Origin of the sequence: Synechococcus sp. H55.8 (genome assembly GCF_047462375.1) — a bacterium.
Taxonomy (GTDB): domain Bacteria; phylum Cyanobacteriota; class Cyanobacteriia; order Thermostichales; family Thermostichaceae; genus Thermostichus.
Genome location: NZ_JANSJC010000015.1, coordinates 1 through 56,048, shown reverse-complemented (window position 1 = coordinate 56,048; position 56,048 = coordinate 1). Strand labels below are relative to the sequence as shown.

56 protein-coding genes and 1 pseudogene (1 of these 57 running past the window's edge) are annotated in these 56,048 nt (G+C 60.3%); 19 read left to right on the top strand and 38 right to left on the bottom strand.

Features of this window, described 5'->3' with window-relative positions; genetic code table 11:
• Positions 1–89 carry the beginning of a Tic20 family protein gene (locus NW862_RS08030; RefSeq protein ID WP_414335419.1) on the bottom strand. 403 nt of this gene lie to the left of the window's left edge, so only the first 89 of its 492 coding nucleotides appear in the window; the start codon lies at positions 87–89; its stop codon lies off the left edge, out of view.
• Positions 90–398: 309 nt separating this feature from the next.
• Between NW862_RS08030 and NW862_RS08025 the strand changes: the two genes are divergently transcribed.
• Both NW862_RS08025 and NW862_RS08020 read left to right on the top strand, forming a co-directional pair.
• On the top strand, positions 399–866 hold the full coding sequence (locus NW862_RS08025; protein WP_414347067.1) for a hypothetical protein: 468 nt from the start codon (positions 399–401) through the stop codon (positions 864–866).
• A gap of 234 nt (positions 867–1,100) precedes the next feature.
• On the top strand, positions 1,101–1,535 hold the full coding sequence (locus tag NW862_RS08020) for a hypothetical protein (RefSeq protein ID WP_414335422.1): 435 nt from the start codon (positions 1,101–1,103) through the stop codon (positions 1,533–1,535).
• A 15-nt stretch (positions 1,536–1,550) separates the two neighbouring features.
• Here NW862_RS08020 and NW862_RS08015 read toward each other — a convergent pair whose 3' ends face one another.
• Positions 1,551–1,673 carry a hypothetical protein gene (locus NW862_RS08015; RefSeq protein ID WP_414427084.1) on the bottom strand — a complete coding sequence of 41 codons (123 nt, stop codon included), beginning with the start codon at positions 1,671–1,673 and terminating at the stop codon, positions 1,551–1,553.
• Positions 1,674–1,846: 173 nt separating this feature from the next.
• Between NW862_RS08015 and NW862_RS08010 the strand changes: the two genes are divergently transcribed.
• Positions 1,847–2,323, top strand: coding sequence for an ABC transporter permease subunit (locus tag NW862_RS08010; RefSeq protein WP_414335424.1), 477 nt, complete (start codon positions 1,847–1,849; stop codon positions 2,321–2,323).
• Between the two features lie 62 nt (positions 2,324–2,385).
• Here NW862_RS08010 and NW862_RS08005 read toward each other — a convergent pair whose 3' ends face one another.
• Complete coding sequence (locus NW862_RS08005; protein WP_414335425.1) at positions 2,386–2,904, bottom strand: MarR family winged helix-turn-helix transcriptional regulator; 519 nt, start codon at positions 2,902–2,904, stop codon at positions 2,386–2,388.
• A 556-nt stretch (positions 2,905–3,460) separates the two neighbouring features.
• On the opposite strand from NW862_RS08005, the gene NW862_RS08000 reads away from it, so the two are divergent.
• From NW862_RS08000 to NW862_RS07970, 7 genes are read left to right on the top strand one after another with little or no spacing between them, the layout of a single operon-like run.
• Positions 3,461–3,823 carry a cation:proton antiporter subunit C gene (locus tag NW862_RS08000; RefSeq protein ID WP_414335437.1) on the top strand — a complete coding sequence of 121 codons (363 nt, stop codon included), beginning with the start codon at positions 3,461–3,463 and terminating at the stop codon, positions 3,821–3,823.
• A complete protein-coding gene (locus NW862_RS07995) occupies positions 3,816–5,273 on the top strand; it encodes a cation:proton antiporter (RefSeq protein WP_414347063.1) in 1,458 nt (485 codons plus the stop codon). The genes NW862_RS08000 and NW862_RS07995 overlap by 8 nt, the downstream gene beginning before the upstream one ends.
• The gene (locus tag NW862_RS07990; RefSeq protein ID WP_414335429.1) at positions 5,257–5,661 is read left to right on the top strand and encodes a Na+/H+ antiporter subunit E; all 405 of its coding nucleotides are present in this window, start codon (positions 5,257–5,259) and stop codon (positions 5,659–5,661) included. Before NW862_RS07995 ends, NW862_RS07990 begins: the two co-directional genes overlap by 17 nt.
• Positions 5,658–5,909 carry a hypothetical protein gene (locus NW862_RS07985; RefSeq protein ID WP_011430584.1) on the top strand — a complete coding sequence of 84 codons (252 nt, stop codon included), beginning with the start codon at positions 5,658–5,660 and terminating at the stop codon, positions 5,907–5,909. The genes NW862_RS07990 and NW862_RS07985 overlap by 4 nt, the downstream gene beginning before the upstream one ends.
• A 22-nt stretch (positions 5,910–5,931) precedes the next feature.
• Positions 5,932–6,213, top strand: coding sequence for a monovalent cation/H(+) antiporter subunit G (locus NW862_RS07980; RefSeq protein ID WP_414335431.1), 282 nt, complete (start codon positions 5,932–5,934; stop codon positions 6,211–6,213).
• Between the two features lie 9 nt (positions 6,214–6,222).
• Positions 6,223–6,744: a DUF4040 domain-containing protein gene (locus NW862_RS07975; RefSeq protein ID WP_414335433.1), complete on the top strand. Its 522-nt coding sequence runs from the start codon at positions 6,223–6,225 to the stop codon at positions 6,742–6,744.
• Entirely contained in the window at positions 6,741–7,400 is a 660-nt protein-coding gene (locus NW862_RS07970; RefSeq protein WP_414336986.1) for a Na(+)/H(+) antiporter subunit B, read from the top strand. Before NW862_RS07975 ends, NW862_RS07970 begins: the two co-directional genes overlap by 4 nt.
• 946 nt (positions 7,401–8,346) lie before the next feature.
• Here the strand turns inward: NW862_RS07970 and psaB are convergent.
• The gene (gene psaB, locus NW862_RS07965; protein WP_414336984.1) at positions 8,347–10,581 is read right to left on the bottom strand and encodes a photosystem I core protein PsaB; all 2,235 of its coding nucleotides are present in this window, start codon (positions 10,579–10,581) and stop codon (positions 8,347–8,349) included.
• A gap of 21 nt (positions 10,582–10,602) precedes the next feature.
• Entirely contained in the window at positions 10,603–12,870 is a 2,268-nt protein-coding gene (psaA, locus tag NW862_RS07960; protein WP_414336982.1) for a photosystem I core protein PsaA, read from the bottom strand.
• Positions 12,871–13,201: 331 nt separating this feature from the next.
• Between psaA and ureC the strand changes: the two genes are divergently transcribed.
• From ureC to NW862_RS07945, 3 genes are all read left to right on the top strand, one after another.
• A complete protein-coding gene (gene ureC, locus NW862_RS07955) occupies positions 13,202–14,920 on the top strand; it encodes an urease subunit alpha (protein WP_414427083.1) in 1,719 nt (572 codons plus the stop codon).
• Between the two features lie 83 nt (positions 14,921–15,003).
• On the top strand, positions 15,004–16,203 hold the full coding sequence (locus tag NW862_RS07950; protein WP_414427082.1) for an ABC transporter ATP-binding protein: 1,200 nt from the start codon (positions 15,004–15,006) through the stop codon (positions 16,201–16,203).
• 4 nt (positions 16,204–16,207) lie between these two features.
• Positions 16,208–17,467 carry an ABC transporter substrate-binding protein gene (locus NW862_RS07945; protein ID WP_414335982.1) on the top strand — a complete coding sequence of 420 codons (1,260 nt, stop codon included), beginning with the start codon at positions 16,208–16,210 and terminating at the stop codon, positions 17,465–17,467.
• Positions 17,468–17,475: 8 nt separating this feature from the next.
• On the opposite strand, the gene NW862_RS07940 is transcribed toward NW862_RS07945, so the two are convergent.
• The 5 genes from NW862_RS07940 to rimP form a co-directional block, all read right to left on the bottom strand.
• The gene (locus NW862_RS07940) at positions 17,476–20,460 is read right to left on the bottom strand and encodes an ATP-binding protein (RefSeq protein ID WP_414427081.1); all 2,985 of its coding nucleotides are present in this window, start codon (positions 20,458–20,460) and stop codon (positions 17,476–17,478) included.
• 7 nt (positions 20,461–20,467) lie between these two features.
• The gene (locus tag NW862_RS07935; RefSeq protein ID WP_414367895.1) at positions 20,468–21,139 is read right to left on the bottom strand and encodes an ABC transporter permease; all 672 of its coding nucleotides are present in this window, start codon (positions 21,137–21,139) and stop codon (positions 20,468–20,470) included.
• A 50-nt stretch (positions 21,140–21,189) separates the two neighbouring features.
• Positions 21,190–21,837, bottom strand: a complete 648-nt coding sequence (locus NW862_RS07930) for a flavin prenyltransferase UbiX (protein ID WP_414335627.1) — start codon at positions 21,835–21,837, stop codon at positions 21,190–21,192.
• 55 nt (positions 21,838–21,892) lie between these two features.
• On the bottom strand, positions 21,893–23,266 hold the full coding sequence (gene nusA, locus NW862_RS07925; RefSeq protein ID WP_414335625.1) for a transcription termination factor NusA: 1,374 nt from the start codon (positions 23,264–23,266) through the stop codon (positions 21,893–21,895).
• A 159-nt stretch (positions 23,267–23,425) separates the two neighbouring features.
• Positions 23,426–23,899, bottom strand: coding sequence for a ribosome maturation factor RimP (gene rimP / locus NW862_RS07920; protein WP_414335623.1), 474 nt, complete (start codon positions 23,897–23,899; stop codon positions 23,426–23,428).
• Positions 23,900–24,235: 336 nt separating this feature from the next.
• On the opposite strand from rimP, the gene NW862_RS07915 reads away from it, so the two are divergent.
• On the top strand, positions 24,236–24,751 hold the full coding sequence (locus tag NW862_RS07915; protein ID WP_414335622.1) for a TIGR02652 family protein: 516 nt from the start codon (positions 24,236–24,238) through the stop codon (positions 24,749–24,751).
• Positions 24,752–24,859: 108 nt separating this feature from the next.
• Here the strand turns inward: NW862_RS07915 and NW862_RS07910 are convergent.
• From NW862_RS07910 to NW862_RS07875, 8 genes and pseudogenes are all read right to left on the bottom strand, one after another.
• Positions 24,860–24,988 (bottom strand): annotated as a pseudogene (locus NW862_RS07910) (RNA-guided endonuclease TnpB family protein); the annotation flags it as partial.
• Between the two features lie 505 nt (positions 24,989–25,493).
• Positions 25,494–26,435 (bottom strand): hypothetical protein, encoded by a 942-nt coding sequence (locus tag NW862_RS07905; protein WP_414335620.1) that lies wholly within the window; start codon positions 26,433–26,435, stop codon positions 25,494–25,496.
• A gap of 262 nt (positions 26,436–26,697) precedes the next feature.
• Positions 26,698–27,222: a hypothetical protein gene (locus NW862_RS07900; protein WP_414335619.1), complete on the bottom strand. Its 525-nt coding sequence runs from the start codon at positions 27,220–27,222 to the stop codon at positions 26,698–26,700.
• Between the two features lie 121 nt (positions 27,223–27,343).
• The gene (gene pyrF / locus NW862_RS07895; protein WP_414335617.1) at positions 27,344–28,051 is read right to left on the bottom strand and encodes an orotidine-5'-phosphate decarboxylase; all 708 of its coding nucleotides are present in this window, start codon (positions 28,049–28,051) and stop codon (positions 27,344–27,346) included.
• Entirely contained in the window at positions 28,041–28,481 is a 441-nt protein-coding gene (locus NW862_RS07890; RefSeq protein ID WP_414335615.1) for a DUF6464 family protein, read from the bottom strand. The genes pyrF and NW862_RS07890 overlap by 11 nt, the downstream gene beginning before the upstream one ends.
• Positions 28,482–28,545: 64 nt before the next feature.
• The gene (locus tag NW862_RS07885) at positions 28,546–28,845 is read right to left on the bottom strand and encodes a hypothetical protein (protein WP_414335614.1); all 300 of its coding nucleotides are present in this window, start codon (positions 28,843–28,845) and stop codon (positions 28,546–28,548) included.
• A 93-nt stretch (positions 28,846–28,938) separates the two neighbouring features.
• Positions 28,939–29,775 carry a peptidoglycan editing factor PgeF gene (pgeF, locus tag NW862_RS07880; RefSeq protein WP_414335612.1) on the bottom strand — a complete coding sequence of 279 codons (837 nt, stop codon included), beginning with the start codon at positions 29,773–29,775 and terminating at the stop codon, positions 28,939–28,941.
• A complete protein-coding gene (locus NW862_RS07875) occupies positions 29,772–30,176 on the bottom strand; it encodes a DUF3119 family protein (RefSeq protein ID WP_414335610.1) in 405 nt (134 codons plus the stop codon). The genes pgeF and NW862_RS07875 overlap by 4 nt, the downstream gene beginning before the upstream one ends.
• Before the next feature lie 222 nt (positions 30,177–30,398).
• Here NW862_RS07875 and NW862_RS07870 point away from each other — a divergent pair, with 222 nt between their 5' ends.
• Entirely contained in the window at positions 30,399–31,280 is an 882-nt protein-coding gene (locus NW862_RS07870) for a diguanylate cyclase domain-containing protein (protein WP_414367891.1), read from the top strand.
• A gap of 26 nt (positions 31,281–31,306) precedes the next feature.
• On the opposite strand, the gene gcvH is transcribed toward NW862_RS07870, so the two are convergent.
• Together gcvH and NW862_RS07860 are read right to left on the bottom strand one after the other, a co-directional pair.
• Positions 31,307–31,696, bottom strand: a complete 390-nt coding sequence (gcvH, locus tag NW862_RS07865) for a glycine cleavage system protein GcvH (protein ID WP_414336960.1) — start codon at positions 31,694–31,696, stop codon at positions 31,307–31,309.
• A gap of 93 nt (positions 31,697–31,789) precedes the next feature.
• Complete coding sequence (locus NW862_RS07860) at positions 31,790–32,722, bottom strand: alpha/beta fold hydrolase (RefSeq protein WP_414341544.1); 933 nt, start codon at positions 32,720–32,722, stop codon at positions 31,790–31,792.
• A 117-nt stretch (positions 32,723–32,839) separates the two neighbouring features.
• Here NW862_RS07860 and NW862_RS07855 point away from each other — a divergent pair, with 117 nt between their 5' ends.
• Positions 32,840–33,781, top strand: coding sequence for an NAD(P)H-dependent glycerol-3-phosphate dehydrogenase (locus NW862_RS07855; protein ID WP_414334160.1), 942 nt, complete (start codon positions 32,840–32,842; stop codon positions 33,779–33,781).
• 395 nt (positions 33,782–34,176) lie between these two features.
• Positions 34,177–34,542, top strand: coding sequence for a response regulator (locus NW862_RS07850; RefSeq protein WP_414334158.1), 366 nt, complete (start codon positions 34,177–34,179; stop codon positions 34,540–34,542).
• On the opposite strand, the gene NW862_RS07845 is transcribed toward NW862_RS07850, so the two are convergent.
• From NW862_RS07845 to NW862_RS07835, 3 genes are all read right to left on the bottom strand, one after another.
• Positions 34,539–35,387 (bottom strand): hypothetical protein, encoded by an 849-nt coding sequence (locus NW862_RS07845; protein ID WP_414334157.1) that lies wholly within the window; start codon positions 35,385–35,387, stop codon positions 34,539–34,541. The two genes, NW862_RS07850 and NW862_RS07845, sit on opposite strands and share 4 nt — an antisense overlap.
• A gap of 49 nt (positions 35,388–35,436) precedes the next feature.
• On the bottom strand, positions 35,437–36,411 hold the full coding sequence (locus NW862_RS07840) for a CobW family GTP-binding protein (protein WP_414334155.1): 975 nt from the start codon (positions 36,409–36,411) through the stop codon (positions 35,437–35,439).
• 84 nt (positions 36,412–36,495) lie between these two features.
• Positions 36,496–36,936 (bottom strand): VOC family protein, encoded by a 441-nt coding sequence (locus tag NW862_RS07835; RefSeq protein WP_414334153.1) that lies wholly within the window; start codon positions 36,934–36,936, stop codon positions 36,496–36,498.
• 176 nt (positions 36,937–37,112) lie between these two features.
• Here NW862_RS07835 and topA point away from each other — a divergent pair, with 176 nt between their 5' ends.
• Positions 37,113–39,905 carry a type I DNA topoisomerase gene (gene topA / locus NW862_RS07830; RefSeq protein ID WP_414334151.1) on the top strand — a complete coding sequence of 931 codons (2,793 nt, stop codon included), beginning with the start codon at positions 37,113–37,115 and terminating at the stop codon, positions 39,903–39,905.
• Positions 39,906–40,095: 190 nt separating this feature from the next.
• On the opposite strand, the gene NW862_RS07825 is transcribed toward topA, so the two are convergent.
• The 15 genes from NW862_RS07825 to cas10 form a co-directional block, all read right to left on the bottom strand.
• On the bottom strand, positions 40,096–41,250 hold the full coding sequence (locus NW862_RS07825; RefSeq protein WP_414348909.1) for a SpoIID/LytB domain-containing protein: 1,155 nt from the start codon (positions 41,248–41,250) through the stop codon (positions 40,096–40,098).
• Between the two features lie 16 nt (positions 41,251–41,266).
• Positions 41,267–42,823: a B12-binding domain-containing radical SAM protein gene (locus tag NW862_RS07820; protein WP_414334149.1), complete on the bottom strand. Its 1,557-nt coding sequence runs from the start codon at positions 42,821–42,823 to the stop codon at positions 41,267–41,269.
• A gap of 295 nt (positions 42,824–43,118) precedes the next feature.
• Positions 43,119–43,475, bottom strand: a complete 357-nt coding sequence (locus NW862_RS07815) for a phage holin family protein (RefSeq protein WP_414334147.1) — start codon at positions 43,473–43,475, stop codon at positions 43,119–43,121.
• A gap of 44 nt (positions 43,476–43,519) precedes the next feature.
• Positions 43,520–43,819: a BolA family protein gene (locus NW862_RS07810; protein WP_414334146.1), complete on the bottom strand. Its 300-nt coding sequence runs from the start codon at positions 43,817–43,819 to the stop codon at positions 43,520–43,522.
• A gap of 17 nt (positions 43,820–43,836) precedes the next feature.
• On the bottom strand, positions 43,837–44,175 hold the full coding sequence (gene grxD, locus NW862_RS07805) for a Grx4 family monothiol glutaredoxin (protein WP_414334165.1): 339 nt from the start codon (positions 44,173–44,175) through the stop codon (positions 43,837–43,839).
• 316 nt (positions 44,176–44,491) lie between these two features.
• Positions 44,492–45,388 (bottom strand): putative CRISPR-associated protein, encoded by an 897-nt coding sequence (locus NW862_RS07800; protein WP_414334144.1) that lies wholly within the window; start codon positions 45,386–45,388, stop codon positions 44,492–44,494.
• A gap of 41 nt (positions 45,389–45,429) precedes the next feature.
• Positions 45,430–46,146: a hypothetical protein gene (locus NW862_RS07795; RefSeq protein ID WP_414334143.1), complete on the bottom strand. Its 717-nt coding sequence runs from the start codon at positions 46,144–46,146 to the stop codon at positions 45,430–45,432.
• 10 nt (positions 46,147–46,156) lie between these two features.
• Positions 46,157–47,137: an RAMP superfamily CRISPR-associated protein gene (locus NW862_RS07790; RefSeq protein ID WP_414427080.1), complete on the bottom strand. Its 981-nt coding sequence runs from the start codon at positions 47,135–47,137 to the stop codon at positions 46,157–46,159.
• Positions 47,138–47,226: 89 nt separating this feature from the next.
• A complete protein-coding gene (locus NW862_RS07785; RefSeq protein ID WP_414334141.1) occupies positions 47,227–47,703 on the bottom strand; it encodes a hypothetical protein in 477 nt (158 codons plus the stop codon).
• A complete protein-coding gene (locus tag NW862_RS07780; RefSeq protein ID WP_414334140.1) occupies positions 47,700–48,674 on the bottom strand; it encodes an RAMP superfamily CRISPR-associated protein in 975 nt (324 codons plus the stop codon). The genes NW862_RS07785 and NW862_RS07780 overlap by 4 nt, the downstream gene beginning before the upstream one ends.
• A gap of 54 nt (positions 48,675–48,728) precedes the next feature.
• Positions 48,729–49,571 (bottom strand): CRISPR-associated RAMP protein Csx7, encoded by an 843-nt coding sequence (gene csx7 / locus NW862_RS07775; RefSeq protein ID WP_414427079.1) that lies wholly within the window; start codon positions 49,569–49,571, stop codon positions 48,729–48,731.
• A gap of 131 nt (positions 49,572–49,702) precedes the next feature.
• On the bottom strand, positions 49,703–50,149 hold the full coding sequence (locus NW862_RS07770) for a hypothetical protein (protein ID WP_414347158.1): 447 nt from the start codon (positions 50,147–50,149) through the stop codon (positions 49,703–49,705).
• Positions 50,146–51,369 (bottom strand): CRISPR-associated RAMP protein Csx10, encoded by a 1,224-nt coding sequence (csx10, locus tag NW862_RS07765; RefSeq protein ID WP_414347156.1) that lies wholly within the window; start codon positions 51,367–51,369, stop codon positions 50,146–50,148. The genes NW862_RS07770 and csx10 overlap by 4 nt, the downstream gene beginning before the upstream one ends.
• Entirely contained in the window at positions 51,369–52,082 is a 714-nt protein-coding gene (locus NW862_RS07760) for an RAMP superfamily CRISPR-associated protein (RefSeq protein ID WP_414334135.1), read from the bottom strand. The genes csx10 and NW862_RS07760 overlap by 1 nt, the downstream gene beginning before the upstream one ends.
• Positions 52,082–54,376 (bottom strand): type III-B CRISPR-associated protein Cas10/Cmr2, encoded by a 2,295-nt coding sequence (gene cas10 / locus NW862_RS07755; RefSeq protein ID WP_414334134.1) that lies wholly within the window; start codon positions 54,374–54,376, stop codon positions 52,082–52,084. The genes NW862_RS07760 and cas10 overlap by 1 nt, the downstream gene beginning before the upstream one ends.
• Positions 54,377–54,796: 420 nt before the next feature.
• Between cas10 and cas6 the strand changes: the two genes are divergently transcribed.
• Complete coding sequence (gene cas6, locus NW862_RS07750; protein ID WP_414334133.1) at positions 54,797–55,948, top strand: CRISPR-associated endoribonuclease Cas6; 1,152 nt, start codon at positions 54,797–54,799, stop codon at positions 55,946–55,948.
• Positions 55,949–56,048 lie beyond the last annotated feature (100 nt).

Sequence of the window (56,048 nt, the reverse complement as noted above, 5' to 3'; positions counted from 1 at the left end):
CCGAAGGGCAGAGCCGATACCAACGGCAAAAGGTAGGGAAGGGATCCCCAGAGCCGATCGATGGGAGTGATGTTGCCGCGCCAGGTCATAATCCGTCGATCCCCTTAGTGCAGTGGCCATTGAAGCAAGTTTGCCGGTCGGTGCGCTCTCGGAATCCCTAGATGGGAAGAAGAAAGCGACACCCGAGCTTTGGGCCTATTGTAGTCGATGGATTTTGGCGACTCAACACGCTCGACCGCAAGCCGGCCTCAGCTTTCGAGTGAGCAGAACAAATAATTATTGAGTGGGCAAGTGTTCACGGTGAGCATCCTCCTTCATCCGGGCTGGTATAATCGCTGGCAATTCCTTTCTCCATCACCGGTCTTTTGGGTTCTTTAAGTCTTTTTTCGGCTTCGACCATGAAGATTTCCTCCTTTCCTGTTGCCCGCCTTGTGGGAGCTTTCCTCTGGCAAGCTTGGTCTGGTCTCATCGGCTTTTTCAACGACCGCCTGTTGCCGGAGCGCTACCATGTTCGGCCCGAAGCTTTGCCGGAGGGGCTGGCCCAGCTTTGGGCCCGTTACCTGTGCTACCGGCAAGCTTCTCGTCCAGGGGCAATCCAGTTTCGCGGCTTGACGGTGGAGCCTGGACGGGATCTGCGCTCGGCTCGTCTTGAAGCTCGTCCGGTCCGCTACCGCGGCTGCCCTGTGGAGACGGTTGCCCGCTGCGGGGATCCCTCTCCTGCCGGCCAACTTCTCACTGAAAAAGCTTTTGTGCCTCCCTACTGGAGACTGCTCAATACATTGCGCTTGAAGTTGAGCCTGGCCGATATCGATCGCTATTCGGTCACCCCGGCTCTGCAGCGGGTTTACCGTGGCCAAGTGTTCTAGCGGTTTATCTCCCTACGGGTGGCTGACCCCACGGTTGAGGCGCTGCCGCTGGTAGATGTTGGGTTGACCAGCTTGTTTCTCCTGAGCAGCGGGGGGAGGAGCTCCAGATACCCGCCACCTTTAGCTAAAAGCCGCAGGAGCCCCGCTCCCTACCGCCTAGCGGTCGGAGTTGGGTAGTTTACAAGTCCTTGAGCTGCAAACAAAAAGGCTCTGAAAGACCAAGAAAAAGCTAAGGTGGTGCGGCAACGCGCCCGCATCGCGAACAGCCGGGGAGATTTTCTGCACCACCTTAGGACTCGATGGGTGCGTGAAAGCCGAGCCATCGAGGTGGAAGAGCAGGCGGTCGGCAATGGGCAGGCATCCCAAGCGGGCTCAATCCATGTTTTTCGGTCGATGCTCGAGCCAATTTTAATCGGGTTGAGCGCTGTGCTCTGGGGCGGTCTCTGGGGCTACGCCACGCTGCTGATCGTGTTGGTGAACTTCAAGGAGCAGGGATCGGTTTACGCCTACCCCATGCAAGTGGTGTTGGATCGCTTTGTGGAATCTTTGGGGCTGGACTGGCTCAAAGCTTTGCATGCCATGCAACTGAAGCCGCTGCGCCAGATCAGCTATGCCCTGTTTGGCGCTGTCACCTTAGGGGTGGTCTGGATGCTTTGGGTGTTGGGGTGAGGCAATGAACGCTGCTCAACTGGTCGCCATTCTCTCTACTGCCATTGCCACCGCCACACCGTTGGTCTTCGCCAGTGTAGGAGAAACCATCACCGAGCGAGCAGGGGTGATCAATCTCTCCGCAGAGGGGACGATCATGCTGGCTGCCATGGTTGGGTTCGCCGTGGCCAAGCTGACGGGAAGCCTGGTGTTGGGCTTTTGGGCTGCCGCTGCTGGGGCCACTTCTGTTCCGAAGGGATCTGCTGCTGTATGCCAGCTATGCGCTGATTGGGGGAACTTGGTTCTTTTTTTATCGCACCCGGCCTGGCCTGATGCTGCGGGCCATGGGAGAACAGCCGGCAGCAGCCTTTGCCCGTGGCACCGATGTCATTTTCTGGCGCTATGTCTACACCCTCGTGGGAGGATCCCTGCTGGGCTTGGCAGGAGCCGCTTTTTCGCTGGATTTCAAGGCCGGCTGGAGCCACCGACACACAGCAGGTTACGGCTGGATTGCTTTGGCCATCGTCATCTTCGGCGGCTGGAACCCCTTACGGGTGGCCTTGGGGGCCTACCTGTTCGGCATTTTGCAGTCCTTTGCCGGGGTTGCCCAGACCACCATCCGCGCCGTGCCCGCCCAAGTTTTTACGGTGGCTCCCTTTGTGTTGATGATTTTGGTGTTGGTGTTCACCTCCGGGGAATGGTGGGAGTACGGTCTGCGCGGGATCCCACCTCGGCTGCGGCGCTGGATTCAGCAGGCGGCGCGAGCCACTCCGCCGGCAGCCCTGGGACAGCCATTTGAACAAGGCTAGAGACCCGGCTCGGGGAGTCTCTGGTCAACCGGCTCAATTAAGAGAAAATCTAAGGGTGCATCCTAGAAAATAGCGTGCAGCTTTTTGAGACAGGCCTGGATCTCCGCCAGCTCGGAGGGATCCAACTTTTGGAAGCGCTCTTTCAAGTAGGCGATGTGGGCCGGAAAAATTTCCTCAAACAGTTTCTCCCCCGCCTCTGTCAGCACGACCCTGAAGCAGCGGCGGTTCTCTGGCGGCACTTGCCGGCGCACCAGCCCCTTCTGTTCCAGACGATCCACAATGCCGGTCAGTGTCCCTTTGGTAACCAGGGTTTTTTGGGCCAAGACATTCATGGTCATGCCGGGAGTGTTGCCGAGGGTCACCAACACATCAAATTGGGGGGCGGTCAGCCCCATTTGCCGAATGTGAACCCCGGCATAATTTTCAAAGGCTTGGTAGGCCCGCACCAGATCCCGCACCACCCCCAAAAAAGGCTCACGGGCCGCCAGAATTGTTCGCGTCGACGGGACGGAGGAGTCTTCAGGCTTGCGAACCTCGCTTTCCGGAACGTCAGGCAGGGCAGGGTCGACAGGAGTGGGCATAGTTGAAGATCGCTGAAGGGGACTCACCCCCAGAGGAAAGTCTCGGCTCCATGATAGCCGACTGTAGTATAGTTCTAACGCAAATTAACGATGCTTCCGGCAGCAGCTCCAACCGTATCCGCATCCAGGGGCAGGACTGAGCCAGGGTGGAGGCTTTTCCGGCGGGGAGGGTCTCGACGACCTGTCGCTCACAAGGGAGCTGCTGCTGCAGAACCCAGAACTTCGTCCCACTAGCATAAGTAAAAACAGCCTAAACTGCGAGCAGCCCCCATTGATTCTGACTTTGCTATGAGAGGTGTATGACCAGGATCCCACCAAGCCCCAGAGCTGACCGGCAGTTGGCTCAAGCTGCCTACCTGGATCTGCAACTCTTTCGACTTCGGGATCCGGCCTTGTTGGGGAGATTGAGATCCCGGCAGGGTTGCAACCTGCCACAGACTGTCTGGCACCGGCCCTCTAGCTGCTGCGACCGCGGAAGCTGGATACTGATCGCGTAAGCGGGACGAAATGAACGACTTAGCAACCGGATGGCTCGAGCGCAGCAAGCGAGGTGCCCATGTTAAATGCCGCCATCACCCTCACGATCTTCCTTGGCTTTTGGGGAGTCGTGGTCAAGCGCAATCTCATTATGAAGATCCTGGCCATGGATGTCATGAGCACCGGGGTCATCGCCTTCTTCGTGATCTGGGCCGCCCGCAGCGGTGTGTTCACCCCTATCTACAAGCCCTGGCGCGAGCTGGACTATGCCGACCCCGTACCTCAGGGGATCATCCTCACGGCCATCGTCATCGGTCTGTCGGTACAAGCCCTGATGTTGGTGGGGGTGATGAAGTTGTCCCGCAACCATCCCACCCTCGAAGTGGAGAGCATCGAACAGGCGGTCGCGTCAGCGGGGCGGAGCACTTTTACCGATGACTGAGCTGACGCTGGTCTGGGTGGCGCTACCCTTTTTGTTTGCCTTTGCCACCTACTTGATGCCCGCCTTGACCCGTCCCAGCTTGGTGGGGATGGCCGCGCTGACGGTGACCTATGCAGTGTACCAGGGGGGGTTGCCGGGAACAACTGCGGCGCCGTTAGAGCTTCAGTTGCTGGATCACTTCGGGGTGACGCTGCGGATCGACGCCAACGCAGCAGCCATGCTCTTGGCCCATGGACTGATAACGCTGGGGGTGGCGCTGTATCTGGATCGGCGCTTTGTGGGCAGCCGCTTTCTGGCCATGCAGTTGCTGATCGTCCACGGCAGCGCCAACGCCGTCGTCATCAGCGCCGACCTGATCAGTGTCTATGTTGCCCTAGAGGTGCTCAGCATTGGTGTGTTTTTGCTGCTCACCTACGGGCGCCGGGCTGAGTCCCAGCCGACGGCAGGGGATCATCGCGACCGCCAGCTTTGGGTGGGGCTGCGCTACCTGTTCATGAGCAATGTGGCCATGCTCTTCTACTTGATGGGCGCAATCCTGGTCTACGTGCGCACCGGATCCCTGGCGATGAGCAGCCTGGCCATGGCTACCCCCACGGCTTTGGCGCTGATTGCCGTGGGTCTTTTGGCCAAGGGGGCGGTCTTCGTCGCCGGCCTGTGGCTGCCCCTCACCTACATCACCGCGGATCCCGTTATCGCGGCGGTGCTCAGCGGCTTTACGACCAAAGCAGGTGCCATGGCCTTGGTGCACTGCAGCGAGGCTTCGCCGGCCTTGGCCCAGGGGTTGTCCTACTTGAGCGCCGGCTCAGCCGTTTTTGGGATCCTCCTGGCTTTGATGGCCAGCACGCCCCAGCGCCTTTTGGCCTGGAGCTCGGTCTCGCAGATGGGATTTGTAATTGCCGCCCCTCAGTGGGCAGGTTTGTACGGCCTGGCCCATGGGTTGGCAAAGCCTCTGTTGTTTGTGGGGACGGCGATAACGAGTCGCTGGCGCTGGCCGATGTTGATCTTGGGGGCGGCCTCTCTGGCAGGGGTGCCCGGCAGTTTGGGGTATGCAGCCAAGGCCCTCACCTTGTCGGCTCTGGATCCCTGGCACGAGTGGCTGCTGGTTGGGGTTACCATCGGCACCACCTGTGTGGCTGTGCGAGTGCTGCGGTCATCTCCTTCTCAAATCAGCGGGAACATCCCCTCCAGTTGGCAAGACCAGGCGGCCTTGGCCCTTTGGGGCGGCGGCTTGCTCTGGGGCTGGCTGCCGGCGGCCTACGACGTCGATAATCTCCTTAAGGCACTGCTCAGCTTGGGTGCCGGGATCCCCCTGGGCTGGTTTTGGGAGCGGATCCCTTGGCAGAGAAGGTCGGTGAATGAGGGGCTGGAGGCTGTGGTGGGCGGCTTGAGTGTGGTGTTGGTGTTGGTTTGGGTTTTGTTAGCTGGGTGGAATTATGGGACGCTACCCTGAGTTGGGCTTACTGGAAATTGGCCTGCGGCTTTTGATTTGGTTCCTGCTGACGGGCAATCTGAGCTGGGACAATGTGGCCATCGGGGTGGCGGCGACGCTGCTGCTGCCTCGTCAGGCCTCTGCGCCGGTGCGGTGGCGGGATTGGGGACGGGTGCTCAAGGAGATTGTTTTCGCCGTTCCGAAAGCTTACTGGGAGGCCTTTGAGATGATCCTCAGGCCCCACACCGTAGAGGAGGTTGTATACAAACAAACTCTCCCCAATCGTTCGGCGGGGCTGGTGTTTCTCGATATCTTTTTGATTACTTTTACGCCCAAAACCATTGTGCTCAATTGCGATGCCCAAGGCACCTACGAGGTGCATCTGCTCAAACCACGGGAGGAGGCGTGAACCTACTGCTGTTTCTGCTGACTTTGACCCTATGCCTGCCGCTGTATGCCGCCTGGCTGAAGGAGGATATTTGGCAGACGATGCTGGCTTTTGCCAGCTTATCCACCAAGACGGCCATCCTGGTTTTGGTGGTATCCGTGGTGCGGGATGACTGGATGATCGGGATCGTGGGGGTCTTGATTTTGTCGGTGGGTAACGCGGCCCTGATGCTGCTGGCCCACGTGCTCAAGCGCTTGGAAATGCTCTAAAGATATTCTTAGTCTGGGGAATATGGAAATCTTAATGGAAGCTCTCAGCTATCTTCTGTTTGGGATCGGGGTGCTGTTTTGGCTGTGGGGAACGGCGCCGCTCCTTGGGGATCGCTCGATTTTGTTTAAGCTGCACGGCCTTTCGGTGTCCGACACCCTGGGATCCATGAGCATCATACTGGGGCTGTTGCTGCGGATCCCAAGGGAGTGGCCTCTGCTGGTGTTGGCGCTGATTTCCTTGGCCATTTGGAACACCATCTTGGGCTATGTGCTGGCGTTTTGCTCGCAGCGCAAGTCCCTATAGGAGGACAGGATGGAAGAGACCTTGTTGCTGGTGATCGCCCTGCTGCTGCCCTTGACGGCAGGCTTGGTGGTGACCCAGACCAATCCCTATCATGCCTTGGTGATGCGCGGCATTCTGGGATCCATCGCTGCTCTGATCTATGCCTTGTTTGGGGCGGCGGATGTGGCGCTCACCGAGGCGCTGGTGGGCACCATGCTTTCCATTACGCTCTATGCCATCGCGGTGCGTTCCTCGTTGAGTATGCGCTTGGGCGTTCTCGAAGGCAGTCCTGTGTTGGAGGCCGGTACCTCAGCAGCACAGCAGTTGTTACAGCAGATGCGCCAAGCACTACAGCGGTACCACATGCGTTTGGAGTTGGCCGTCTATGGGAGTTCAGAGGCCTTGTTGGCTGCCCTTCACAGCCGAGAGGTGCACACCATTGCCCTTGAGCCCGATGAGGAGGTGGCAGAGTATCGCTTGGTAACGCGCGTGCCCCGCCTGCAGGCCATCTTGGCGCAACAAGCCCTGCTTTCTGAGGTCTTCTTGCCATGAGGTGGTTGTATGGGGTGGCGGTGCTGCTGGCAGCATTGCAGCTCGTGGTCGCCGATGCAGGAGCTGTTTTGCCTGCTGTTGAACCTGTATCGACTCTAGCCGGAGAAAGCGGCGTGCCCAATACGGTGACAGGTTTGATCTTGCGCAACCGCCTTTACGACACGGTTTTCGAAGTAGTTGTATTTTCCGCGGCAATTCTGGGCGCGCAATACCTGCTGGCGGATGAGCGACCGACGGCCAATGTAGCTCAATTTACCGACATTCCCTCGATCGTGCTGGCGCGGGTGGGGGCCACCATTTCTGCCCTGATTGGGGTGGAGCTGGCCATTCGGGGTCACCTGACGCCGGGTGGGGGGTTTGCCGCCGGCGTGGCGGGAGGAACGGCAATTGGCTTGGTGGCGATCACCGCCTCTTCGACCTGGATGGAGGCCATCTACAAGCGGTGGCAAGCCGCGATGTGGGAGAAGCTGTCGGTGGTGACGTTTATCGGCGTGGCTGTCATCGCCCTGGCCGGTTGGGAGCTGCCCAAGGGCGAGCTGGGATCCCTTTTCAGCGGTGGCTGGATCCCGATTCTCAACATTTTGGTGGCAATCAAGGTGGCGCTGGGATCCTGGGCGGCAATCTTAATTTTTATTCGCTACCGCGGCCTGTTATGAGGGTCTAGATGGGTTGATGGGAAGCACCTCTGTCCCGGCAAAAAATTACCGACATTGCAGATAAGGACTCAACTGCGCTGCCCCACTGGACGCAAAAAAAGGGATCCCGTTTAAGTTTAGTGCAATGGATTAGATCAACGGCTTTCACCTTTACACTGTTTTGCTGCTTTCAGATCTCAAGATCTCCCAGACAATACGGAACACTTTATAGGCAGGATACAGTAGAAGGAGTGCTAATATCCGCCAATGGCCGTCACTCAAAATAACATTGATTGGACAACGGCAAAATACTGCCCAGAAGGCCACTATGGAAATGAGGGGAGTTGAAGCATATACAATTGATTTTGAGTGTCGATAGTTCCAGTATTGTGAGAGCTTATCCAATCCCCAAGATATCAGGTCAAGTAAAAGAAACGCAAAAAGAAAACGTAGCAGAAAAGTAGGAGGCTGAGGAAATCCTAATACCCAAACGAAAAAGCCTGCGACTGCTACAGACCCTGATGTGATTAAGATTTTTTCAATGACTCTGATCAAGAGGCTGGCTAGAGTACTTTTCTGGCTTTTATTGTCCTCTGACAAGATGCCTGCCATTTTTCACCTTCCTTGTCTATCGCAAGAGCAATCCGGAAATTCTCACTTACTCGGCTTTCTGCGTTTCATGAATAGTTGATGGTTAGTTGTTGAACAGATCCCAAACATACCTGCATCCAGCAGTAACTGCCCCCACTAAATACCTCTCTACTGGTGCAAGCAGTAAGCATAGCAACCTTCAACTCGCGATATTTTTGACAACTTTTCTCAACTAGAGGCAGCCTAGGATTAGCGCGAGCAAAAAGTCAATGCAACTTTGTGAAACTTAACTTTCTAGTCGTCTAAGCCAACCCAATAAAAATCCCCCGCCAATGGGCGAGGGATCCAAGCCATCTATTGACATCTGGGTTATTAGTTACCCAGACTGGGAGGCTGTCGAGGCGATAACAAAGGCCGCGTAGGTCAGGACATACCCCACTGTGAAGTGGGCCAGACCCACCAACCGACCCTGCACAATCGACATAGCCACCGGCTTATCTTTCCAGCGGATCAGCTTGGCCAAGGGGGTGCGCTCGTGCGCCCAGACCAGGGTCTCGATCAGCTCTTGCCAGTAGCCGCGCCAGGAGATCAAGAACATGAACCCAGTCGCCCAGACCAAGTGGCCGAACAGGAACATCCAGGCCCAAACCGCCAGGTTATTCATTCCGTAGGGGTTGTAGCCGTTGATCAACTGAGCCGAGTTGGCCCAGAGATAATCCCGCAGCCAGCCCATCAGGTAGGTGGAGTTCTCGTTGAACTGGGCGGTGTTGCCGCTCCAGATCCCCAGGTGCTTCCAGTGCCAGTAGAAGGTCACCCAGCCAATGGTGTTCAGCATCCAGAACATGGCCAGGTAGAAGGCATCCCAGGCGGAGATGTCGCAGGTGCCGCCCCGACCCGGCCCGTCGCAGGGGAAGCTGTAGCCGAAGTCTTTTTTGTCCGGCATCAGCTTAGAGCCGCGGGCATCCAACGCCCCTTTGACCAGGATCAACGTCGTGGTGTGCAGGCCGAGAGCAATGGCGTGGTGCACCAGGAAGTCGCCAGGGCCAATGGGCAGGAAGAGGAACCCATTGGGGTCATTGATGGCTTGCAGCCAGCCGGGCAGCCACACGTTGCCGTAGTTGGGCCAAGCCGTAGAGGCGATGCTATCCGGGTTGGACAACAGCACGTCCATGCCGTAGATCATCTTGCCGTGGGAAGCTTGAATGAACTGAGCAAACACCGGCTCGATCAGGATCTGCTTCTCCGGCGTGCCAAAGGCTTGCATGACATCGTTGTGGACGTACAGCCCCAGCGTGTGGAAGCCCAAGAACAGCGATACCCAGCTCAGGTGGGAGATGATCGCCTCCTTGTGATCCAGCACCCGCGCCAGCACGTTGTTCTTGTTGGCTTCGGGATCGTAGTCCCGCACCAGGAAGATGGCCCCATGGGCAAAAGCCCCCACCATCAAGAACCCAGCAATGTACTGGTGATGGGTGTAGAGAGCCGCCTCCGTGGTGTGATCCATGGACATGAACACGTAGGGGTTGAGGGCGTACATGTGCTGCGCCACCAGCGAGGTCACCACTCCCAAAGAAGCCAGCGCCAACGCCAACTGGAAGTGCAGGGAGTTGTTGACCGTGTCGTAGAGGCCCTTGTGCCCTTCGCCCAACAGGCCCCCGAAGGGAGTGCCCTTGGGCGGGTTGTGGGCGCCCAGGATCTCGCGGATGCTGTGGCCGATACCCCAGTTGGTGCGGTACATGTGGCCGGCGACGATGAAGATTACCGCAATGGCCAGGTGGTGGTGGGCCATGTCCGTCAGCCACAGGGACTGCGTGTTGGGGTTAAAGCCGCCCAAGAAGGTGAGGATGGCCGTGCCCGCCCCTTCTGCCGTGCCCCAGACGTGGTTGGCCGTATCTGGGTTCTGGGCATACACCCCCCAGTTAAGGGTGAAGAAGGGCTTCAGTCCCGCCGGGTGGGGCAGCGTGGTGAGGAAGTTGTCCCAGCCCACGTGCTGACCGCGCGACTCGGGGATGGCCACGTGCACCAGGTGGCCCGTCCAGGCCAGCGAGCTGACGCCGAACAAGCCGGCCAGGTGGTGGTTGAGGCGGGCTTCAGCGTTCTTGAACCAGCTCAGGCTGGGCCGGAAGCGGGGCTGCAGGTGCAGCCAGCCGGCAAACAGGAACACCGCCGCCAACAACAGCAGGCCGATGGCACCGGTGTAGAGATCGCCGTTGGTGCGCAGGCCGATGGTGTTGAACCAGTAGTAGAGGCCGGAGTAGGCCGCGTTGACAGGGCCACCGCCTCCAGGTTGGGTGAAGGCTTCCACCGCCGCCTTGCCGAACTGGGGATCCCAGATAGCGTGGGCGATGGGGGTGACGCCGGTGGGGTTGGCCACCCATTGCTCGTAGTTGCCTTGCCAGGCGATGTGGAAGACGTTGCCCGAGGCCCACAGGAAGATGATCGCCAGATGGCCGAAGTGGGTGGCAAACAGCTTTTGGTAAAGCCGCTCCTCCGTCATGCCATCGTGGGTCTCGAAGTCATGGGCGGTGGCAATGCCATACCACAGACGTCGAGTGGTGGGATCACTGGCCAGGTCTTGGCTGAATTGCGGAAAACGAGTTGCAGTTGTCATGATTCTCTCTTCCTCCTTGCCTTAGCCGAGTGCGGCAAACCGTGCCAGGAAGAACGCCCACGTGGTGACGATCCCACCCAGCAGGTAGTGGGCCACACCGACCGCCCGACCCTGGATGATGCTCAGGGCGCGGGGTTGAATGGCCGGAGCGACTTTCAGTTTGTTATGCGCCCAGACAATCGACTCAATCAGCTCCTGCCAGTAGCCACGGCCGCTGAACAGGAACATCAAGCTGAAGGCCCAGACGAAGTGGGCGCCCAAGAAGAGCAGCCCATAGGCCGACAGCGCCGAGCCGTAGGAGTTGATCACCTGCACCGATTGCGCCCACAGGAAGTCCCGCAACCAGCCGTTGATGTTGACGGCGCTGGCTGCAAAGTTGCCGCCCGTGATGTGCTCAATCGTGCCGTCCGGGTTGACGGTGCCCCAGATGTCGCTCTGCATCTTCCAACTGAAGTGGAAGATCACAATCGAGATGGCGTTGTACATCCAGAACAGCCCCAGGAAGACGTGATCCCAGCCGGAGACCTGGCAGGTGCCGCCGCGGCCTGGCCCGTCGCAGGGGAAGCGGAAGCCCAGCTTGGCCTTATCGGGGATCAGTCGGGAAGAGCGGGCAAAGAGCACCCCCTTGAGCAGGATCAACACCGTGATGTGGATGGTCATGGCGTGGATGTGGTGCACCATGAAGTCCGCCGTGCCCAGCACCATCGGCATCATGGACACCTTGCCGCCCACGGCCACCACGTCGCCGCCGAAGATGGGGCTTACCGAAGCGCCCACGTAGGGAGCGGTGCTGGCGATGGCGTTGGTGTGCAGGGATTGAATCCACTGGGCAAAAATGGGCTGCAGTTGGATACCGGTGTCCGAGAACATGTCCTGCGGACGGCCCAGCGCCTGCATGGTGTCGTTGTGGACGTAGAAGCCGAAGGCGTGGAAGCCCAGGAACAGACACACCCAGTTCAGGTGGCTGATGATGGCGTCGCGGTGGCGGATTACCCGATCCAGCACGTTGTTGCGGTTCACCGCCGGGTCATAGTCCCGCACCATGTAGATGGCCCCGTGGGCAGCGCCGCCAACAATGAACAGTCCCCCTATCCACATGTGGTGGGTAAAGAGGGAGATCTGCGTGGCGTAGTCGATGCCCATGTAGGGGTAGGGGTTCATGGCGTACATGTGCTGGGCCACGATGATGCTCAGGGATCCCACCATGGCCAGGTTGATGGCCAGTTGGGCATGCCAGGAGCTGGTCAGCACTTCGTAGAGACCCTTGTGGCCTTCGCCGGTGAAGGGGCCCTTGTGGGCTTCCAGGATCTCTTTAATGGAGTGGCCGATGCCCCAGTTGGTGCGGTACATGTGGCCCGCCACGATAAACAGCACGGCAATGGCCAGGTGGTGGTGGGCCTGATCCGTCAGCCAGAGGGCGCCGGTTTGCGGATCCAAGCCCCCCTTGAAGGTGAGGAACTCCGCGTACTTGCCCCAGTCCAACGTAAAGAAAGGCACCACCCCGCTGAAGAAGCCCCAATCCACACTGGGGAACATCTCCTTCATCAGGGCCGGCTTGAGGATGAACTCGTGGGGCAGAGGGATCTGAGCCGCCGGCACGCCCGCATCCAACATCTTGTTGATGGGGATGGCCACATGAATTTGGTGACCGGCCCAGGCCAGAGAGCCCAGCCCCAGCAGGCCCGCCAGGTGGTGGTTGAGCATCGACTCCACGTTCTGGAACCACTCCAGCTTGGGAGCCCGCTTGTGGTAGTGGAACCAGCCGGCAAACAGGCAGAGGCCAGCCATCACCAAGCCACCAATAGCGGTGCAGAGGAGTTGAAACTCATTGGTGATGCCGGCAGCCCGCCAGAGGTGAAATAGGCCCGACGTGATGCGGATCCCTTCAAAGCCGCCGCCCACATCGCCGTTGAGGATCTCCTGGCCGAAGATGGGCCAGACCACTTGGGCGCTGGGCTTGACATTGATCGGATCCGCCAGCCAAGCGGAGTAGTTGGAGAACTGAGCGCCGTGGTAGTACATGCCGCTCAGCCAGACAAAGACCACCGCCAGGTGGCCGAAGTGCGCAGAAAAGATCTTGCGAGAGACGTCTTCTAGGTCGCTGGTGTGACTATCGAAGTCATGAGCAAGAGCGTGGAGGTTCCAGATCCAGGTCGTGGTCTTGGGGCCACGCGCCAGGCTGCGATCGAAGTGTCCCGGCTTGGCCCATTTCTCAAATGAGGTGGGAACCGGATCGATATCAACCGTCACCTTAACCTTTGGCTCTCGCTCCTTGGGTGTAGTTGTCATCAAGAACTCCTCTCTTGCGACAAGGAACGAAGCATTCCCGCCCATCGTCAGGAAACCCCCCAGGGCGGGACTTACCAGGCATTATAGGTCAGGGTTTGTAAACCCCCCGTCGCTTCACAATAATTAAACGAGGGATCCCTTGTCTGATCGGGGTCGGCGTCGATTGGCAATCGTTTTTCCAATTGTAGATGTAAATATATGTAACGAATTTTCACCAACCCAATCTGCTCTGGTGAAATGAACGCTGGGAACTGGGCAACGGGCAGCAAGGGATCCTCTGGGCGGGGATATGTGGTAGAAAGCTGACAGCTTCCTGCGCAGATGTCCTTCTATGACTCTGGAAATTCCCCGTCGCCAGTACGTCAGCAACTACGGCCCCACAGTAGGGGATCGAGTGCGTCTGGCGGATACCGAGCTGATCATCGAGGTGGAGCAGGATTTCACCACCTACGGCGAGGAGATTAAGTTCGGCGGCGGCAAGACCATCCGCGACGGCATGGGGCAATCGCCGACGGCCACCCGCGCCAACGGGGCTCTGGATCTGGTGATCACCAACGCCCTGATCTTGGACTGGTGGGGCATCGTCAAAGCCGATGTGGGCATTCGCGACGGCTACATTGTCGGCATCGGCAAGGCCGGCAACCCCAACATCCAGACGGGGGTGACACCAGGCATGGTGGTTGGCCCCAGCACCGAGGTGATTGCCGGCGAAAACTTGATCCTGACGGCAGGCGGGATCGACGCCCATGTGCATTTCATTTGTCCTCAACTGTGCGAGTTTGCCATCGCTTCGGGAGTGACTACCCTTTTGGGTGGCGGAACCGGGCCGGCCACAGGCAGCAACGCCACCACCTGCACACCGGGGGCCTGGAACTTGGGGAAGATGTTGCAGGCGGCGGAAGGGTTTCCGGTCAACTTGGGCTTTTTTGGCAAGGGGAACGCGGCGTTTCCTGAAGCTCTGCGGGAGCAGGTGGAAGCGGGGGCCTGCGGGCTGAAGATCCACGAAGACTGGGGATCGACGCCGGCGGTGATCGATAGCTGTCTGCAGGTTTCGGATGAATACGACATCCAGACCCTGATCCACACCGATACCTTAAATGAGTCGGCCTTTGTGGAAGATACCATCGCCGCCATCAATGGCCGCACCATTCACACCTTTCATACTGAAGGGGCCGGAGGTGGGCACGCCCCCGACATCATCCGCATTGCTTCCGAGCCCAACGTGCTGCCCAGCTCCACCAATCCCACCCGTCCCTTTACCCGCAACACCATCGAAGAGCACCTGGACATGCTGATGGTGTGCCATCACCTGAGCAAAGAGGTGCCAGAGGACATTGCTTTTGCCGAAAGCCGCATTCGCCCCCAAACCATTGCCGCCGAAGACATCTTGCACGACATGGGGGCCCTCAGCATCATCTCTTCCGACTCCCAGGCCATGGGCCGGGTGGGAGAAGTGATCATTCGCACCTGGCAAACCGCCCACAAAATGAAAGTGCAACGGGGGCCTCTGCCGCAGGATAGCAGCCGCAACGACAACTTTCGGGCCAAGCGTTACGTAGCTAAGTACACCATCTGCCCTGCCATTGCCCAGGGCCTCAGCCACATCATCGGCTCGGTAGAGGTGGGCAAGCTGGCGGATCTGTGCCTGTGGAAGCCGGCTTTCTTTGGGGTTAAGCCGGAGATCGTCCTGAAGGGGGGCTTGATTGCCTATGCCCAAATGGGGGATCCCAACGCCTCGATTCCAACTCCGCAGCCGGTGTACCCTCGGCCTATGTTCGGCAGCTTTGGCCGCGCCCTGAGCGAGACCAGCCTGCTCTTTGTCTCCCAGGCTGCCCTAGACCTGGGGATCCCAGAAAAACTGGGGATCCAACGCCGGGCCGTAGCGGTCAAGAATTGCCGCGAGATCGGCAAGGCGGATTTGAAACTCAACAGCAGCACCCCTCACATCGAGGTCGACCCGGAGACCTATGAAGTACGGGCCGATGGAGAATTGCTCACCTGTGAGCCGGCAGAAGTCCTGCCGATGGCGCAACGATACTTTTTGTTCTAGGCTTTTCTCAGCTTGAGGGTCGAGCATCTGGGATACGACTGACAGCGGAACGGATTGGCTAACCCTAGCCGCGTAACCTGAGCATGGGCCACCTTGTTCTTCGCCATCTCAGCAAACGCTTCCACAAGCAAGGGATCCCTGCCCTGAGGGACTTGTCTTTGACAGTGGAGCCAGGGGAGATCTTCGCCCTGCTGGGCCCATCGGGCTGTGGTAAGTCCACCACTCTCAATCTCATCGCCGGCCTGCTGGAGCCGGATCCCTGGCCCCATCCGGGAGAAATTTGGCTGGACGGGATCCTGCTCAACCCTCGGCCACCAGAGCGGCGCGGCGTGACTTTGCTCTCCCAGCACAGCCGTCTGTTTCCCCACCTGAGCGTGGGGGAAAACGTGGCTTTTGGCCTGAAGATGCGGGGTGTTCCCCGGGCAGAGCGAGAGGCAGCGGCCTTGCGCATGTTGGAGCGGGTACAATTGGCCGGGTTTGCTCAGCGCCGGCCCAGTCAGCTTTCGGGCGGACAGGCGCAGCGGGTGGCCCTGGCGCGGGCCTTGGTGATCCGGCCCAAGCTGCTGCTGTTGGATGAGCCTTTATCGGCTTTGGATGCCAACCTGCGCCAAGAGATGCAGGCCTTGATCCGGGAGCTGCAGGCGGAAACGGGTGTGACGACGGTGCTGGTTACCCACGACCAAGTGGAAGCCACGGCCATGGCCCACCGCATTGGCCTGATGTTTGCGGGGCAGTTGCACCAGGTGGGATCCCCGGCGGAGTTTTATCAGCGGCCGCGCTCCGAGCGGGTTGCCCGCTTTTTTGGCGGGGTCAATTTTCTCGATGCTCAGGGGGAAGGTCACCAACTTCGCCTCAGCACCGGGATCCTCTTAAAAAGCGCTGTGCCCCTCCAAGGTCAGGTGCGGCTGACGGTGCGCCCGGAGCAGGTGCAGGTGTTTCCCCAGCCGCCGGGGTTGGCCGAGAATGTTTTCCCGGCCCAGGTGGTGGCGGAGCGCTTTGCGGGCCCTCAGCGCCGGCTGCAGCTCCGAACCGGCTGGGGCAACCTAGAGGCGTGGGTGAACCCCCACCAGATGTTTGCGCCCGGGCAGGCGGTGTGGATCCATTTGCCGCCAGAGGCTTTGTGGCCTGTGGAGGGGGAGCCCTCACCCCCGGCCCCTCTCCCAGCCCAAGCGCTCCGCGCCGCTCACGCGACCACCCCCGGCCCCTCTCCCAGCCCTCACCCCCGACCCCTCTCCCTTTGGGAGAGGGGGGTTAAGTTGAATCTGGAACCTAGACAGAGGTGAGGCCATGCAACCCAAAGGCGTTTTCTGGAAGCGGCGGCAGGTGTTGGCGGGCCTGGGATCCCTAGGGGCTTGGCTGGTTGGGCAAAGCTCTCCTCTGGCGCAAAACACCGGCGAGAACCCAGTGGAGTTGGGATCCCTGAGCTGGGCAGATATCCTGGAGCGGGCGCGGGGCAGCCAGGTGAATTGGGCCATGTGGAGCGGCAGCGAGGCCATCAACGGTTTTGTGGATGGCTGGGTCAAGCGGCAGTTGCAAGAGCGCCATGACATTCGTTTGAACCGGATCCCGCTCACGGATACCGTGGAAGCGGTCAACAAAGTGATTGGAGAGGTGCAGGCCGGGTTGCGCAGCGGCGGCAGCCTTGATCTGATTTGGATCAACGGCAACAATTTCCGCACCCTCAAGCAGGGGAACTTGCTCTACGGCCCCTTTGCCCAGAAACTGCCCAGCCTGCAGTTCTACAACCCTGCCGATATCGCAACGGATTTTGGCCTGCCCACCGAAGGCTATTCTGCCCCCTACACCGGCAACTATTTCCTGATGGCCTACAATGCCGAACGGGTGCCCAATCCGCCCCGGAGCTATGCCGAATTGTTGGCCTGGGCCGAGGCCAATCCAGGCCGGTTCGCCTACGTGGCCCCGCCGGATTTTCACGGTAGCCGCTTTCTGTTGAGCGCCTTCTACGGTGTGACAGGAGGCCATGCCCAATACAGCGGGCCGGAGTTCAATGCCGAGCTTTGGGCGCAACAATCCCCCGCTCTGGTGGACTACCTGAAAAAGCTGGATCCCTTGTTGTGGCGGCGAGGGCAAACCTATCCACCCACCTTTGCCCGCCTGGCGGAACTATTTGCCAACGGCGAGGTGTGGCTGATCCCCACCTTTATCGACCAGGTGATCTTGCGCAAGGGCAACGGCCAGTTTCCCCCCAGCACCACCCCCTATGGAATCCCCGGCACCAGCTTGATCGATCCCTCGTTCACGGCCATTCCCATCAACGCGGCCAACCCTTGGGGGGCAATGGTTTTGGCGGAGCTCTTGGCCAGCCCGGAAGGACAACTGGAAAAGTTCAAGCCGGATGTGTGGGGGGATCTGCCCCTGATCGATATCCGTCGTCTGTCTGCCGAGCTGCAGACCAACTTTGCCCAGCTAGAAGCTGCCGCCGGGATCCCCATTCGCGAGGCCATCGCCGGCGCTGTGCCCATCGTCCACCCCGAATACACGGTGCAACTGGAAGCCCTCTGGCAGCAACAGGTTTTGCCGGGATAGGTGGCCCCTCACCCCCAGCCCCTCTCCCTGGGGGACTCCCTCACCCCCAGCCCCTCTCCCTCAGGGAGAGGGGAGCTTTCGCTTCTCTGTTTCTGCAGGTGAGATGCTGTTCTGGCTTGGGGCAGCCAAACGCGAAAATGCGTCCATCCTTCCAAGCTGCTGACGGAGATCTGGCCCCCCATGTGCTCCACCAGTTGCTTGACCAGGGCCAGCCCCAGGCCGGTGCCGCCGTGCTTCCAGCGATCCGACTGCGGGATGCGGTAGAACTTCTCAAAGATGCGGGGCAGCTCCGATTCCGGGATCTCGCTGCTGTTGCTGCAGACAAAGAGGATCCCTTCTCCTTCCCAGGCCACCTGCAGGTGGATGGATCCCGCGGGGGCGGTGTATTTGACGGCGTTGTGCAGCAGCTCGCGCAAGATGCGGCCCAGGGCCGTGGGATCCGCCTCAAGGGGTGGGATCCCCTCTTCTAGGTGCAGTTGCAAACTTTGGTTTTTGGCCTGGGCCAGGGGCTGAACTGCCGCCACCAGATCCCGCAAATAGCGCGGCAGAAAGATCTCTTCGGGTTGGAGCAGATACTTCTCGGCTGCCAGCCGCTGCATGTCCAGCAGGTCGTTGATGAGATCAATTTGTCGGTTGCATTCCTTGAGGGCGATGGCGAAATAGTGCTGCTGCTTCTCGGGGTTATCGCGGGCTATTTGCAACATTTGTAGGGCCATGCGCACATTGGTCATGGGGGTGCGCAGCTCGTGGGAGACGGTGCTCAAGAAATCGTCCTTGAGCAGGTTGAGCCGCTCCAATTCCTTTACCTGGGCCTGGGCCGCCTCATACAGACGGGCCTGCCGCAGAGCCAGAGCAGACAGGTTGGCCACCTGATAGGCCAGTTGTCTCTCCGCTTCGGAAAACTCCTGCTGCCGCTCCAACAGCAGCAGCCCCAGCCGCTCTTGCTTGTCCCAAAGGGAGCAAGCCAAAAGCTGTACCCAGTGCCCCCCTCGCTCCTTTTGACAACAGCAGTGGACTTCCCAGGGCTGGTCAAGAAACGCATGGGAGTGCAGCAGGTGCCTCAGCTCGGGATCGTTGAGGTAGGCGGGATCCGCCTTCTCCGGAAACGAGCAAGCCGGGATCCAAGAGGATCCATCGGCGCCAGTCAAGAAAATATGACAGCCGGTTAGGTTGAGGGCCTCGGCCAGGCTCTTGACCACCTCTTCCAGGATCTCCCCCTCCTTGAGGCCGGCCACCATCTGGCCGCTGAGGGAGCGCAGCACCGCCTCAAAGCGCAAAGACTGCTGCAGCTTGGCGGTACGCAGCGCCACCTGGGCTTCCAGCTCCCGGTTGAGGGCTTCTAGCTGCTGTTGGATCCGCTTTTGCTCGGTGATCTCCCGCCCCACCGACAGGATCTCCACCAGTTGGCCCTGGCTGTCGAAAATGCCCTGATCCACCCAGCTCACCCAGCGGGATTGGCCATCTTCGCCGGGGTACTCCCGCTCGCTGCGGTGGTAAGGGTGCTCAGGCGTCAGAGCCGCAAGGGACTGCAGCACCGCCTCCCGTTCTTGCGGCGGCAGAGAGTCCACCCAACGGCTACCTATCGCTTCTTCTGCGGAACGGCCAAAAAAGCGCAGGTAGGCAGGGTTAGCATAGGTGATGCGGCTATCGGGCAAAGAGCGGCAGATCAGCTCCGTCTGCTGCTCCACCACAGCGCGGTACTGCTGCTGCTGTTGCCAGAGGCGATCCAGCAAAGCTTGTTGGTTGGTGGCCGCCTGCTGCCAAGCCTTGGCCAGGGTCTGCACTTCTTGGATAGGGCCGGGATCCACAGGGGGCCAGGCCAGGATCTCAGTGTGCACAAATTGCTCCGCTATTTGGGTAAGGCGGCGCAGCGGACGAGAGAGGGCTTCGCTGAGGAGGATCCCGGCGGCCAAAAAGCCCAGCAGCAGCCCACCCCCCAACAGGGCCGCCTGCCGAGCACTGGCATAGACAGGGGCTAAAAGGGCGCCCTCCGGGATCCCGTAGACGAAATAAAAGCCCGGCCCCCATTGATCCTGAATGGCCATCACCTGCACCCAGTAAGGGATCCCGTCCACCCTGAGGCGCAGCAAACCTTCAGAGGCCGCCGTTGCCCAGGATCCCACCTGCTCTTGCACAGCCAGCAGCAGCGGCTGGGGAGACAGCTCCTCCCTGCCGGCCACCACCTGGCCCTCTTCATCCAGCAACCAGCTCACCCCTGGATACGCCAAGCTGGCCTGCAGATCCTCCAGAAAAGCCTGCAGTTGCTGAGCCGAGAGAGCAGCCACCAAGCTGCCGTAAACCCGCCCCTCCGCCTCGGCCAAGGGCAGCGCTGTCAGGATCAGCCGCTCCGGCCTCTGATTGGGAAACTCGACAAAAAAGTTGCTCACCACCCAGGTACGGCGGGCCCCTTCCTGTTGCAGGATCCCGGGAAACCAAGACAGCCGCCGCAAATCCACAAAGCCCAACTGCCGCTTCAAGCCGGTGGGATCCCCGCTTTCCGGATCCCGCTGGCGGCCCTGGACGGATCCCGGCTTCAGGCCTGGCGTGTGGTAGATCCAGATCGACCCATCGGTGTGGCGGCGGGCGGTTACAAACCCCCCCTCCGCTGAGACAAAGCCGATGTAGCTCAGCTTGGGAAACTGCTGCAACTGGCGGGCAAAATAGGCCTCAAGCCTCTCCAGATCTTGCGGCTGAAGCGCGGCCAACTTGGGCAGTAGCTCCCACTGGACTGCCCCTTGATTGAGGGCATTGATCTGAAGGGGGGCTTGGAGATAGCGCCTGAGGTGCTCTTCAGTGCGATGGTTAACCTCACTCTTCAGGTGCTCGGCCAACTGCAGCGCCATCTGCCGCCCAGCCCGCCAGGAGAGATAGCCCACCCCGCCTGCCCCCCCAGCCACTGCCAACAGCAGCGGCAACAGCAGCGCCACCTGCAAAGGAACCGCTCGAGAAGTGAGGAAGGGCAGGCGCATTGGAGAAGAAGAGGAAAACAGCATGGGATCCCTAGGCTTGGGGCGGCTCCAGAGCTCGCTGCAAAGCGCCGAGGAGAATTTCGGCACCAATGGCCAACAGCGCCACCGGGATTGCTCCCACCAACAGGATAGCGTTGTCGTAGAGGGCAAACCCCAGCGTGATGAAGCTGCCCAGCCCGCCCGCCCCGATAAAGGCCGCCAACGTGGCGCTGGCAATGACCTCGATAGTAGCGGTTTTAACACCGGCCAAGATTACCGGCAACGCCAAGGGGATCTCCACATGGCGTAGCACCTGCGCCGGCGTCATGCCCATTCCCAAAGCAGCTTCGCGTAGAGCCGGATCGAGGCTGCGGAAGGCCACATCCGTGCTGATTAAAATGGGGGGCAAGGCCAAGATCGTCAGGGCAATCGCCGCCGACTGAAAGCCAAGGCCAAAGTAGGGAATGGCCAAAAACAAAATCGCCAAGCTGGGGATCACCCGCAAGCTGCCGAAGGCATTGATCACCACGAGGGAAACCACCTGCGAGCGGGAGCTGCCAAAACCCAAGGGCAGGCCCACCAGCAACGCGATCCCCAGCGGCACCGCCACCAGTTGTAGGTGCTGGAGGAAAGCTTGAACTAGCAGGTCGCTGTTGCTGTAGGCGTAACTTAAAGAGCTGGCCAAAAGACTCATCGAGGGTGGGTAGGTGGCAGCAAGCTCCAAGATAACTCCCCTCTCCCTCTGGGAGAGGGGCTGGGGGTGAGGGGATCCCCTTAGTCCTCTGGGGGCAGCTTGAGGATCTGCCGCTGGCGCATCCCCTGCCAGCGCTGGATAAGGTCGCTGTCGATGCCGAACTGATCCAGCGCCTTCACCACGACAAAATCCACCAAATCCAAGAGGGTGCGCGGCTGGTGGTACCAGGCCGGAATGGCCGGGACAATGCGCACCCCTGCTTCCGCCAGAGTGGTCAAGTTGCGCAGGTGGATCAGGCTAAAGGGGGTTTCCCGCGGCACAATGACCAGACGGCGACCTTCTTTAAGCTGCACGTCGGCCGCCCGCTCCAGCAGATCTGAGCTCAGGCCGGCAGCCAACTTAGCCACCGTCCCCATGCTGCACGGGATCACCAGCATCCCCTGGGTGCGATAAGAGCCACTGGCGATGGTTGCCCCCACCTCCTGCCAACGGTGGCAGACCAGGGATCCGCCCTCGCTTTCGGCCTGCTGCCGCCAAAATTGCGCCTGCTGCCGGGGATCCACCGGCAACAGCACCCCTTGCTCTCCCTGCCACACCTGATAGGCCGCCTTGGAGACCACCACTTCGACGCGGTAATCCAGGCTGAGCAGGACGTGCAAAGCCCGCACAGCATAAAGCATCCCAGAGGCGCCTGAGACGCCAAGGATGATGGGCAGAGAGGATGTCAAGGGCCGCCGCAGAACGTCTTCTGCTCAAGTCTAGCGAGGAGAGCTCTCCCTGATCTCACTCTTGGGGCTGGGCGATGTCGAACTCGGCATCGTAGTCGAAGTCCTCGTCTTCCTCAACCCAGTCTTCTCCCAGCCTGTCGTCTGTGGCCAACTTCTCTTCCTCCAAGCGGCCTTTGGTTGCGTACTCCTCGTCCTCTAGGCCCAGAGCGGCTCGCTCTGCCCGCCGCCGCAAGCGTTCCAAAGCCTCCGGCGTGATGAAGGGATAGGGCAGCCCCTGCGCTTGCGCCTCCTCTAGCGCCGCCCGGTAGCTCTCCACTTCTTTAATATCGATTTTCCAGCCGGTGAGACGGGCGGCCAGGCGCACATTCTGCCCCTCTTTGCCGATGGCCAGGCTGAGCTGGTCGCCGGTCACCAACACGTGGGCCTGTTGGATTTCCGGATCCACCAGCCGCACCTCCACCACCTTGGCCGGGCTGAGGGCGTTGGCGATGTAGGTGGCGGGATCCGGCGACCAGCGGATGACATCGATTTTCTCGTTGCGCAGCTCGGCTACCACCGCCTGAATGCGGGATCCCCTTGCGCCAATACAGGCCCCCACCGGATCCACGTCTCGCTCCACCGTATCGACGGCGATCTTGGTGCGCGGCCCCACGTTGCGGGAAGGGGGGTTGGCCTCCCGCGCCACCGCCACGATGCGCACAATATCCTCTTCGATCTCCGGCACCTCGTTGGCAAACAGGTTGACCACCAAGCCGGCATCGGCCCGGGAAACCAAAAGCTGCGGCCCCCGCCGGGATCCCTGGTAAACCTGTTTGAGGTAGACCTTCATCACCGTGTTGGGGGTGTAGCGATCGCTGGCCAACTGCTCCTTCTTAGGCAGCTCGGCCTCCACCTCTGGCTGGCCGAAACCGCTGGAAACAGCCATGATCACCTTCTGCCGCTCCATGCGCAGCACCCGTGCCTGCAGTACGGTTTTTTCCAGATCGCGGAACTCTTCCTGAATCAGACGGCGCTGCTGATCCCGTAACTTTTGCGCCAGCACCTGCTTGGTTTGGATGGCCGCCATGCGGCCAAATTCCGCCTGTTGTGGGGTAACGTCACTCATGACCTGCCAGCCCACTTCGGCTTCTGGATAGTCCTGCTGCACGTCGTACAGGGAGATCTCGTGATCCGGATCCTGCACCTGCTCCACGATGGCTTTGGTGGCCAAAACGCGAAAGCCCCCTGCTTCCACATCCAACTCCACATCGAAGTTGCGGAAGTGATCTTCTTCAAAAACGACATCTCGCTGGATGGTTTTGCGGTAGCGTTCGTAGCCTTTGAGCAGCGCCTCTCGCAGGGCATCGGTGACCACATGGCGGGGCAGGTTGCGCTCCCGCGAGATCATCTCCACCATTTCTGCCAAACCGGGCAGAGGCACCATCGACATAAACTGTTGTCCTCCTAATGCAACTTAAGCTGGGATGAAACTGCTATCACTGTTGCTCCGCAATCCTGACGGGAAATGCATCGTCGCATAGCAGGTAGCTCCGACGCGAAGACAGGGCAACACACTTCGCGGCCGAACGTCCTCTCTATCCCCATTCCTCTACTCGGTTTCTGCCTCTGAGAGGACAACGCGCTGGACTGAGGCGCGGGGCAACTGGACTCGTCGCCCTTTGAGGGAGAGGGCAACGTTCTCCTCATCCCGACCCAGTAGGTGTCCTGACCAGACGGTTTTGCCCTTGTAGGGCGGATCCACCGTCACCTGCACCGCAAATCCTTTGAAAACCACAAAGTCGCGGTCGCTGGTGAGCAGGTTGGTGATGCCGGGGCTGGAGACCTCCAGCACATAATGGCCGGGGATCAGATCCACCCGATCCAGCTCCACCTCCAAGGCCTGGCTCATGGTTTCGCAATCGGCATGGCTGGTTTCTTGATCCGGATCCAGCGGACGGATGTCCACCCGCAAGACCGGTGGATACTGATTGGTGTGAAAAACCATCTGCACCAATTGATACCCCAGTCGAGCGGCCACAGGACGGGCCAAGCTCTCCAACTGTGGAATAAGAGGGTGAACCATAACCAACTCGTCGCCAACCTATGTTGCTGTCAGATCCAAACCCACTTGGGCCGGTGCCGGCAACAGGGGCGCTCAGCCCCCCAAAAAGCAAAAAAGTGGGCGCTGCCCACTCCCCGTTGTCATTGCGGAGATTGCCTGGGAGCTGCCTGGAGCCGGTGCAGACTCTGGGCGTGCTTCCCTTCAATCTATTTTAAAAGATCTCGTCTGGTTTTGTCATGGGGATCCTGACTTGCGTTTTGCCCACGCGATCGGCACCAGATCCACAAAAGGCAACATCTATAATGTGGACAACTGCGGATTTGCTCGACTATTCAGCCGCGTTTTGTGGGGTTACCTATGACCGTTGCCTTTTCCTACCCGATCTTCGGCCCCAGCATTCAGTGTCCCCACTGTCGGCAAACGATTGCGGCCCTCACGCTGACCGATACTTACCTCTGCCCTCGCCACGGCGCCTTTGAGGCGGATGCTGAGCAAGAGGAGCTGGTACATCTGCAATCCGGACGGCGCTGGCGTTTTTGGGAAGGCCGCTGGTTTCGTCAGCACACCCACGCCGATGGGATCCGCTTCGAGATTCATGAAGAATTGGATCGGCTGCGCATGCAAGGGATGCGAGCCACACAGGTGATCGTGGCCGAGCGCTACCGCCCCTTGCTCACCCCCTACCTGGAGCAGGGATCCCATCGCCGTCCCGGCCCACCCCGCCTCTACGGCCTGCCGGTTAGCTTCAGCTCCCAGCTTCCTGAAGGAGCCGGTGGACCACCGCAGCGCTGGCGAGTGATCAACTTCGAGCTGATCTGCGAGCTGGATCCGGCCATGCGCCAGCCGCAATCCCGGCTGCAGTTCTGCGATTAGAAGGACAAACGGCCAGGGAGCTGTTGCGGTGAGCATCAAGCCCCCTCGGCTCTGAGATTTTTCTCCGGATCGGGGAGAGCTATGCCTTGATAGGTGTAGCCTCATAAACTACCCCACCGCATAGGCGGGTGAGGTTTTAGCGCTACGCGCCGCTGACGCGAATGGTAGGCCCTGCAGTTGGCAAGCCAACCACGAACCCCTAGGTCGGTTTACAGCGGCCCCCAAAAGCGCAATCACAAAGGACTCCGTCCCGCCAGCGCGAAACGCCGCAAAACGGCTGACCGCCCCCATGAAGGTGGGCCCCTCCACGATCACCACATCCCCCGGCTCCACAAAGACCTGGGGCAAGAGGCCGAGGATCTGCCCAGAGCGATGGCCGATCAGCAGGTTTTCCAGTTGGGCCTCCACCCCTCTAGCCGGCATCAACTGCAGCACCACCTCAATCAACCCGGCAAACGTGCCGCCATAATTGAGGGCATTGTCCCCATCCTCTGCCAACACCTCCGCCGTGGCCCGTGCCAAGTCGGTCTTGGGAAACAAACGCGAGTCCAAAGGCAGAACTGCTCACCACCGGCACCGCCCCTAGATCTCCGCGCCAAAAGGCGGGGGGATCAAAGCCTGCGCCCGTTGGGCAAACAGGGTCTGCAACAGAGGCTGAGCTGCTGCGTTCGCAAAAGCGTCGCGTAGCGATGATGAGGTCTGGGTCATAGCAAGCAAGACAAAAAGAAAAATGCAGACTAGCCTAGGCCAATGATTGCCACGATAACAAGAAAGAACTGCCCAGCAGCAGGGATCCCAAAACCCGCCGCCAGCCCCGGTAGGGGATCTCCGCCAAGACGCCGCCGGCGCTCAGGCACAGGAAGGGGAGCCCCACCAATCCCCAGCGAGCACTTTGCTGCAGGCTGTTCACTTGGGGATCCCAAAACCACGTCGCCAGCATCCCCATCCAGAGGACATGGCCCAGGCCGGCCAAGCTGAGCAAGGCTTGTTGCCGTTCCGCCCAGGGCCAGCCCAACCGCACCAAGCTCAACCCCAAGGGCAGCATCAAAGTCGCCAAAACGGCCAAGCCACCTTGGGAGCTGAGGCGATAGGCAACCCTTGCAGAAGGATCAGCCGGTAGATCGACCCGTCCCAGCCAAGAAAGGGCCATCACCAGCAGCAGCAAAAGCAGCCAAAGTGCCCCTCGCGAACGCAGCGGCTGCCGCGACCACTGCTGGCTCGTCCACAGCCCCGCCCAGAGCAAAGCCAAGGGCCAAATCTTATAGGACAGGGCACAAGCTAGGGCCAGACCCCACCGGCGCAAGGCAGATCCCGGCCCAACGCCGCAACTGCACAGCCACACCCAGGTGCTCAAAATCTCGCTGCCCGGCTCCAACCCTTGGGTCAGCACCCAGGGGCTGAGTCCCCACAGCCCGGCACTCCAGAAGTTGCCCCAGCTCCAGCACAACAGCAGGATGGCCAAACAAGCCATGACCGAGAAGATCCGCAACAGCTCTCCAGCCGGGATCCCCGTTCCCTGAGCCAGCCAGGGCACTAGGCCATCCGCAAACCAGTGGTAGAGGGGCAGTTCCGGCTGACCGGATGGCAAGGATCCCTCAGAGCCGCTCACGGGCACAACGCGCCACCACTGCAGCGGAGACGGTTGCCCCCAGGAGCGGAGCCGCTGTCCCAAGAGCAGGCCCATCCCGCCCCAAAGCAGCCAGTGGCCTATGCAACCAAAACCGACCAGACGTCGGCGGCGATGTTTGTCCGTGTTGGACGACCGCAGTCGGGAAAATGAGCCGCGGGGCAGCCGTTTGCCCTGGCGAGGTTTGGCGGGGGGAAACTTCATAGGTATGCCCTATTGTGTTCCTGAACGGAATGGTCATTCGACCAGCAGCAGAACATCCAATGCCTCTCCCTCTGGGAGGAGAAAGTGTCCTTGTGTGCCTTGCAAAACTCCCCGCCTACAGAGAAGGTCTAGTCAACTCTAGATCGCCCGTCAAGGGGCAACCCGACTGCTGCCAGCGACGGATGGCCTGAGCGGTGAGCCCCTCGGTTACATCGCGAATCGGGATCCCCGCTCCGGTTACCTGCAGACGCACCAACTGCCAGGGATCCCCAGACCTAGCCCGCAGCACATAGGCCTCGTAGGCCAGTTGCAGGGTTTCGCTGCGCCGACCGGCCAAGGGGTTGTCCTGGGGGTGTTGGGGCAAGACCAAGCGGCGCTCCAACGTGGTGAAATACAGTCGAAAAGCCTCTGCAGCTGTTGTGGTGTCCGAGAAAACCTGAGCCAGCTCCTGAGGAGGGAGCATTTCAACCTCCGGCTTCCCCACAAGCACAACCTGAAACTCAGAGCGGGAGCGGCTCAAGGCCAGATTGAGGAACAGAGGCAACTGCTCCGTTAGAGCCTCAGCCCAAACCTGAGGAGCAGCCAGACAGGCTTCTCCGCTGGCCGGGGCGGCAGGAAGGCTGCACAGGCCCAAAGCCACCGATAAACCCACTCCCAGCCAACACCCCCTGCCGTTCGCGTTGGCGGACTGGACAGGTGGCCTATGGCGTCGTTGCCTCACAGCACCACTTAGCCAACAGCGGGCGAATCCCTCAACCTTCTCACCCAGAAGCATCCCACAAGGCTTGGAAGCGCCGCAAGGCCGCCACCGGATCCGGAGCAGCAATGATGGGGCGACCCACCACCAGGTAGTCGGCTCCTGCCCGCAGAGCTTGGTCGGGCGTGCAGATGCGCTGTTGATCATCCCCACCATCCCCCACCCTGGCGTCGCTCAGACGGATCCCTGGAGTAACCAGCAGAACCTCCGGCCCCAAAGCCTGGCGCAGCCGCCCCACTTCCTGCGGGGAGCAGACCAGCCCCTTCACACCTTGATCCAGGGCCAGTCGGGCCAATTGTAAAACGTAGTCGCCAGGATCCCGTTCAATGCCCAGCTCCTGCCGCACCTGGTCGGGGCCGAGGCTGGTTAAGAGGGTCACTGCCAACAGCCGACAGGAACTGCCCTGGGCGGCGGCCACGGCTGCCCGCAACATAGCACTGCCACCGCAAGCATGGACGGTGAGCAGATCCACCCCATAGCCGACGGCCACCTCCGTAGCCCGTCCCACCGTGTGGGGAATGTCGTGCAGCTTCAAATCCAGAAAAATGCGCTTGCCCCTTTCCTTGAGAGCCTGGAGGATAGAGGAACCCGCAGCAGAGAACAACTCCAGGCCCACCTTCCACCACAGCACCTGCGGCAAAGCGTCCACCCACCCCACAGCCTGCTCCCAAGAAGAGGTATCCAGGGCAACAATCAGGCGGTCACCCTTCATCGCGACTCATTCCAGGGCTCACGTTCCGGGGCTCGTAGTGGGGGCAACCTTCACAGGGGCCGTGCGGATTGACGGCACAGCGCAACTCTGGAGAATGGGCATTGTAGCGACAGGTGGGATCCCCGATGGAGTCGGGCGGCGAAGCCACGTAGGTATAAACAACCAGGCCACCAAATCCTATCGGGCTGACGAAGAAACGGCTGCTGCTGAAAGATTCGCCCACAGAAGGGTTGAAGGTTTCCTCGCAAGGTTCTGGCTCCAGTTCCTCCTCCAGATTCCAGAGCGCTTCCCACTGCCGCAGGGTTTCTTGGAGAGGCACGGCCAGGTGTTCCGTCAGTTCTGTCAGGGCTGTTTCCAAAGCGGCGAGGCTTTCTTCCGCCGCTTGGGTGAAGGCTGCCACCCATTCCTCCAATAGCTTCTCAAAATCCATGCAGCAGCGACCTAGAGGCTCCTTCTTTACCTTACTGCCAACCTGGGCGATCTTTAACTTCCTCTTAACTTCCTCCCTGGCAGACGGCATCCACCAGAGCTTGGTTGACCAATGGAAACAGCTCCGCCAACTCTTCTGTAGATAGGTTGCCGGTACAGACATTGGCGCGAATATGCCATTCAGCCCACATCTGCGGCGAGGGAGCAGCGGGATCCCGGCCTTCCTCAGAACCTGAACCGCCCACAGGGGCCCGAGGGCGGCTGCGTCCCGACCCAAGGTTTAGTTGCAGCACGCTGTCACGGTTGATGCCGGTCAGAGAGGTTTGGGCTCTTGCCCCTTGGGTCGAAACGAGTGTGAGGGCCAAGACCATCCCAGACAATCCGCAAAGGGCGGCACTACGAAACATGGGATCCTCGCCGGTTAGTGAAAAAGCTATAGGGCTCTGTCTTGAGCGCAATTATAGCCACTGTTGTTCCTGTTCTTCTGGGCAGAGCCGACTGGAGCATGCTGACAGCCGCAGGCCAATGCCCGACCACTGCACGCAATGACGGCCCTGCTCATCCTTCAGGGATCCATCGCGGCGGTAGGAAAAGAAATCTTGGGGTTGGCTGAGGGTGCAATGGGGGCTGACGGCAATCTGTTCAGAGGGGATCCCTTGGGCTTGGGCTTGGGCACAATTGACCCAGCGCAGATCCAAACGAACTTTGCCGGGCAGAGGATCCGGCAACAGGGCGGCGCGGGTGTCCAGCCCCAGAGGCAGGCTTTTCAGCACCTGCTCGGCCACTTCTTCTGACACCTGATAGACCGACCCCGAAATAGAAGGCCCGATGGCAACGCGAATCGCGGCAGCAGGGATCCCCGCCCGGAGAAACTCCCGCAGCACCTTGGACAAAATCCCCCCAGCAGTTCCTCTCCAGCCGGCATGAACGGCCGCCACCCATCCTCGACTGGCCAGCAAAATCGGCACACAGTCAGCGGTGCATACCCAGGCAGAATCCCCTTGGCGGCGGGCAATGACTGCATCCGCCTGAGAACGGGTAGAGATCCCTTGACCGGGTCTTTTTTGCCTGAGGGTTTCCGTGCCCTCATCTGCCCAAATCCAGTTGCAGCCGTGCACCTGATGGCCCCACGTGGCCCGTTCAGGGGGCAGTTGCAGCCGGGCGGCCAACTGGGACGGGAGGTGAGGATGGCCTTGGCGAGAGCCAAAAGCGTGAGGCCACTCTGCCAAAAGCTGACACTCCAGCCAGCGCCATCTCCCTGCCTGCCGCCAAACCCACACGGCAGAGCCAATCATTGGCGGGAGCCATGAGACTTTCGTCGTGGGTGGAGATGGCCCAACCGCTCTTCCAGGCACATTTTCAGCTCGGCAGGGTTAAACAGCATCGGCAAAAAATGAATGCTCTGGGTTTCTCGGAAAAAGAACAAAACCGGCAGCGGCGGCCAGAAAATTTGCCAATCCTGCCACTCGCTATAGGGGAACTCGCGGATGCGTTTGGGGCCGCTGTAGACCTGCAGCGCCGTCCTGGTAAAGGCCAGCCCAATCAAAGAGGTCTGCACCATCAAAAACAGGCCAAACAGGCCCACCCCCAGCCCCGCCCAAAAAGAAAGCCAAAACAACGGCACTGCCAAGGCCAGCACCGACAGGCTGAGGCGAAAATCTGGGGTCAACAGGTGGGCAGAATTGGGTCTTGTCATGCCCCGCTTCTCCTGGATTAAGGATCCCAGCCCCATTCTAGGCTGCCTCGGCAACCCTTCGGATCAGAACTGGCAAGACAACTCTTATGCACCCCTCACGCACAAACAGGCCCGCGGGAAAACCGGCATAATACGGATATAGGCAGGGGTGTTGCTAACTTAACTTATACTTTGATACAACTTACAACTTGTCGGGCCATGCCTCCAGAGCCTCTCCTTCCGATGCCAGAGGAACCAACCACGCGGATCCCCCCCTACGAGCGCGGCTCCCAGGCCGAGCCGACTGCGGCCTTTCTGACGGTGATCAGCGGTGCCAATGTGGGCATGACCTTTCCTATGGCAAGTGGGGGAGTTTTGGGGCGCAGCCACCAAGCAGATATTCAGCTATCCGACCACGCCGTCTCCCGGCAGCACTGTCGGCTGGAGAGAGAAGGCGAGGGGTATGTTCTCACCGATCTAGAGAGCCTCAACGGTACCTACGTCAACGGCAAACGCATCAGCCGCATTCTTCTGAAAGATGGAGATCGCATTCAAGTGGGGGCCACCACCCTCAAGTTTGCCCACTACGACGCGGCAGAAGCAGCGTTCTTTTCGCAAATGGCCACTGCCGCCCTCTACGACCCGCTGACCGGCTTGCACAACCGCCGTTTTTTCCTGGAGCAACTGGAGCTGGAGATCCCTTTTGCGCTTCGCCATCACATTCCCCTCCACGTGCTCTATCTGGACTTGGATGGGTTCAAGCAAATCAACGATCGCTGGGGGCACTGGGTTGGGGATCAAACCTTGATCCGGGTGGCACGACAATTGCAGGCCCAAGTTCGTCGCGAGGATCTGCTGGCCCGGCTGGGGGGCGATGAATTTGCCCTCTTGGTACGCGGGATCCCGAACCCCCAAATCTTGGGGTTAAAAGAGCGCTTGCGGCAGGCCGTCCAGTTGCTGTCGGTGCAGGTAGGGGCGGAGACCACCCACCTGAGCTGCAGCGTAGGCATCGCCTCTCTGCTGGAGCTGGGAGAACGAGCCGACCCGCAAAGTCTGCTGGCTGCTGCCGACAAGGCTCTCTACCGAGCTAAGGCCGAGGGTGGCAACCGAGAGCTTTTCCGGTAGCTCAAGGCCAGCCGTTGCAGTTAAGTTTACGACCCCTCTACCAGGCTGGCGTAGGCTTCAGCGCTCATGGTGTCTTCGAGATCTTCGGGGTTGGCGATGCGCACCTTGATCAGCCAGCCATCGCCATAGGGATCGTCGGCAATGCTCTCCGGGCTATCCACCACTGCCGTATTGACGGCCACCACTTCTCCCGACAGGGGGGCATAGAGATCTTCGACCGCCTTGACCGACTCGACCGAGCCAAAGCTCTCGCCTTTTTCAATCTCGGTGCCTTCTTCGGGCAGGCCGACGAAAACAATGTCCCCAAGCTGATCGACGGCATAAGCCGTGATCCCGATCACCGCAATATCATCCTCGACATGGATGTACTCGTGGGTGTCCACGTAGCGCAGGTGGGATGGATACTCCAGGGCCATGCCGGTTCTCCCGTAGAATTCAGTGGATTATTCTAGGGTGAACCCTTGGAGATGGTAAAGGGCGGATCCCCAGCCCGGCCATTCCCCCGCTGGCTAGAGAAACTCCATCAGCAGTCGATTCACGGTTTGCGGCGCCTCTTGCTGTGCCCAGTGGCCGCATTCGGGGATGTACTCCTTGCGCAGGCCGTTGGGGAAAAAGGGATCCATCCCCTCGGTCAGCTCGCGGCTGAGGGCAAAGTCTTCTTCGCCCCAGATGAGCAGGGTGGGGGCGAGGATCTGCCGCATGGGCTGCAAAAACAGGTTCTGCAAGGTGGGCAGGTTAAAAAGCTGGCGGTAGTAGTTGAGGGCAGAGGTGAGCACCTTGGGTTTGGCGAGGGCCTCTTGGTAGAGCTGCAGATCGTGGCGGGTGAAGGCGCTTTTGCGCACCGAGGTTTCTTGGAAAATGCGCCGCACCCAATCTCCCAAATCCCACTGCAGCACCCACTCTGGCAGCCAAGGCAACTGAAAAAAGAACAGATACCAGCTGCGCCGCAGTTGATCCAAGTTGCTCAAGAACTCCCGCCGAAAGCAGGCTGGGTGGGGAGAATTGAGAACGGCCAGCTTGCGGATCTCGTGCGGGAAAAATTGCGCCCAGTGCCAGGCAATGGCTCCCCCCCAGTCGTGGGCCACGACCACCGCCTTCTGGGCCCCAAAGTGATGCAACAGGCCGCGGACATCCTCGGTGAGGGTATCCAGGTCGTAGCCGTGATCCGGTTTGTCGGAGTCGTTGTAGCCGCGCAGGTCAGGGGCCACCACGCGAAATCGCTGCGCCAACACCGGGATCTGGTGGCGCCAGGAGTACCAAAACTCCGGGAAACCGTGTAACAAGATCGCCAGCTCCCCTTCCCCCTGGGTGACATAGTGCAGTTGAATGCCATTGGTCAGGGCATAGCCGTGCCGCCAACTCCCCATCTTGGCAGCCACCTCAGCAGGAAGGCGTTGGATCCCTGCTTCTGTCATCTCCTTTGTTCTCGATTCTGAACCCATGATTTGGTATCCACTCATACTAACCTTTGCCCTTGCTCTTCCTCCCAACGGTGAAGACTTTTTTAGAGGGGTTAGCCAGAGGCACCCTAGGAGAGAGGCTACGGCTGGAGAGGTGCGATGAAGACAGAAGTCCAACGCCCGACCTCTCCCCAGAGCATCGCCATTCTGGGGGCGGGAGCCTGGGGAAGCACACTGGCTCTGCTGGCCCAAGCCCAAGGGCACCGGGTGCAGGTTTGGGATCGGCGCAAGGGTCTGGATCTCGAAGAAGTGCTACCGGGATCCCAAATGCTCATCTCGGCAGTCTCCATGGCGGGGGTGCGCCCTGTGGTGGAAGCGGTGCGCCAGGTGGGGATCCCTCCCCAAGCGATTGTGGTCTCGGCCACCAAAGGGCTGGATCCGCTGCAGCTTCTGACCCCTGCCCAAATTTGGGGGGCCACTTTCCCAGAGCAGCCCCTGGTGGTGCTTTCAGGGCCCAACCTTGCGGCGGAAATCCGTCAGGGCTTGCCGGCAGCGGCAGTGGTGGCCAGCCGGGAACCCTGGGCAGCTATGCAGGTACAACAGGCCCTGGCTTCGGAACGGTTTCGCCTCTACACCAGCAGCGATCCCTTGGGGGTGGAGCTGGGGGGCACCTTGAAAAATGTTATCGCCATCGCTGTTGGAGTGTGTGACGGCTTGCAACTGGGGGCCAATGCCCGTGCGGCTCTGGTCACCCGCGGCCTGGCAGAGATGATCCGGGTGGGATCCAAGCTGGGGGCGCGACCTGAGACCTTCAACGGCCTGTCGGGGCTGGGAGATCTGCTGGCCACCTGCCACAGCCCTCTGAGCCGCAACTACCGGGTGGGCTACGGATTGGGCCAGGGTAGTCCTTTGTCCCAGGTTTTGGCCGCCATCGAGGGCACCGCCGAAGGGGTTTACACCGCCCCTGTTGTGGTCAAGATCGCCGCCCAACACGGGATCCCGGTGCCCATTACCCAAGAGGTTCACCGGTTGCTGCAGGGGCAGACCACTCCCACTGCCGCCCTGGCCAGGCTGATGGAGCGACAACTGACCTCGGAATAGGCCCCTCACCCCCTGCCCCTCTCCCAGAGGTGCCCAAGCGCTCCGCGCCGCTCACGCGACCACCCCCTGCCCCTCTCCCAGCCCTCACCCCCTGCCCCTCTCCCAGAGGGAGAGGGGAGTTAGGGATAGACGGAGAGAAACGTTTCATTGCTATTTGATAATGACCATAAGCGCAAATCTGCGGATGAGGAAGGAGGTTCTGCACCGTATCAGGATTTCTGCAGAGGGTTGGGGTGCCAGAATGAGCCATTTGGCGGAGTTTTTTTCCTCAGAGTTTTCCTATGCTGCCTTTATAGCTTCTCTGTTCGTTCCCGCATCAACTGGGCTCTCGGTTGAAGCTGACAGCCAGCCCGACAGGTTGGGGGAGACTATCGTTTGCTTGTCTACGAAGCCACATGTCCAAACGCATCTTGGTGATTGAAGACGAACCCTCTATCCGCACCTATCTGCAGAAGGTGTTGCAGCGGGCTGGGTACGACACGGTGGCGGCCACCGATGGCGAGGAAGGCCTACAGATGGTGCGCGCGCTTATGCCGGATTTGGTGTTGTGCGATGTGGTCATGCCCAAGCTGAACGGCTATGGCGTGTTAGATGCCTTGCGATGGGATCAGTCCACGGCCCACATCCCCTTCGTCTTTCTCTCCTCCAAAACCTCCCAAGAAGCCATTGAACAAGGGCTACGGCTCGGCTCTGACGCCTACCTAACCAAGCCCATCGACCAAACCCACCTGTTGAGAGCGATTGCCGCCCAACTGACCTAGAGGCTGTAGATCTGCCCATCTACGAGCAGATGGGTGATGCCTTTTTTTTGCAATTGGGTGCGCACAATGTCCAGAATGTAGCCGGGAAACTGGATCACCCGATAGGGGGGGTAGGTGTTGCTGCCGCGGCGGCTCATTTCGGAAAAGCGACGGGCCACCTTGTGGTTGTCGAAAATGGGCAGCGTATTGGCGTTATCGATCCCTTCGACGGGCACAGATCCGGGGCCAAAGAATTCCTTGAGGGGGCGAGTGGTCAGCTCCTGGTAGCGGTCAACAACGACATAACAGGTTTCCGGCGGGGTGAGCTCTTCCAGGGGTAACACCTGAACTTGATAGCCGGGATCGGCGAGGTGGTCTGCTTCCGGCTCGTCTTCTGGGAAATAGTCGGAGTCGTCCTCGTCTTCGAGGTCACTGTCTTCTTCGGTTTCCTCCTCGTCGTCGATATCCTCTAGATCTTCCTGAAGCTCAGCCGCCAACTGCAGTTCTGGCAAAGACTCTTCTATCCCGCCGATGGGTGCGTCGTTTGTGTTCGGCTCTTCACCATTGGGGGGTGTGGCGGCTGCGGGGGGATCCCCAGATGGAGACAGCGGCAAGAGCTGCTGCTCCAAAGCTGCGATCTGGCCAACGGCCACTTTTTCCTCTATGTCTTTGCGGCGGGCAGCCGAGCGTTTGAGCTGAATCAACCGCTGGTACTCATCGGCAGCGATATTTTCCTTCAACACGCGGGTGATGGTGGTGACGCTCACTTGAAATTGCTCGGCCAATTCGACGGCGGTCGCTGCTGAGCCGCGGTAGGCGCTGACAATTTGCTGTTGTTCTTGCTCCGAAAGCTTGCTGCGAGCCATCCCAATTCACCCCATCCACGAACTGAAAAAATAGCCATGACGAGGATCCCTAACCAGCGGCGACCCGGCTGAGGTCGGCAGCCAACTGTTCTCGCTCTAGCCCTTTGCCGATCAACACAATTTTGGACAGGCGAGGCTCTTCCACATCCCAGTCCCGTTCCAAGAAGAGGGTTTGCCGCTGGCCTACCTGATGAAAGATAACCCGCTGCGGCTCGTCCACAACCCACAGCACCCCTTTGGCGCGAAAAATCGTCTCCGGCAAGTCTTGTAGCCAGTCGCGAAAAGCCATCAAATCCAGCGGCTGCTGCAGTTGAAAGCTCACCGATTGGATCCCGTCTTCTGCGAGGTGATGGCTAGGGTGTGCCTCGGCTTCCAAATCGGGAAGTTTGGGATCCCACCCTTCTGGACGGAAGGCATGCACATCCAAAATGCGGGTCAGGGGGACTTGGGCATGGGTGGTGAGCAGGCAAGGGGCATCGGGGTTGTAGCGGCGCAGATCGGCAAGGATCTGCTCTTGTTCGATAGGGGTGATCAAGTCCACCTTGTTGAGCAGCAGGATGTCAGCACTGCTGATCTGGTGGGCGGCGGTTTGCGAGCGCCGGAAGTTGTGCCAGTATTCGGCCCCATCCACCAGGGTCACCACGCCATCGAGGCGCAAGTCCTCATGAAAAGTCTCTTGCACAAACAGCTCCGTCACCTGCCTGGGATCCGCCACCCCGCTGGTTTCCACCACCAGGTAGTCCAACGCCTGGGCCTGCTGCAGCAGCTCTCGGGCTGCCCGTTCAAAATCTGCCCGCACCGTGCAACAGAGGCAACCATTACTCAGCTGCATCAGCCCCTCTTCGGGCAGGTTGACCAGCTCGCCATCGATGGAAATTTCGCCAAACTCGTTGAGAATAACCCCAATGCGCAGCCCATGCTTTTCCTGCAGGATGCGCTTGAGCAGGGTGGTCTTACCACTGCCCAAAAAGCCCGTCAAGACGGTAACCGGAAGCTGAGCTTTCATCGCCAGTTCAGTAAACAAGCCAACCCATCCTTGCTCAAGTTCCCCACAGGCCTTACCAGCTTAGCTTCAGGCCCAATTGCAGGATCCCACCCAACGGCAAATTCAACAGCCTTCCTTGCCCAACTGCTGGGATTCCGGGGATCCCTGCAAACGCAGCAACTCAATCGGCAGGCCATCGGGATCGGCGATGAAGGCTACCTCATAAGTTTGATGGCCGATCTGCTGGAGCTGGGGCGGGAGCAGCAGGGTAAGGGGGACTTGCGCTTGTAGATGTTCTAAATAGCCGGCCAGGGATCCCCATTCAGGGCCGATCTCCAAAGAGGGATGGTAGTAGCCCACATAGTGGGGATCCCCAAAGGGATCGGGAGCCGGCTGGGGCTGGGGCACCTGCATCAGCTCTAGGCGCCCCCAGGGACCACGCATCCAGCAGGCCAACGTGATCCCGGCAGTGAAGCGTTCTTCCACAGCCAAGCCCAGCCCCTCGTAAAAGGCGATGGAGCGGAAAATATCGGCAGTGCGAATGGAAAAATGATGCAGTTTCATGGTCGTACAAAGAGCCAGGTGGGGGCAGATCCCTGGAATCAATCGCCGATGACCGCTAGTCAAGCGCAGATAGACTTGCTAGGCTCCAGAGAAGTAGGCCATCTATTTTAAGCACCTCTTGTGGTGTACGCTGGCCCTGGCAACCTCAGCCAATTGCTGCCAACAACAACATCATCATGCCTAAGCTGGTCATTGTCGAATCTCCCACCAAAGCCCGCACCATCCGTGGATTCTTGCCCGCAGGGTACGAAGTTCAGGCCTCGATGGGACATGTGCGGGATCTCCCCGATTCGGCATCTGAAATCCCAGAAGAATTGAAGGGTGAAGAGTGGAGCCGCCTGGGGGTCAATGTCCACGCCGACTTCGAGCCCCTCTACGTGATCCCCAAAGACAAGAAGAAAGTGGTCAAGGAACTGAAGGAAGCCCTCAAGAAAGCCGACGAGCTGATCCTGGCCACCGACGAGGATCGCGAAGGGGAAAGCATTAGCTGGCATTTGCAACAGGTGCTGCAACCCAAGGTGCCCACCCGCCGCATGGTGTTTCACGAGATCACCCGCGAGGCCATTCAAGAGGCGCTGCAAAACTGCCGCCAGGTGGACGAGCAACTGGTGCGTGCCCAGGAGACCCGCCGCATCTTGGATCGCCTGGTGGGCTACACCCTGTCGCCGCTGCTGTGGAAAAAAATTGCCCCCAAACTCTCAGCAGGGCGGGTGCAGTCGGTGGCGGTCAAGCTCTTGGTGGATCGGGAGCGGGAGCGGCGCGCCTTCAAAAAAGCCTCCTACTGGGATCTGAAGGCGGAGCTGCAACCGAGCACTTCCCCGCAGGAGCGGCAGAGCGTCTTTCCAGCAGAGCTGGTGAGCCTGGCCGGCAAGCGCCTGGCCGGCGGGCAAGACTTCGATCCCAGCACCGGGCAGCTCATGGCCGGGCGGGATGTGGTGCTGTTGGATCAAGCCCAGGCCGAGGCCCTACGGGATCGCCTGCTGGGGAAAGCTTGGGTCGTCAGCTCGGTCGAAGAGCGCCCCTCCACCCGCAAGCCCGCCCCTCCTTTTACCACCTCCACGCTGCAGCAGGAGGCCAACCGCAAGCTACACCTGTCCGCCCAGCAGACGATGCGCATCGCCCAAAAGCTCTACGAAGAGGGCTACATCACCTACATGCGCACCGACTCGGTACACCTGTCGGAACAGGCCATCCGCGCCGCCCGCGCCTGCGTGGAGTCGATGTACGGCAAGGAGTACCTCAGCCCCGAACCGCGCCAGTACACCACCAAAACCAAAGGGGCGCAAGAAGCCCACGAGGCCATTCGTCCCGCCGGGTCGGAGTTTCGCCTGCCCAGCCAAACCCCGCTCACAGGGCAGGAGCTGGCCCTCTACGACCTGATCTGGAAGCGCACCGTCGCCAGCCAAATGGCCGAAGCACGACAGACCCACACCATCGTGCTCATCGCGGTGGACGATGCGGTGTTTCGGGCCAGCGGCAAGCGCATCGATTTTCCCGGCTTCTTCCGCGCCTATGTGGAGGGATCCGACGACCCGGAGGCGGCTCTGGAAGATCGGGAGGTGCATCTGCCCCGCTTGCGGCAGGGGGATCCCCTCCGCTGCCGGAAGCTCGAACCCGTCGGCCACGAGACCCAGCCCCCCGCCCGCTATACGGAAGCTTCCCTGGTCAAGGTGTTGGAAAGCGAGGGCATTGGCCGTCCCAGCACCTACGCCACCATCTTGAACACGATCATGAGCCGTGGCTACGTGAGGTCGATGGGGAATGCCCTCGTGCCCACCTACACCGCTTTTGCAGTGACCGAGCTGCTGGAAAAATACTTTCCCAACTTGGTGAATACCCGCTTCACCGCCGAGATGGAGCAAACCCTCGATGACATCGCTTCTGGCCAGGCAGACTGGTTGCCCTATTTGCGCCATTTCTTTCTGGGAGAGCAGGGCCTAGAAGGCCAGGTGAAGGCGCGCGAGCTGGAAATCGACTCTGGCCTGGCCCGCTCCATTCACCTGGAGAACCTGCCCGTCAAGATCGGCATCGGCCCCTACGGCCCTTATGTAGCAGTAGAGACTGAATCGGGAGAGGTGCGCGCCAACCTGCCGGAGGAGATTCCCCCCGCCGATCTCAGCGCCGAACATGTAGCGGAGCTGATCAAGCGCAAACAGGAGGGCCCCAAGCCCATCACCTTCCACCCGGAAACCCAAGAGCCGGTCTACGTGATTCCCCAGGGTCCCTACGGCCCCTATGTGCAATTGGGGGAGGTGTCGGAGGAGAACAAGAAGCCCAAGCGCACCTCCCTGCCCAAAGGGCTAAAGCCGGAGCAGGTCACCCCTGAGATTGCCCTGGGGTTGCTCAGCCTGCCCCGCACGTTGGGGGAGCACCCGGAATCGGGGAAAAAGGTGCAAGCAGGGATTGGCCGCTTCGGCCCCTACGTGGTCTGCGACGGGGATTTTCGTTCTCTGCCCGCCGATGAGGATGTGCTGACCATCAGCCTAGAGCGGGCGCTGGAGCTGCTGGCCCAGCCCAAAAAAGGCCGTGGGCGCGGCTCGGCCAAACCCCTGCGCGAGCTGGGATCCCATCCTGAGGACGGCGAGCCGGTCAATCTGCACGACGGCCCCTACGGGCTGTATGTCAAACACGGCAAGGTCAATGCTTCTTTGCCCAAGGAGCTCCCTGCCGAAGCGGTCACCCTGGAAATGGCCCTGCAGGTGTTGGCCGAAAAAGAAGGTTCTGCTGCCGATGGCAAGAAAAAAAGCCGCTCAACCGGCAAAGCCGACTCCGCTGCAAGCAAAACCCAAGCGAAGACTGCTTCCAGCGTTACAGGCCAGCAGGCCGAGGCGGCTGGCCTGCGGAAGCGGCGCGGAGCACAAGCAGCTTCCACCGGCGGTGGGATGGCCAAGGAGCCCCAGGCGAATGGTTCAGCTCCGTCTAGATCCCGTTCCACCATTTTGAAGGTCACTCCCAAAGCTCTTTCCTGAGGACAGCTTCTCAAGCTGGGATGGCACCAGATCCCCTGCTTGTGGTGGATCTAAGGAGTCGGTATCTGCGCCGCTACCCTCACCCCCGTCCCCTCTCCCAGAGGCACCCTCACCCCCGTCCCCTCTCCCAGAGGGAGAGGGGAGTTCGCGACAGTGTTGCGTAGCAATAACGCTGTGGAGAGATGTTTCATCAGCTCAACGGTGTCACCTGGGTGCCGGGGAAGTAGTGGTTGAGGATGGGCGACGCTGTGTAGCCCTGTTCGGCCAGGCCGCGGGCTCCCCACTGACATAGACCCACCCCGTGCCCGGCTCCCCGATAGGTGAAAAGGTACGATTCCGGCTGGCCGGCCTTTGGCTCGAGGCGTTTGAGGGTAAAGCGGTTGCTGGGCAGGATCCCCCACCCTAGGGTTTGCCCGAGGTGCAACACAAACTCCTGTCCGGTAAATAACCGAGATCCGACGCGGATGCGCAGAGGGCGCCCCCAGGGATCCGATTGCAGGATCTCTAACTCGGCGCTGCCCAGGGCTTGCTCCAACTCTTGTCGGCTGAGCCGGACACTGTGGGGGCCATAGAAGGGGGAAGCGCGACACCCTTCGCAACTCACCCCTTGCAGGTAGGGACGGGCGGGTGGGGCAAAAATATCTTGGTTGGCGCTGGTGTGGCCGCCACAGGTGGAGTGAAACAGAACCTCTACCGGCTGGCCGGCATGGGTTAGGATCTGCCCCTGGGTTGCCCGCACCGCAGCCGTGGTCGCCGCCGTCTCATAGGCCAGGCCCCCGTAGAACTGGTGGGCGGTGGAATCTTGCAATGGCCTTGCCGGGGTAGAGGGCCATTCTCTTCTTGGAGCGGGGCGCAGATGGGGAACGGCCAGGGTACGGGCCAGGATGGCTTGGGCCTGCAAAGCGGCGGCTGGCCAATCGGCAGGCATTTCGCCGGGCACCAAGGCCAGCAGGTAGTCTTCCAGTTGTACCCAGTTCAGCAGGTGCAGGCGCTCTGGGCCGCTTGGGCGAATCTGGATCAAGCCACGGTAGCGACGCTCCTCTCCCGCCGCAGGACGCAGCCCCCCTCCTTGCAGCCAAAGGGATCCCGAGTAGCGACGGGGCTGGCCCGGCCCGCTCAAAATCAGCGCTTGGCGGTGAACCTGCAGCTTCCAGATCCCTGCCGGAAAGGGCTGCTGATTTAAAACAAAGGGGCCGCTCAGCTCCAGTTGGGCCAAGGGATCCGCGCCCCAGCGGCTGAACAGCTCCACGGCCAACCAATCTCCAGCGGTCTGGGCCTGCAGAGAGCCTCCCCAAAGGGCCCACAGGGATCCCAGCCCCATCACCGCCAACTGTCGTCGCCGCATCGGCCCCGCCCGGAGATTATGATGAGCTGGCCAGCAAAGGATCGTATCCCAGTTGTTGGCTGAGGCGGGCGCGCGCCAGTTCTCGATATTCCCAAAAATGCTCCCCCGCAGCACAGAGGCCCAGATATAGGTTCAGCAGGCTCGGTTTCTGGCGCCAGATCGTCCATAGCTGTTGCCAAAATTGGGCGCGAATTTGGGGATGAAGGATCCCTTGCCGCCAGATGAGTTGTAGAAGCAGATAGATCCCTTTGTGAAGGGGCAGCCGCATTGCTTGTTGCCGACCTACTTTAGTGCCGATACTCAGGCACTGTTGCAAACAGCGAGAGAGATATCGCGCCGGCTCATACAACTTCCAAAAACTTTCCAGATATTCCCGGGCAATTTCAGATGGAGAACGGGTGGGAATAAAGTTCATCAGCGTGTTTTGATCCCCAAACTCGGTGACGCCGATCCCCTCCAGCAACCGCTGCTCTTTTTTGAGGCGATTCCACAGTTGGGTGTTGGGTAGAGCCTGTAAAATCCCCAACATCGGCTGAGGAATACCGGTCTGCTCGACAAAAGCCTGGATGCGCTCCCCCGCACCTGGCCGCTCTCCGTCAAAGCCCAGAATAAACCCGGCGTAGATCAACAGCCCGGCATCGTTGATCTTGCGACAAGCCTCTACCAGGGGGTGGCGGGTATTCTGTAGCTTTTGAGTCATCTGTAAGCTGTCTTGGTCTGGGGTCTCAATACCCAGAAAGACCGCATAGAACCCCGCTTCTACCATCAACTGCATCAACTCTTCATCTTCAGCTAGGTTGACAGAAGCCTCTGTCATAAAGGTAAATGGATAGTTATGCTCCTTGCTCCACGGGATCAGCTCGCGTAAAAATCGCTTGACGTTGCGCTGATTGCCGATAAAGTTGTCATCTACCACAAAAATCGAGCCTCGCCAGCCCAGGTCGTAGAGGGCTTGCAGCTCGGCCAGCATTTGGCTTGGCTCCTTGGTTCTCGGCTTGCGCCCATAAAGAGAGATGATGTCACAAAACTCACAATTAAAGGGGCAACCCCGCGAGAATTGCACCGACATCATGAAGTATTGATCCATGCGCAGCAGGTCAAATCTCGGCAGGGGGCTTTGGGTGACGTCTGGCTTTTCTGTGGCTCGAAAAATGCCCGCTTCTTGCCCAGATTCTAGAGCCTTGACAAAAGCCGGTATGGTCTCTTCTCCTTCGTCCAAAACCAAATAGTGAGCCCCGGATTCCAGGGCATCTTGGGGCACAGAAGTCGGATAGGGGCCGCCCACAGCTACTTTTTTGCCCAACTGCACCGCTTTGCGAATGAGTGCGTGAAAGTCTTGCTTCTGCACCAGCATGGCCGACAGGATCACCAGGTCGCACCACTGCCAATCGGCCTCCGTCTCGGGGGCGACATTGCGATCCACAAAGCGAATCTCCCAATCCTGGGGCAACAGAGCGGCAACGGTGATCAGGCCCAGCGGCGGCATCAGCGCTTTTAGCCCCACCATCTCGATGGTGCGATTGTAAGACCAGAAAGACTTGGGAAAGCGGGGATAGAGCAGCAACGCCTTCATACCCATCAGCTCCTAATCGCAGATTAAGGATTCCATTTGTTCAGCACTCCTAACAAATAGCCTCAGATAAAGCTGACGCAAAAACTTTTGTGAGATGCTTGCTGGCAATATTTCCTTCGTATTAGCAAACTGTGGACTGGCAAACCCTCTGGGTGCCTAAACCTTCAAAAAACTTTTCTGGACAATTGTTAACTAAGAATCTAGGTTGATCTTTAGGGGTTACTGAAGAGAAAGCATTGCCTCAATTTTTCTGAGAAAATAGTATCGACTCCGGCCTTCTATGGCTACGGAACAGTTAGCTCTGCACACCTTGCTCAAAAACACGCTGAACCAAGCCACTGACGACGGAAAGTACTATCGCGCCGAGGAACGCCCAACCAAAGTTATCGATATTGAAGGCATCCCCGGCCAGCTTGTCGGCGATGGCCAGGCAAATGCCGTTCAAAATTAGCCAAAACAAACCCAGGGTAAGAACTGTAATCGGCAGGGTAATCAACCGGAGAAACGGCCTCACCAAACCATTGACCAGGCCAATGGCCAGAGCTGCCACCAAAGCACCCCCAAACCCAGAGACGTGGATCCCGGGCAAAAGCCAAGCCAAAATCATCACGCTCAAGGCTGACATCAGCCAGGTGGCCAACAGAGTTGCCATGCTCCCTCCTCTGCCCCAACAGGGCCGCAATCTTGCCCCCTATGCTAGCCGATCTGCTTAGGGATCCCTTCTGCAGAGACCTCTTCGGGGCTGTAAGTTTGCAACGCCAGTGCATGAATGCCCTGACCCATCTGTTCGGCCAGGGCGGCGTACACCAGGCGATGCCGTTGCAGAGGAGTTTTGCCGGCAAACAGGGGCGACACCACCTGCACGCGGTAGTGCCCCCCGGATCCCTGTTGCCGTCCCCCATGGCCAGCATGGCGGTGCGACTCGTCCTCCACGTGGACGTAGAGGGCTTGCAGCTTCTCAGCCAAGAGCTGTCGCAGGCGATCCGAGGTGAGCATGGGATCCCCTGCGGCCCTCAAGGTTGGGCGCCGGCCTTGGCAAAAGCCGCCTCGACCAGAGGGCGCAACTCGTTGCGGGCGTGCATCTCTTGCAGGATGTCGCAGCCGCCCACAAACTCGCCGTCAATATAGATCTGCGGGATAGTAGGCCAGTTGGAAAACTCTTTGATCCCCTGACGAATTTCGGGATCCTCGAGCACGTTGATCGCCGTGTAGGGAAAGCCCAGACTCTCCAGCACACGAACGGCGGCATAGGAAAACCCACACTGGGGCATCTCTGGGGTGCCTTTCATGTAGATCAGCACCTTGTGGGTGCGGATTTGGTCACGGATTTTCTCTTCCAAAAGGGGATCCAGCATGGTATTCAGCCACTATGACAACAACAGACGACAGGCAAACCAGGCTCCTATCGTGATCTCATTTTGATTCACTTCTAACATGCTTGGCACTCTCCCCACGGCCAGGCCGAGGAATTCTTTAGCGAAAATTCAGCGACAGGGTCGGCGATAGCCCCCAAACCCTGATTTTTCTGTTGACCTGGTCGATCCCTTGCTGGACACGGGTTTCAGGCCCTGCGGCGGCAAAATAATGAAATGAGGAGAAGGGGAAATTGCCGCCCAAAACCAGACCCTGGATCTGGGTAAGGGTTGTAACCGGGGGAAGTGGAATTCATCAGAGCAGACGACCCAAGCGCTCCCGCAACTCGGCGGCAGCCTGCTCCAGGTGGTCGGGAGTGTAGCCGGTGGTCTCTACCCGGACGGCGAGGTGGGTGTCCTGGCTTTCGTGGAGATGGATCCACAAAACGTGGCGGCCATCTTCGGTTTTGCGGTTGGCGGCTTTGACGCCGTTTTTGGGGGCAGCGTAGGCATTTGAGTCGTAGCGAACCAGATCCACCCAGGGAAGGTCGCGCAGGAGCTTTTCCACCTTGACCCAACTGCGAGGGCGGTGATGGCTGCTGTCGCTCCGCAATTGGATGACCTGGGAGCGATCTCGACCGGAATCGGGGAGAGCCGCCCGCGGGATCCGCGGCTGGACTTGCGGTTGCAGATAGGGCAAATACACCAAAGATTTGTATTGCTCGTGGATGTAGCAGACCGGGATCCCCAATTGGCTGCCCACCACGGCCATGATCATGGCCTGGGCTTTGAAGCCCCCGGTGGCGGCGAAGGTGACGATCCCTTTGGCGCTCTCCGCCAACTGTTGCAACAGCTCGGCCATCCGCTCCAGGGAGGATCCCTCTAGCTCGTAGTTGACGCCGGGGAGGGGCACCAGGGAAACCTGTTGTTGGCCCAGCGCTTCTTCAAAAAAGAGTTTCAAAATCTGGGCACACTCCAGCCCCTCAGGGGTTTCGGAGTAAAGCAAAATCAAGGCATCCTGGGGAGTGGGATCCAGCCGGTAGTAGGTGTTGGTTTCGGCGCTGATCAGCTCCAGTTCTGTCTTTTTCATCCAGGCCAAGGCCCGTTCCGGATCCCCGATGGTTTTTTGGCCGACCCAAGGGCGTTGCGGCTGCAGGTCTTTGTCCGGGTTGGTGAGCAAAGAGGTGCCCACGGTCATGAGGATGGTCTGCATGGGTTACTCGCTAACTTCCTCGAAGTTTTCCCACTTCGCAATCAGAGCAGCTTTACTTTGCGAACTCTGCCATCTCCCCTTAAGTCGAGCACCTCTACCTCCACTTCTTGCCCCACCGCCAGGGATCCGGCCTGTTTCGGCTCTTTTTGGGTGAGCTTGATATCCGTATCCACGATTTGGAAGGTCACTTCGTTGCCCTTGATATTGGTGATGCTGGCCTTGAGGTGTTGCCCAATTTTGAAGCGGGCCTTGGTAGAAGCTGCTGCATTTTCAACTTGGGGCTGAGCCTGCTTTTGTTCAGGTTGCTCTTTGGGCCGCAGTGCCTCTGGCTGGGGCTTGGCCTCGCCGCCGCGGGAATGGGTCGGACGACCGCCATTGGGATCGGGAGGGGACGGGATCTCGCCGATCGGCACTCCCCCATCTTTGTAGTAGCGGGCCAGGCGGGCGGCCCAGCCCAGGATCTGCAGCATCTCAGCCGGCCTATCCTGCAGAGGTTGCAAGTACCTTTTACAGGTTTGGTCGATGAGTCGGTAGTAGCGTGGGGTTTCGTTGCTGCGGTGGAGGCCAGTTTCTCGCACCAGCTCGCCGGTGAATCGGAAGAAACGGGATCCCGCGTCGGGGAGATGGGCCACCGAGCGGAGGTAGGCGAGGCACTTGCTCAATTCGTTGACATCTACCCTTTCCTTCGCCAAAGTCATGGCGATGCCGTGGGCAAGATCCCAAGATTGGGGGCTGAGATCGACCGGAGCTGACAGCATAGAGGCACCCTCAGTAGGCGGTGGTGGGCGGCTCGCGCAGATGGGTGGGGCTCAGGATGGCGGCCAACTGCCGAAGCTGATCGGGCAGGATGTAGCCCTGGGCAGCTTGGATCTGCTTTTGCACAAAGGCTTTGAGGCCTTCTCCTTCTAGGGTATCGGCTTGTGGGGGATCGTAGCGGCTGTAGCGCTCTTTCAAGTTGCGGGGCCGCTCGATCTTGTCCAGGCTGACCTGCAGGGATCCCAGTCCTACAGGCTTGCCGCCCCCCACCTTCAGCAGCAGCGGATGCGCGGGATCCTGACCCAACACCGTGAACAAGGTGCCCAGCTCGGCAGGAGTGAGGTTTTTGAAGTGGATCTGGGTTTTGAAAACCGTATTTTGCACCGCCTGCTGGGTGGGCGTCCCCTTTTGATGGCCCTGCAAAGCCCTGCGGTGCGTGTAATAAAACTTGCGCCCAACCGCCTTGCCGTTTTCAAAGTAGGCTCTGCGCTGGTCGGGGCGGGGACGGTACAGCGGGGGCAGGGATCCGCCGCCGGAGCCGGTGCCAGTGGCAACGGCATCCCTGAACTCCACCAGCCCCTGCCAGTTGAGGGCGCCAAAAACGCGGCTGGCAGGACACAGCCGCTCCTTCTGGCGGCAGGGGTGCCGCTCCGGCGGGATCTGATTTTTGTAGCGGCTGGTGATCACTGCAAGGGTGCTGTTGGTGATCGCCTCGTACATGGCCCGGATGGCCCCCTTGAGGGAGCTGCCCTGGATCTTGAGCCGCCCGTCGGGGGTAGTGGTCATGGTTTTGAGCACCGGGATCCCGTTGACGCCGACGTCGCTGCCCAAGGCCAGGTGGCCGGTGGAAATGTGGAGAGCGGTCTGCACCGTCAGGGTGAGAAAGAGGGTGCCGTGCAACTTGTCGGGATGGAACTTGGCGTGGCCAGCGGGCCGCTCCAGCTTGGGGGGCTGCTGGGGAAAGGGGATCAGCTCGTAGGGCTTGGGAGCCATGGCCTGCTCACCTCCACCCCGGTCTCGGCTGCCGGCGGGCGTTCTGGCAGAAGCAGAATGGGCGGGCAAGGGTCGGGGGCCTTGGGGAGTCATCTTGACCTCGGGATGAGAGCAACAAAGTGAACGCGGGCGGTGCGCCCATCGCGAAAGTAGCGCTGGCCCAGCTTGAGAGACCTCGGATAGCTGAGACCTTGGGGGAAGCGGGTTTCCGGACTTTGGGATCCGTACAGGTCGGCCTCGCGATCCTCCCCCTGCCACTCCCCGGCCAGCGGCACAAAGAAGTCGGGAGGAGGTTGGATCCCCAGATACAGCAGATCCCAGCCGCGGGGGGTGCTTTTCCAGCGCAACTCCCGTTGTTGGCAGAAGACCTGTCCCTCTTGACAGACCAGATCTGGCGGGATCCCCACCTGAATGCCGCTGACGCGGTGGGGCCAGCGCAAAAAGGTGTAGGTTTCTTCGGCGGCGGCAAAACAGGCCGAGAGGATCTCGGAAAGCGAGGACGCCGTCCCGCCGTTGCAAGCGGCCAGATCCTGAACCTTGTAGGCGGCTACGTAGGCTGGTTTCATACCGCTTTGGCCTCCGTTTGCAAGAGCTGGGCCCAACTTTTAACGGCGGCGGCCAGCAGGTGCTCCACCTTGGCCTCAGACGTTTGCTCCCAGGTCAGCCGCGCCCCAAAGCCCAAGGGCATCGGCTCCGCCCCCACCGGCACTAACTGGCGATCGGGTTTGGCAAAGCCGTATTTGCCCGCCTCTTCTGGACTGAGAAACTCGCCCGCCCCCAGCAGGGATCCCCTTGGCCAGGCAAGCTGGGATCCCAGCAGCCGTAGCTCCTGGCTCCCCTCCTCCACCAGGCAGCCCGGGTAGTCCACCGTCGCCCACTCGTACTCCACCCGAACGCGGCCCATGCCGCGGGATTTGGCAAAGCCGATCCCAAACCATCCTTCGTCCAGATCCCGCAGCACCAGCCCCAGCAGGCCCAGTTGCGCCAGGGTAAAGTTTTTCAGGTGAATCTTGGTTTGAAAGGATCCCTCGACACAGACTTGGTAGCTAAACGGCCCCACCGCCACCGACCCGAAGACGCGATCGATGGCCACCCCGTTGCGTTCCTCCAGCCGCAGAGGTGTCCCCGGCTTGGGATAGGCATCCTCGATGCGCACCCGGCTGGCGATGGCCGTGTTGCCAAACATCTGGTCCGTAAAAGAAGAGAGGGCGTAAACTCGGTGGGACTCTGCAATTTTTTCCAGCCACTGGTTGGCCTTTTGGTCGAGGGGATCGCTGGCCCAGAGTTGCAACTTGTTCCCCTCAGGCCGTCTGTCGCCGCCCACCGTTCGGACAATGCGCTCGGCGTGGGCGCGAATGGCCCCTTTGAGGGAGCTGCCGGGAAAATAGACTGTCCGCCCGCCGCCGCGATAGGTTTCCACAAACTCCATATCGGGTTTTGTCGGATCCGCCCCTTGTTTGCCCGCTTTGATGAGCACAGGGCCATCCGGCTTGAGGGTGAGGCAGAGGGTGCAGTGGTTAACGTAGCGCTTGTGCATGGCCTGGGATCCTTCACTGAAGAGGAACAAGAGGGTTTTCGCCCAGCCCTTGCGCTAGCTGCGGGGGCCGACGGGAGCGACAGCGGTTAGTTTGGCAACCAGGGCTTCCACCCAGTCTTGGCGCAAGGCAGCAGCCTCTTCCGGGCTGAGGGGGTGCCGCTCTCCGGCCACCAGCTCTTGCAGATAGGTCAGCAGCCGCCGCGGATCCCCTTCTGAGTCAAACCAATAGACCGCCCCGATCTCCAGGCGGACGACCCCCAAGCCGCGGGAGCGCCCCCCTCCCAAGGGGATCTGCTCCGTTTCCAATTGGTGCAAGCCGATGGCCAGCAGGCCCAGCTCCCATGCTTCGGCATTTTCGACAACGGCATGGAACTGAAAGGGGGTGTTGGCCGGCACCACTTGAAAGTCGTAGAGCTTGCCCTCTGCCGCCGTCTCCGTATCCCGATCGATGGCCACACCATCCCGCTCTTGGTACTGGCCAAACCAGGCTTCCCGCACCACCGGCAAATCGCGGATCTGCACCTTGCCCGCCAGCCAAGGGGATCCAAACGCCTGCGAGACCCAGTCGGTGGCCTCGATCAGCTTTTGCGTCAGGGTTGCGTCGTCGTCTTTGTAGGTGTTCTTAATTTGGTTGACCACCCGGACTTGCTCGCTACTGGTCAACTCGCTGGGATCCCTGGCCAGCGCCGGATCGATGCCGCGCAAAAAACTCTCCAGGCGGGAGCGCAGCGCCCCCTTGAGGCTGGAGCCGGGGATGAGCGGGCGGCCCAGCGCGTCTTTGAGAACCGGCAGATCGGAGCCGATGGGCTCGGTGGAGCGGCCCACCCCGATGTGCAGGGCGGTCACGGTGGTGAGCGTGCCGGTGATCTCCAAGCGGTTTTTGAAAACGTCGAACATCGTTCCCTCAAATCAGGTTAAGGCTGAAGTTAAGGCTCCACTGCGGCTTCGGCAAACAGGATGGGGATGATTTTCAACTGGCTGAGCCGAAAGGTTGAGACGACACCCTCAAGGGCACAACTGGTCATGGCTTAAGATCCTCCCCCTTCTCGCTTGTACTTGAGGTAGCGCGCCCCATAGCCCAGGTAACGCCGGATCAAGTCGATTTTGATCTCGTTGACTTTGGGGGATGTTTTCTCAACGCCGGCTGCCTCGGCAATGGCGAGGGCCTTTTGATGGATCCAGTTGTCGATGTCTTGGATGATGGCTTCGGCCAAGGAGTTCTTGCCCCGACCCCACTTTTCGTCTCGCCCCATCTGGTAGCGCAAGAAGTTCTTGATCACCTCTGAGCTTTCGGTGGAAGCTGCCACATGCAACAAATTGCGGTACTGGGCCTCTTCCAATTTGTCCAAACCTTTAAAGTTATCCAAGGCGGTTTGGATTCTGGCGACCAGCTCATCTTCGGCCAGCCGAATTTGCCGCTGGATCTCAAGTTCCTGTTTTTGCTCCAGTTTGCTCTCGCTGGTGGCGAAGGTCATAGCGGGTTCTCCCAGAAATGATGATGGAACAGACTACAGACTTCAATTTGGCCAAATCCTTCCGCGGTTCGCTCGCCGATGCCCCAGTATTCCATCTCCGCCAAAATCGAGATCCAGCGCTCCATTTGCGTGGTGCTCAGCAGGAAGACGCTGCCCTGGGTTGTAACCAGCTCTACATCTTTAAAAAGCCCCCAGGCGGCGTTCCAGCCGGAAACATAGGCGTAGCTGCTGCAGGCCAGCTCCAAGACCAGGGATCTGTCCTCACAGTTGGCCTCTTCCTGGAGCATTGACGGCGTGAGCACAGTGGTGCGCTGCCAGCGTTCCTTGAGGATGGCCCCCGACTGCAGCCCGATGGAGAAGTACTGCCGCTCCGGCGGCAAGGGCTGCCAGGGATCCCCAAACACCTGCCATTGTTTCCAGCGCTGCTGCAGCTTTTGGTTAAAGGCTGTCACCCGCTCAGCCAGGGAGGGCTTCGGGTTCCTCAGGTGTCGAGCAGCGAGGCTGACCCGGCCCAGCCCCCGCGACACCCCCCCTCCCAAGGACAAACGGCGGGCGTGGGTGTTGAGGTAGCCGGCGAGGGCTGCTGCCAGCTCGCGATCCTGCAGATAGATGTGGCCGCTGAAGAGGGAAGGCTGCAAGCTCCCATCTCGCCCAGCCCGGCCCTCGTTGATCACCTCCAGGCTGTAGAGGATCTGGTCGGCGGCGGTGGCGCGGCGGCGGTTGATCCCCACCCGCGTGAGCAGGCGCTTGGACACGGACACCCTTCGGTAGCGGGATCCCCCCTCCTGGCTGTAAAAGCCGCCGAAGGGCTCCACCCTGCCTCCGGAGCCATCCGGCTCTGCCGGATCAAAGGGGATCCCCAGCCGCTGCGAGCAGAAGCGATCCAGCAGTGTGTCGAACACCCCCGTTTTGCCCGCCTCTGAGCGGAAGCCGGGGTTGTTTTTGGAGCTGAAGGCCGTGGCCGGCAAAACCCGGCTGCCGGATCCCGGATAGGCATGGGTAAACACCGCCGGACGGGTCTCCGTGAACAGGGCAGCCAGATCTCCTGTCAGGGCCTCGCCGGGGCGGCGCCGGCTTTGGCGGAGCAGGAGGTCGGCCAAGGCCCCCCGGATCACGCTGCCGGGAATGAAGTCCTGGGCCTCGCTGATGGAGCCGCCCGGCTTTTGCCGACCGATGGCCAGGGGAGACTCGGCAGTGAGCGTGAGTTCAATGGCCTCCATCAGCTCCCTCCTCCGGCCAAAAAGGCCCAATCTGCATCATTGGGCTGCAGGGCAGCTAGAGACTGGGGATCCCAGTGCAACCAACCCAAGCCTGCAGATTTGCTGCCCCCCAGCGCCCCAATGTGGTGCAGGGCCGCCCGCAGCAGGGCCTTGCCCCAGGGAGGGCAGTCGGGCAAAAGCTGCAGGGATCCGGAGAAGATCAGCTCGGCTGCCGGCGAGGTCTCGATGAGGTAGAGCCGCTGATCCTCGGCGGTGCGGCGGCGGCGGTTGAGGGTGACTCCTGGGCGGAGGGCCAGTTCCAGCGCCGTCGGCGGCACCTCACAGACAAGATCCTCTACCCAGAGGCGGGAAGGCAGGGCCGGATTGCCGAAGATCTGGCAGACCAGGCAATGGGATCCGGCGTAGCCCTCGACCTGGTATTCAGGACGGTCGAAGTGGCCGTCGCTCCCCTCCCGCTTGGGACACATGCGATCGGGGTCGGGGGAGCGGCAAATGGCCCAGCCGAGGCCGCGGGCCAGCTTTTCGCACTCGTGGCGCAGCCTTCCCTTCAACTGGGAGCCGGGGATGAGCAGCCTGCCGTAGGCATCCTTGAGCAGGGGCTTGTCCGCCAGGGAGCCGCTGGAGCCGCCGGATCCCACCGCCAGGGCCGAGGCGAGGGTGGCCTTCAAAGGGATAGAGGTGCTCGTTTGGGGCAGCTCTGCCAGCCGAACCATCACTTCACCTCCACAGGAACGGGCCGGCCCTCGACCTGGGGCTGTTTTTGCACAAAAGCGTACAGATCCACCAGATCTCGCCAGATGGTCTCGTAGGTGGGTTCCCCCTCCGCCGCCACGTACATCCAGGGGGGGAGGTGGCCGTCGTTGGTTTTGGCCTTGCACCAGGTGCGTTCAAAGGCCTCGATCAGCGGCTGCCCTTTTTGGCCCAGCCGGGTGCGGAAGTAGAGGTAGTTGAGGGTGGCGGTGCGCTTGCCTTTTTCCAAAAAGCTGCGGATTTGGTAGAGCTGGGAGCGGGGAAAATCCGCCGCCTGCAAAGCTTGCACCGTTCTCAGCAGCCCGCGGATCTCCGGGACGGTGTAGGGGCCGGCGTAGAGCTTGAGGAGGTGGCCGTTCTGGCGGATCTCCAGGGCCTGCTGGCGAAAATCCTGGATGCTGGAGGCGATCAAAGTCACCGATTTCAAAGAGAGAAAGTCGATGGTGGCCACCGAGAAGTCTTGGTCGCGGGGCTTCAGCTTTTTGGCGCGGCTTTTGGCAGATTTCAACAGTTGTTCGGTCAGCCTTTCGGCATAGTAGATGGGGGTGTCTTCCGAGGCAAACAGCACGCCTGCCGAGGTGGAGAGCCGACAGAGCTGGTCTGGGCTGTCGGCCGGGTAGCGGTGCGGCACCTGGCCGAGGGAGCGAGCGGCGTAGGTGGCCGATTTGGCCAGCAGGATCTGCTCGAATTGCTCACAAAAGGTGGCGGCGATCTCCAGAGCCTTGTGGGCCGGCACCACCATCAGCACATCGTCCCCGCCGATGGTCAGGATCTCGAAGGGGTGGATCCACTCGCCGTTGCGGTCTCTGCCGGTTTCTGGATCCGGCGGCAGGCCCCGCAGCCGGTGCGCCTGCAGGTGCTGGGCAAGGGCGCGGTAAACGGCTTGTTCCGTGGCCTCGGAAACGTCGTGGCTAAATTGCCGGTAGGCCTCTGGGGTTTGGATCTGCTGCACGTAGCCGCCCATATTGTTGCCGTCGGCGTAGAGGTAGGCCACAAAGCCCTGGCTGGCGTTGGCCACTTCCCGCAGCGATTGCGCCTCGCCGGGGCCGGATCCCCTGTAGGGCTGCAAATAGCGCTCCCGGTAGGGCTCGCCGGCGGGAGAGTCGAGGAAGCGGGCAAATCGCGTTACCCAGCTTTCCACAAAGCCGGGATCCCAATTGGGGAATTTGCGGAACCACCCCTGCTGGCCCGTCTCCAGGCGCTTGGCCTGGCGGCCCACCAGCGCTTTGCGGGCCGTGGCCTCCGAGAGCCAGGGCTGACCTGGCAGGTCGGCTTTGGCCAGGGCCGGGCGGCGGTCGGTGCTGTCGCGGCGCAGGTAGGGGTGGGTTTCAAAAAAGGCAGGATGGGCGCGGCTGGGACGACCGGGATCCGGATTGCCGTTGCGGCGGTGCTGGAAGCGGGCAGCCAGGTGGCCCACCAGCTCGTTGAAACTTTTGCGGGTCTGGAAGCTGGCTTCGCTGCCATCTCCAAAGTAGGCCCTCACCAGGGGGTGGGCCTGGTGTTGGGCCAACCAGTCCAGCCAGGGGGTGCGTTCGATGGGATCCCGCAGCAGGCCGTAGCGCAGCTCCAGCAGCCGAAAGGCGGATCCCACGGCACAGGCGTTGGCGGTGAGGGTTTCTTCGGTGTAGCGGCGCTCAATGGCCTCGCAGAGGTCGTCCACATAGGCCGCCGGACAGAAGGCCAAGAGGTTGCCGCCGGTGGAGTAGATGAGGAGCTCCGGAATAAGAGCCTGCGCCAAAGCCGGGTAGTGCTGCTGCAGCCAGGGCCGGATCCGCCGGTTCACGTAGTCCCTTAGCTCTGCTTGAGACTCCTTCCCCAAGGCTTCCCACCCCAAGTAGGTTTGCTCAGGATCCCCGAAGAAGGCGGGCAGATCCACCAGGTTAATGCGATCCAACAGGGCCGAGGCGCCGCGGATTTCCGGCAGTTTGGCGGACTCGAAAACGTAGCCCTTGATCTTGGTGGCCCCCCCGTAAACCAAGCCGATGCGGGTGGTCTGCCGCCACAGCTCCGGATAGCGCGATTGCAGCTCTGCCAAGGTTTTGGGAAAGGTTGTGGCCGCCACGCTCTCCTGAAATTGGCGCACCTGCGCCCAAAGAGGTTGCAGCGCTTCCGGGATCCCGGCTGCGTCGTCGGTGCGGATGGCTGCGCACATCTGCTGCAGAATCGGCAAGGGAAATTGGGGATCCCGCCCTTCTCCCCAAGCCAGGCACCAGGCCAAGGCGATGGGCACGGGGGAGGTAGAGGAGGTAGCGGTCATGGACAACACCTGGCAAAAAAGAATAGAACGCAGCTTCTGTGCCTGCGGGCAAATCCGAACCCGACTTTTGACTGGGGCGATCCTTGAACTTCACAAATCCTTCATAAAAACCAAAGGCGCTTCAAAAAGACGGCGTCGGCCATAGCAGCCACGCGGGCAGAGAATCGCAGCCGACAGAGAGAGGCGACAGCAGTGACTGATGGTTGCATTTTGCAGTTCCAGACTGGGAGACAGTATAGGCCGATTTAGATCCATTGCCAACAGATTCAAGACTTTTTTCGGTTGGCCCAGCCAGCGATTTAAAGGTAAAGCAAATTGGAAGGGATCCCTTCTCAAATCCTCTCAAAGGAAAAGTGGCTCTGGGTTGATTTTGGATAGGGGCTGCTATTGACTGGGGATGAGCAAAAATTGGCTGGGCCTATGCTGACCAAGTTGAGTTTTTCAGAGCCACCCATCGCCGGAGCAGAAAGCGGCAAGTGGCCGGCGGGATCCGAGCTGGTGGGGATCACCCTGGAAGTGCAGGCCCCTCAGCCCTACCTGTTGGATCCCCACTACGCTAAAGGGCTGCACGCCTGGTTTTTGGGCGAGGTGCAGCAGATGGATCCGCAGCTATCTGCCTATTTGCACGACGGAGAATCGGAAAAACCCTTCACCCTCTCCCGGCTGATGGGGCCCTTCCGCGAGCAGAGTGGGCGACTGCTGATCCCGCCCCAGATCCCCTTCCGCTGGTCGATCACCGCCCTCAACCCCCAAGTGGTGGAGTGGCTGCGGGAATGGTGCCGACGGCTGCCCCCCTGGCTGGAGTTGCGCGGATCCCCGCTGCAAATCCTGGGATGGAAGATCTCGATCCCCCCGCGCACCTACCGTCAACTGCTGGAGCAGCCCCTTGTCCATCGCTCCTGGAGCCTCTCTTTCATCTCGCCCACCAGCTTTCGCCACCGCGGCCACCATTTGCCGCTGCCGGTGCCTCGCAACCTGTTCCACAGCTATTTGCGCCGTTGGAACGATTTTTCCGGCCTGCCCATCGAGGTGGAGCCTTTTCTGGATTGGGTGGATGGGGAAGTGGTCATCCAGCGGCACCGGCTGGAATCGGTTAAAACCACCGCCGGGCGCCAGGGATCCGTGACGGGCTTCGTTGGCTGTGTACAGTTGGCGGTCTCCTCCCGCGCGTCTGAACTGTTGCAGCAGCAGCTCCAGGCCCTGATCCACTTCGCCCCCTACTGCGGCACCGGCCACAAAACCCCCTTTGGGCTGGGGCAAACCCGCCTCGGTTGGCTGGCCGAAGAGCTGCCCGCCACCCCCGTCCTTTGCCGGGAAGAGCAACTGGCCCGGCGCATCGAGGAGCTGAGCGCCCTCTTCCTCAGTCAGCGGCAGCGCCAAGGGGGATCCCGCGCCGAAAAGACGGCCCAACTTTGGGCAACAATCTTGGCCCGACGAGAGCTAGGAGAGAGCTTGCAGCAGATTGCCGCCGACCTGGAGATGCCCTACGAGACGGTGAAGACCTATGTCAAACTGGCCCGGCGAGCCCTTCATTCTGCACCCGACACGATGGATCCCTCATCTGCTCGATAAGGATCCCGCCTAGAAGTCGGAAAAAGCCGTAAGCCCTGAGACTGTCTTTGCCCAAGGTGCCTAGTTTCCGTCCCCTTGCGGGGAAAAGGTAGGGATCAAC

Coding starts and splice junctions, on each gene's coding strand:
- NW862_RS08025 (WP_414347067.1), top strand. CDS start 399: ATGAAGATTTCCTCCTTTCCTGTTGCCCGCCTTGTGGGAGCTTTCCTC.
- NW862_RS08015 (WP_414427084.1), bottom strand. CDS start 1,673: ATGATCGTCCCCTCTGCGGAGAGATTGATCACCCCTGCTCGCTCGGTG.
- NW862_RS08010 (WP_414335424.1), top strand. CDS start 1,847: ATGCTGCGGGCCATGGGAGAACAGCCGGCAGCAGCCTTTGCCCGTGGC.
- NW862_RS08005 (WP_414335425.1), bottom strand. CDS start 2,904: ATGCCCACTCCTGTCGACCCTGCCCTGCCTGACGTTCCGGAAAGCGAG.
- NW862_RS08000 (WP_414335437.1), top strand. CDS start 3,461: ATGTTAAATGCCGCCATCACCCTCACGATCTTCCTTGGCTTTTGGGGA.
- NW862_RS07995 (WP_414347063.1), top strand. CDS start 3,816: ATGACTGAGCTGACGCTGGTCTGGGTGGCGCTACCCTTTTTGTTTGCC.
- NW862_RS07990 (WP_414335429.1), top strand. CDS start 5,257: ATGGGACGCTACCCTGAGTTGGGCTTACTGGAAATTGGCCTGCGGCTT.
- NW862_RS07980 (WP_414335431.1), top strand. CDS start 5,932: ATGGAAATCTTAATGGAAGCTCTCAGCTATCTTCTGTTTGGGATCGGG.
- NW862_RS07975 (WP_414335433.1), top strand. CDS start 6,223: ATGGAAGAGACCTTGTTGCTGGTGATCGCCCTGCTGCTGCCCTTGACG.
- NW862_RS07970 (WP_414336986.1), top strand. CDS start 6,741: ATGAGGTGGTTGTATGGGGTGGCGGTGCTGCTGGCAGCATTGCAGCTC.
- psaB (WP_414336984.1), bottom strand. CDS start 10,581: ATGACAACTGCAACTCGTTTTCCGCAATTCAGCCAAGACCTGGCCAGT.
- psaA (WP_414336982.1), bottom strand. CDS start 12,870: ATGACAACTACACCCAAGGAGCGAGAGCCAAAGGTTAAGGTGACGGTT.
- ureC (WP_414427083.1), top strand. CDS start 13,202: ATGACTCTGGAAATTCCCCGTCGCCAGTACGTCAGCAACTACGGCCCC.
- NW862_RS07950 (WP_414427082.1), top strand. CDS start 15,004: ATGGGCCACCTTGTTCTTCGCCATCTCAGCAAACGCTTCCACAAGCAA.
- NW862_RS07945 (WP_414335982.1), top strand. CDS start 16,208: ATGCAACCCAAAGGCGTTTTCTGGAAGCGGCGGCAGGTGTTGGCGGGC.
- NW862_RS07940 (WP_414427081.1), bottom strand. CDS start 20,460: ATGCTGTTTTCCTCTTCTTCTCCAATGCGCCTGCCCTTCCTCACTTCT.
- nusA (WP_414335625.1), bottom strand. CDS start 23,266: ATGTCGATGGTGCCTCTGCCCGGTTTGGCAGAAATGGTGGAGATGATC.
- rimP (WP_414335623.1), bottom strand. CDS start 23,899: ATGGTTCACCCTCTTATTCCACAGTTGGAGAGCTTGGCCCGTCCTGTG.
- NW862_RS07915 (WP_414335622.1), top strand. CDS start 24,236: ATGACCGTTGCCTTTTCCTACCCGATCTTCGGCCCCAGCATTCAGTGT.
- NW862_RS07905 (WP_414335620.1), bottom strand. CDS start 26,435: ATGGGCCTGCTCTTGGGACAGCGGCTCCGCTCCTGGGGGCAACCGTCT.
- pyrF (WP_414335617.1), bottom strand. CDS start 28,051: ATGAAGGGTGACCGCCTGATTGTTGCCCTGGATACCTCTTCTTGGGAG.
- NW862_RS07890 (WP_414335615.1), bottom strand. CDS start 28,481: ATGGATTTTGAGAAGCTATTGGAGGAATGGGTGGCAGCCTTCACCCAA.
- pgeF (WP_414335612.1), bottom strand. CDS start 29,775: ATGATTGGCTCTGCCGTGTGGGTTTGGCGGCAGGCAGGGAGATGGCGC.
- NW862_RS07875 (WP_414335610.1), bottom strand. CDS start 30,176: ATGACAAGACCCAATTCTGCCCACCTGTTGACCCCAGATTTTCGCCTC.
- NW862_RS07870 (WP_414367891.1), top strand. CDS start 30,399: ATGCCAGAGGAACCAACCACGCGGATCCCCCCCTACGAGCGCGGCTCC.
- gcvH (WP_414336960.1), bottom strand. CDS start 31,696: ATGGCCCTGGAGTATCCATCCCACCTGCGCTACGTGGACACCCACGAG.
- NW862_RS07860 (WP_414341544.1), bottom strand. CDS start 32,722: ATGGGTTCAGAATCGAGAACAAAGGAGATGACAGAAGCAGGGATCCAA.
- NW862_RS07855 (WP_414334160.1), top strand. CDS start 32,840: ATGAAGACAGAAGTCCAACGCCCGACCTCTCCCCAGAGCATCGCCATT.
- NW862_RS07850 (WP_414334158.1), top strand. CDS start 34,177: ATGTCCAAACGCATCTTGGTGATTGAAGACGAACCCTCTATCCGCACC.
- NW862_RS07845 (WP_414334157.1), bottom strand. CDS start 35,387: ATGGCTCGCAGCAAGCTTTCGGAGCAAGAACAACAGCAAATTGTCAGC.
- NW862_RS07835 (WP_414334153.1), bottom strand. CDS start 36,936: ATGAAACTGCATCATTTTTCCATTCGCACTGCCGATATTTTCCGCTCC.
- topA (WP_414334151.1), top strand. CDS start 37,113: ATGCCTAAGCTGGTCATTGTCGAATCTCCCACCAAAGCCCGCACCATC.
- NW862_RS07825 (WP_414348909.1), bottom strand. CDS start 41,250: ATGCGGCGACGACAGTTGGCGGTGATGGGGCTGGGATCCCTGTGGGCC.
- NW862_RS07820 (WP_414334149.1), bottom strand. CDS start 42,823: ATGAAGGCGTTGCTGCTCTATCCCCGCTTTCCCAAGTCTTTCTGGTCT.
- NW862_RS07815 (WP_414334147.1), bottom strand. CDS start 43,475: ATGGCAACTCTGTTGGCCACCTGGCTGATGTCAGCCTTGAGCGTGATG.
- NW862_RS07810 (WP_414334146.1), bottom strand. CDS start 43,819: ATGCTCACCTCGGATCGCCTGCGACAGCTCTTGGCTGAGAAGCTGCAA.
- NW862_RS07800 (WP_414334144.1), bottom strand. CDS start 45,388: ATGCAGACCATCCTCATGACCGTGGGCACCTCTTTGCTCACCAACCCG.
- NW862_RS07795 (WP_414334143.1), bottom strand. CDS start 46,146: ATGCTGTCAGCTCCGGTCGATCTCAGCCCCCAATCTTGGGATCTTGCC.
- NW862_RS07790 (WP_414427080.1), bottom strand. CDS start 47,137: ATGGCTCCCAAGCCCTACGAGCTGATCCCCTTTCCCCAGCAGCCCCCC.
- NW862_RS07785 (WP_414334141.1), bottom strand. CDS start 47,703: ATGAAACCAGCCTACGTAGCCGCCTACAAGGTTCAGGATCTGGCCGCT.
- NW862_RS07780 (WP_414334140.1), bottom strand. CDS start 48,674: ATGCACAAGCGCTACGTTAACCACTGCACCCTCTGCCTCACCCTCAAG.
- csx7 (WP_414427079.1), bottom strand. CDS start 49,571: ATGTTCGACGTTTTCAAAAACCGCTTGGAGATCACCGGCACGCTCACC.
- NW862_RS07770 (WP_414347158.1), bottom strand. CDS start 50,149: ATGACCTTCGCCACCAGCGAGAGCAAACTGGAGCAAAAACAGGAACTT.
- csx10 (WP_414347156.1), bottom strand. CDS start 51,369: ATGGAGGCCATTGAACTCACGCTCACTGCCGAGTCTCCCCTGGCCATC.
- NW862_RS07760 (WP_414334135.1), bottom strand. CDS start 52,082: ATGGTTCGGCTGGCAGAGCTGCCCCAAACGAGCACCTCTATCCCTTTG.
- cas10 (WP_414334134.1), bottom strand. CDS start 54,376: ATGACCGCTACCTCCTCTACCTCCCCCGTGCCCATCGCCTTGGCCTGG.
- cas6 (WP_414334133.1), top strand. CDS start 54,797: ATGCTGACCAAGTTGAGTTTTTCAGAGCCACCCATCGCCGGAGCAGAA.